This is a genomic window from Microbulbifer yueqingensis (genome assembly GCF_900100355.1).
Classification (GTDB): domain Bacteria; phylum Pseudomonadota; class Gammaproteobacteria; order Pseudomonadales; family Cellvibrionaceae; genus Microbulbifer; species Microbulbifer yueqingensis.
The window spans coordinates 115,344-164,924 of sequence record NZ_FNFH01000007.1 but is presented as its reverse complement, the minus strand read 5'-3'; the positions used below and the strand labels follow the sequence as shown (position 1 = coordinate 164,924).

At 60.0% G+C, this 49,581-nt stretch carries 38 protein-coding genes and 1 tRNA gene (1 of these 39 cut by a window edge); 10 read left to right on the top strand and 29 right to left on the bottom strand.

Going from position 1 to position 49,581, the window contains the following annotated elements; genetic code table 11:
• Positions 1–725: 725 nt before the first annotated feature.
• The 12 genes from BLT26_RS14975 to BLT26_RS14920 form a co-directional block, all read right to left on the bottom strand.
• Positions 726–815 (bottom strand) — tRNA-Ser (locus BLT26_RS14975).
• A 296-nt stretch (positions 816–1,111) separates the two neighbouring features.
• On the bottom strand, positions 1,112–1,306 hold the full coding sequence (gene csrA, locus BLT26_RS14970; protein WP_091516387.1) for a carbon storage regulator CsrA: 195 nt from the start codon (positions 1,304–1,306) through the stop codon (positions 1,112–1,114).
• A gap of 227 nt (positions 1,307–1,533) precedes the next feature.
• Entirely contained in the window at positions 1,534–2,763 is a 1,230-nt protein-coding gene (locus tag BLT26_RS14965) for an aspartate kinase (protein ID WP_091516384.1), read from the bottom strand.
• Positions 2,764–2,920: 157 nt separating this feature from the next.
• Positions 2,921–5,533: an alanine--tRNA ligase gene (gene alaS / locus BLT26_RS14960; protein WP_091516382.1), complete on the bottom strand. Its 2,613-nt coding sequence runs from the start codon at positions 5,531–5,533 to the stop codon at positions 2,921–2,923.
• Positions 5,534–5,597: 64 nt separating this feature from the next.
• Positions 5,598–5,957 (bottom strand): histidine triad nucleotide-binding protein, encoded by a 360-nt coding sequence (locus BLT26_RS14955; RefSeq protein ID WP_091516380.1) that lies wholly within the window; start codon positions 5,955–5,957, stop codon positions 5,598–5,600.
• 5 nt (positions 5,958–5,962) lie between these two features.
• Positions 5,963–6,148: a Trm112 family protein gene (locus tag BLT26_RS14950; RefSeq protein ID WP_091516376.1), complete on the bottom strand. Its 186-nt coding sequence runs from the start codon at positions 6,146–6,148 to the stop codon at positions 5,963–5,965.
• Positions 6,149–6,254: 106 nt separating this feature from the next.
• A complete protein-coding gene (locus BLT26_RS14945) occupies positions 6,255–7,094 on the bottom strand; it encodes an alpha/beta hydrolase (RefSeq protein ID WP_091516374.1) in 840 nt (279 codons plus the stop codon).
• Positions 7,095–7,160: 66 nt separating this feature from the next.
• Positions 7,161–8,228 carry a class I fructose-bisphosphate aldolase gene (locus BLT26_RS14940; RefSeq protein WP_245720726.1) on the bottom strand — a complete coding sequence of 356 codons (1,068 nt, stop codon included), beginning with the start codon at positions 8,226–8,228 and terminating at the stop codon, positions 7,161–7,163.
• 49 nt (positions 8,229–8,277) lie between these two features.
• Positions 8,278–9,756, bottom strand: a complete 1,479-nt coding sequence (glpK, locus tag BLT26_RS14935) for a glycerol kinase GlpK (RefSeq protein ID WP_091516369.1) — start codon at positions 9,754–9,756, stop codon at positions 8,278–8,280.
• A gap of 40 nt (positions 9,757–9,796) precedes the next feature.
• On the bottom strand, positions 9,797–10,276 hold the full coding sequence (locus BLT26_RS14930) for a regulatory protein RecX (RefSeq protein ID WP_091516364.1): 480 nt from the start codon (positions 10,274–10,276) through the stop codon (positions 9,797–9,799).
• Between the two features lie 12 nt (positions 10,277–10,288).
• A complete protein-coding gene (gene recA, locus BLT26_RS14925) occupies positions 10,289–11,326 on the bottom strand; it encodes a recombinase RecA (RefSeq protein WP_091516358.1) in 1,038 nt (345 codons plus the stop codon).
• A 75-nt stretch (positions 11,327–11,401) separates the two neighbouring features.
• Positions 11,402–11,911: a CinA family protein gene (locus tag BLT26_RS14920; protein WP_091516354.1), complete on the bottom strand. Its 510-nt coding sequence runs from the start codon at positions 11,909–11,911 to the stop codon at positions 11,402–11,404.
• Between the two features lie 137 nt (positions 11,912–12,048).
• Here BLT26_RS14920 and mutS point away from each other — a divergent pair, with 137 nt between their 5' ends.
• The 3 genes from mutS to BLT26_RS14905 all read left to right on the top strand — a co-directional run bounded on the left by mutS (position 12,049) and on the right by BLT26_RS14905 (position 15,497).
• Positions 12,049–14,670: a DNA mismatch repair protein MutS gene (gene mutS, locus BLT26_RS14915; protein WP_175453144.1), complete on the top strand. Its 2,622-nt coding sequence runs from the start codon at positions 12,049–12,051 to the stop codon at positions 14,668–14,670.
• A gap of 123 nt (positions 14,671–14,793) precedes the next feature.
• A complete protein-coding gene (gene fdxA / locus BLT26_RS14910) occupies positions 14,794–15,117 on the top strand; it encodes a ferredoxin FdxA (RefSeq protein ID WP_091516350.1) in 324 nt (107 codons plus the stop codon).
• 212 nt (positions 15,118–15,329) lie between these two features.
• A complete protein-coding gene (locus BLT26_RS14905; RefSeq protein ID WP_091516347.1) occupies positions 15,330–15,497 on the top strand; it encodes a DUF1328 family protein in 168 nt (55 codons plus the stop codon).
• A gap of 110 nt (positions 15,498–15,607) precedes the next feature.
• Here the strand turns inward: BLT26_RS14905 and BLT26_RS14900 are convergent, their stop codons facing one another.
• A complete protein-coding gene (locus BLT26_RS14900; RefSeq protein WP_091516344.1) occupies positions 15,608–16,132 on the bottom strand; it encodes a carboxymuconolactone decarboxylase family protein in 525 nt (174 codons plus the stop codon).
• Between the two features lie 109 nt (positions 16,133–16,241).
• Between BLT26_RS14900 and dinB the strand changes: the two genes are divergently transcribed.
• The 4 genes from dinB to BLT26_RS14880 all read left to right on the top strand — a co-directional run bounded on the left by dinB (position 16,242) and on the right by BLT26_RS14880 (position 18,817).
• Complete coding sequence (dinB, locus tag BLT26_RS14895; RefSeq protein ID WP_091516340.1) at positions 16,242–17,330, top strand: DNA polymerase IV; 1,089 nt, start codon at positions 16,242–16,244, stop codon at positions 17,328–17,330.
• 122 nt (positions 17,331–17,452) lie between these two features.
• The gene (locus BLT26_RS14890) at positions 17,453–17,749 is read left to right on the top strand and encodes a DUF6116 family protein (RefSeq protein WP_217631462.1); all 297 of its coding nucleotides are present in this window, start codon (positions 17,453–17,455) and stop codon (positions 17,747–17,749) included.
• A gap of 88 nt (positions 17,750–17,837) precedes the next feature.
• Complete coding sequence (locus BLT26_RS14885) at positions 17,838–18,374, top strand: RNA polymerase sigma factor (protein ID WP_091516337.1); 537 nt, start codon at positions 17,838–17,840, stop codon at positions 18,372–18,374.
• Positions 18,371–18,817: a hypothetical protein gene (locus tag BLT26_RS14880; protein ID WP_091516333.1), complete on the top strand. Its 447-nt coding sequence runs from the start codon at positions 18,371–18,373 to the stop codon at positions 18,815–18,817. Before BLT26_RS14885 ends, BLT26_RS14880 begins: the two co-directional genes overlap by 4 nt.
• A gap of 27 nt (positions 18,818–18,844) precedes the next feature.
• On the opposite strand, the gene BLT26_RS14875 is transcribed toward BLT26_RS14880, so the two are convergent.
• The 7 genes from BLT26_RS14875 to BLT26_RS14845 all read right to left on the bottom strand — a co-directional run bounded on the left by BLT26_RS14875 (position 18,845) and on the right by BLT26_RS14845 (position 25,155).
• On the bottom strand, positions 18,845–19,822 hold the full coding sequence (locus BLT26_RS14875) for an NADPH:quinone oxidoreductase family protein (protein WP_091516329.1): 978 nt from the start codon (positions 19,820–19,822) through the stop codon (positions 18,845–18,847).
• A gap of 195 nt (positions 19,823–20,017) precedes the next feature.
• A complete protein-coding gene (locus BLT26_RS14870; RefSeq protein WP_091516324.1) occupies positions 20,018–20,476 on the bottom strand; it encodes a MaoC family dehydratase in 459 nt (152 codons plus the stop codon).
• A 57-nt stretch (positions 20,477–20,533) separates the two neighbouring features.
• Positions 20,534–21,319 (bottom strand): SDR family NAD(P)-dependent oxidoreductase, encoded by a 786-nt coding sequence (locus BLT26_RS14865; RefSeq protein ID WP_091516321.1) that lies wholly within the window; start codon positions 21,317–21,319, stop codon positions 20,534–20,536.
• Position 21,320: 1 nt separating this feature from the next.
• Entirely contained in the window at positions 21,321–22,097 is a 777-nt protein-coding gene (locus BLT26_RS14860; RefSeq protein ID WP_091516318.1) for an SDR family oxidoreductase, read from the bottom strand.
• Between the two features lie 30 nt (positions 22,098–22,127).
• Complete coding sequence (locus BLT26_RS14855; protein ID WP_245720725.1) at positions 22,128–23,186, bottom strand: phosphotransferase; 1,059 nt, start codon at positions 23,184–23,186, stop codon at positions 22,128–22,130.
• Positions 23,187–23,216: 30 nt separating this feature from the next.
• Entirely contained in the window at positions 23,217–24,443 is a 1,227-nt protein-coding gene (locus BLT26_RS14850) for an acyl-CoA dehydrogenase family protein (RefSeq protein ID WP_091516311.1), read from the bottom strand.
• A 40-nt stretch (positions 24,444–24,483) separates the two neighbouring features.
• A complete protein-coding gene (locus tag BLT26_RS14845; RefSeq protein ID WP_175453143.1) occupies positions 24,484–25,155 on the bottom strand; it encodes a histidine phosphatase family protein in 672 nt (223 codons plus the stop codon).
• A gap of 124 nt (positions 25,156–25,279) precedes the next feature.
• Between BLT26_RS14845 and BLT26_RS14840 the strand changes: the two genes are divergently transcribed.
• Complete coding sequence (locus tag BLT26_RS14840) at positions 25,280–26,173, top strand: LysR family transcriptional regulator (protein WP_091516302.1); 894 nt, start codon at positions 25,280–25,282, stop codon at positions 26,171–26,173.
• 192 nt (positions 26,174–26,365) lie between these two features.
• On the top strand, positions 26,366–28,396 hold the full coding sequence (locus tag BLT26_RS14835) for an NADPH-dependent 2,4-dienoyl-CoA reductase (protein ID WP_091516297.1): 2,031 nt from the start codon (positions 26,366–26,368) through the stop codon (positions 28,394–28,396).
• A gap of 103 nt (positions 28,397–28,499) precedes the next feature.
• Here the strand turns inward: BLT26_RS14835 and BLT26_RS14830 are convergent, their stop codons facing one another.
• Positions 28,500–30,866 (bottom strand): Ig-like domain-containing protein, encoded by a 2,367-nt coding sequence (locus BLT26_RS14830; protein WP_139169597.1) that lies wholly within the window; start codon positions 30,864–30,866, stop codon positions 28,500–28,502.
• Positions 30,867–31,430: 564 nt separating this feature from the next.
• Here BLT26_RS14830 and BLT26_RS14825 point away from each other — a divergent pair.
• Entirely contained in the window at positions 31,431–36,185 is a 4,755-nt protein-coding gene (locus BLT26_RS14825) for a CapA family protein (RefSeq protein ID WP_091516291.1), read from the top strand.
• A 35-nt stretch (positions 36,186–36,220) separates the two neighbouring features.
• Here BLT26_RS14825 and BLT26_RS14820 read toward each other — a convergent pair whose 3' ends face one another.
• The 8 genes from BLT26_RS14820 to BLT26_RS14785 all read right to left on the bottom strand — a co-directional run.
• Entirely contained in the window at positions 36,221–36,895 is a 675-nt protein-coding gene (locus tag BLT26_RS14820) for a TIGR02466 family protein (RefSeq protein ID WP_091516288.1), read from the bottom strand.
• Positions 36,896–36,927: 32 nt separating this feature from the next.
• Positions 36,928–38,907 (bottom strand): acylphosphatase, encoded by a 1,980-nt coding sequence (locus BLT26_RS14815; protein WP_091516285.1) that lies wholly within the window; start codon positions 38,905–38,907, stop codon positions 36,928–36,930.
• A 344-nt stretch (positions 38,908–39,251) separates the two neighbouring features.
• Positions 39,252–41,234 (bottom strand): acylphosphatase, encoded by a 1,983-nt coding sequence (locus BLT26_RS14810; protein ID WP_091516278.1) that lies wholly within the window; start codon positions 41,232–41,234, stop codon positions 39,252–39,254.
• Positions 41,235–41,252: 18 nt separating this feature from the next.
• The gene (locus tag BLT26_RS14805; RefSeq protein ID WP_175453142.1) at positions 41,253–42,155 is read right to left on the bottom strand and encodes a transglutaminase-like domain-containing protein; all 903 of its coding nucleotides are present in this window, start codon (positions 42,153–42,155) and stop codon (positions 41,253–41,255) included.
• A gap of 65 nt (positions 42,156–42,220) precedes the next feature.
• Positions 42,221–43,489, bottom strand: a complete 1,269-nt coding sequence (locus BLT26_RS14800) for an HlyD family type I secretion periplasmic adaptor subunit (protein ID WP_245720729.1) — start codon at positions 43,487–43,489, stop codon at positions 42,221–42,223.
• Complete coding sequence (locus tag BLT26_RS14795) at positions 43,489–45,684, bottom strand: type I secretion system permease/ATPase (protein WP_245720724.1); 2,196 nt, start codon at positions 45,682–45,684, stop codon at positions 43,489–43,491. The genes BLT26_RS14800 and BLT26_RS14795 overlap by 1 nt, the downstream gene beginning before the upstream one ends.
• Complete coding sequence (locus BLT26_RS14790; RefSeq protein WP_091516269.1) at positions 45,681–47,144, bottom strand: TolC family outer membrane protein; 1,464 nt, start codon at positions 47,142–47,144, stop codon at positions 45,681–45,683. The genes BLT26_RS14795 and BLT26_RS14790 overlap by 4 nt, the downstream gene beginning before the upstream one ends.
• A 108-nt stretch (positions 47,145–47,252) precedes the next feature.
• Positions 47,253–49,581, bottom strand: partial view of a BapA/Bap/LapF family prefix-like domain-containing protein gene (locus BLT26_RS14785; protein ID WP_139169593.1) — the 3' portion only. It continues 167 nt past the right edge of the window; only the last 2,329 of its 2,496 coding nucleotides appear in the window; the start codon falls outside the window, past its right edge; its stop codon occupies positions 47,253–47,255.

Below are 49,581 nucleotides of genomic sequence, written 5' to 3'. Positions count from 1 at the left end.
CAGGTGTATCGATTCATCGCTCCGTAAGCACCCACACGCATTGCTTGATCGTCTTTTTAAACAACTCAGCCGGGCGCCAGGCCCTGACTGCGGGACGCGTATTCTACACATCCGGGCTGCTGAAGCAAGTGCTTTTTAGCAGCTTTTTCCGGCTCCCTGACCGACCGCTCGGGCCTTTCCGGGAACCCCGACCACCGTTTCCGGTGACCGTCGAAGGGGCGCGCATTATATCGACCTCTTCGTGCTTGGCAAGCCTTTTTTGAAGGCTTTTTTCAGCGCCGGAGGCGATGCCCGAAGGCGTCTTTTCCCGACCCTGAAGGAGCGCCCGGCCCCTTCCGAAGTGGCGCGCATTATAGCGAGCCCTTCGATCCTGGCAAGCTCTTTTTCAAAGCTTTTTCGCCACTGGCAGAAAGATCGAAAACCTCACTTCCTGTCATCGCGAAGGGCTACCAGCACCCTTTGAAGCGGCGCGCATTATAGCGCCCATTTCTGCCTCGACAAGGGCTTGTCCAGAGAAATTTCCCGAACCAGGCCAACAGGTCGAAGGCAAAAAAAACACCCTCTCGCGAGAGGGTGTTTTCTGTATGGCGATGAGAGAGATTAGCTTCGCTTTGCTCGCTGCTCTCCGGCGACAAGCGCCTACGAGTCGAACCAGCGCGCTCTTACCCTCTCAGACCATCCTCAATCAAAGGGCCCTGCAAGCAGGGCTCTTTGATTGATCGATATGGCGGTGAGAGAGGGATTCGAACCCTCGATGAGTGTTAACCCATACGCCCTTAGCAGGGGCGCGCCTTCAGCCACTCGGCCATCTCACCGTAAATCTGTTTGTCAGGTAACCCCCAGGTTACCGCCCCGCCTCCCAGCGGGAGTCCGGGAGGGGCGATCGGACTTGGCCGGTGCCCCTGAAAGAGGACGGCATCATACCAACGGGAGGGCAAAAATCAATGGGGAATCAATAACTTTTTTGGCGTCAGGGGCCCGACTGTGCAGTTTATGGCCAACCGGTATTGCGAGCGAGGCGGGAAGCTAGTCAGCCGAAGCTTTATCGGGAAAGGAGGGCGGGAGAAACAAAAAAGGCCGGGCAAACCGGCCTCTCTCTGCTCAGGCGGGACTACTCCTGCTCAGCGTCGCCCGGCGACTGCTTTTCTCTCTGGATGCGCTGGTAGATCTCTTCCCTGTGTACGGCTACTTCCTTGGGCGCATTCACACCAATTCTCACCTGGTTTCCCTTTACGCCGAGTACAGTGACAGTCACGTTGTCACCGACCATCAGCGTCTCGCCAATCCGGCGGGTTAAAATCAGCATTACCTACTTCTCCTTGATCATCCTGTGATTGAGAGAACCCAAAATCATTCGAGTTTCTCACGGTCATCATAACCGGATGGCGGCACGTTTTGGGAGGTTTTTGCCCATCACTACTGTCAGTATTGACCACTCGATCAAATTCTCAACAGGTCGGACTCTACGCCACATGACGAAATTGCTATGAAAACTTAGCCGCCGCCTTGCGACTGGTTATAGCTTCAGGTGACTCACCGGGGCTCTGACAGTTCGAATTCGCTGTGAAGGGCCCGCACCGCCAGTTCCAGGTAGCGCTCATCGATGATGACCGAAATCTTGATCTCGGAAGTGGTGATCATCTGGATATTGATATTGTCCTCGCCCAGCGCACTGAACATCCGGCTGGCCACATTGGCATGGGAGCGCATCCCTACTCCCACAATCGACACCTTGGCGATCTTGTCGTCAGCTACCACTTCCCTGGCGCCAAGTTCGTCGGCAACCCGCTGCAGCACTTCCCGCGCCTTTGCCAGGTCATTGCGATGCACCGTGAAGGTAAAGTCAGTGGTGCCATCCACGGAGCTGATGTTCTGCACGATCACATCAACTTCGATGTTTTCCGCGCCGACCGGCGCCAGGATCCGGCAGGCCACACCGGGGTTGTCCGGAACCCCGCGTATGGTGAGCTTTGCCTCGTCGCGGTTGAATGCGATGCCGGATACTACGGGATGTTCCATTTCGGTCTCTTCCTCATCAAGACTGATCAGCGTGCCGTTACCCTCCTCGAAGGTGGACAGGACACGCAGGGGTACCTTGTACTTGCCGGCAAATTCGACCGCTCGAATCTGCAGCACCTTGGAGCCGAGACTGGCCATCTCGAGCATTTCCTCGAAGGTGATCCGGTCGAGCCGGCGGGCACTGTCGACCACCCGCGGGTCGGTGGTATACACCCCGTCCACGTCGGTATAGATCTGGCACTCGGTGGCATCCAGTGCCGCCGCCAGTGCCACGCCGGTGGTGTCGGAGCCACCGCGCCCGAGGGTAGTGATATTGCCCTCCTCGTCGACCCCCTGGAAACCGGCCACTACCACCACCCGGCCACTGTCCAGGTCGCGCCGCATCCGCTCGACGTCAATGCGCTGGATCCGCGCCTTGGTGTGCGAGTTGTCCGTGAGGATCTTCACCTGGCCACCAGTGTATGAGCAGGCGTCGTAGCCACGCTTTTTCAATGCCATGCTCAGCAGGGCAATAGTGACCTGCTCGCCGGTGGAGACCAGGACATCCAGTTCGCGGGGGTCCGGCTTTTCCTGCACCTGGTAGGCGAGATCGATAAGGCGGTTGGTCTCGCCACTCATGGCCGACAGCACCACCACCATATCGTGGCCCTGCGCCCGGAATGACGCCACCTTGTCGGCGACAGCCTCGATACGCTCAATCGAGCCCACCGAGGTGCCACCGTATTTCTGCACGAACAAACTCATGGGTATCAGTATTTCCTTACTGCCGGCTTCCCCCGGCCTGCCCGGGCACCATCGCCACGGGACAGCCAGGGGGCAGAATTCTGCGAGTCGCGCACTAAATCACTAATTTTTAACAAAATCAACTCAATTATTGCGCCAGGAGGGCAAATGGCCAGGCTCAGGAGAGCTGTTCTTCTACCCAGCCCTGCACATCCTTCAGCATGCCCGGCAACGCAGCCACATCAGTGCCCCCGCCCTGGGCCATATCCGGGCGACCGCCGCCCTTGCCACCGAGCTTGCCGGCGGCAAAACGCATCAGGTCACCGGCAGCCACCTGGCCGGTCAGGTCCTTGGTGACCGCTGCCACCAACGCCACCTTGTCCTCGCCGGGCGCGGCCAGCAGGACAACGCCGCTGCCCAGTTTGTTCTTCATCTGGTCGGCCAGGTCGCGCAGAGACTTGGGATCCGCGCCGTCAATCGACGCTGCCAGCAGCTTGTGCCCGGCAATGTCCACCGCCTGCGATGAGAGGTCGCCGCCGGCGCCACTGGCGAGCCTGGTCTTCAGCTGCGCCAGCTCCTTCTCCAGCTTGCGGTTGTTGGCCAGCAGCTGCTCCACCTTGTCCGCCAGCGTATCCGGCCGGGTCTTCAGCAGTGCCGCCGTGTGCTCCAGGCGTTGCTGGGCCTGGTCAAACAGCGCCAGCGCATGGGCGCCGGTCACTGCCTCGATACGGCGCTGGCCGGAGGCGATACCGCTCTCCCCCACGATCCGCAGCAGGCCGATATCGCCCGTGCGCTGCACATGTGTACCACCGCAGAGCTCAACCGAGAAAGCACTGCCGTCCTCGATCTCGCCCATGGACAGCACCCGCACTGTGTCGCCGTACTTTTCACCGAAGAGCGCCATGGCGCCCTTCTTCCTGGCGGTCTCGATATCGGTTTCCTCGGTGTGCACCGGGGTGTTGGCCCGGATCTGCGCGTTCACCAGGGCCTCGATTGCGTGGAGCTGCTTGGTGGTCACCGCTTCCGGGTGCGAGAAATCGAAGCGCAGGCGCTCCGAGTCCACCAACGAGCCTTTCTGGGTCACATGATCACCCAGCACCTTGCGCAGGGCCGCGTGCAGCAGGTGGGTGGCCGAGTGATTCAATGCCGTGGACTGGCGCACTTCGGACGAAACCTCGGCCTCCACCTCATCGCCCACGGACAGGCTGCCGCGCAGCAACTTGCCGGTATGCAGGTGATGCCCACCCTGCCTGGTGCAGTCCTGTACCTCGAAGCGGCCACCGGCCGCCTGCAGGTAGCCGCTGTCCCCCACCTGGCCGCCAGACTCGGCGTAGAACGGCGTGCGGTCCAGTACCACCGCGCCGTGCTGGCCCTCGGCCAGGGTATCTACCTGCTCGCCCTCGCTGACGATGGCAACCACCTTGCCCTTCGCTACCGTATTCTCGTAGCCCAGGAACTCGGTGGCCCCCTCCAGGTCGAGAGTGGCGGTGTAGTCGTGCTTGAATTTGCCGGCGGCCCGGGCGCGCTCGCGCTGGGCTTCCATCGCCGCTTCGTACCCGGCCATATCCAGGGTGAGGCTCCGCTCACGGGCGATGTCCTGGGTCAGGTCGACCGGGAAACCATAGGTGTCGTACAGGGTGAATACCACCTCACCCGGGATCTCCGAGCCCTCCAGCCCGGACAGGGCTTCCTCGAGCACCGCCATCCCCTTGTCCAGGGTCTTGGCGAACTGCTCTTCTTCCTTGCGCAGCGTGTCCTCGATCAGTTTCTGCTTCGCGCGCAGTTCCGGGTAGGCGTCGCCCATCTGTTCGGCGAGGGCATCCACCAGCCGGTAAAAGAAGATATTCTCCTGGCCCAGCTTGTGGCCGTGGCGCACCGCGCGGCGGATGATACGGCGCAGCACGTAGCCGCGCCCCTCGTTGGAGGGCAGCACCCCGTCGGCGATCAGGAAAGAGCAGGAGCGGATATGGTCCGCAATCACGCGCAGGGATTTCTCCTCCAGGTTCGCGCACCCGACAATGTCCGCCGCCGCCTTCAGCAGCGCCTGGAACAGGTCGATCTCGTAGTTGGAGTGCACGCCCTGCATCACCGCGGCAATACGCTCCAGGCCCATCCCCGTATCCACCGAGGGCTTGGGAAGCGGGTGCAGCTCACCGTCGGCCGAGCGCTCGAATTGCATGAACACCAGGTTCCAGATCTCGATATAGCGATCCAGGTCGTCGTTATCGGACCCCGGCGGGCCACCGGGCACGTCCGCGCCGTGGTCGTAGAAGATCTCCGAGCTGGGGCCGCAGGGACCGGTATCGCCCATCTGCCAGAAGTTGTCCTCGTCGAGACGGGAGAAGCGCTCGGCGCTCACACCCACTTCCTTCAGCCAGATGTCCGCCGCCTCGTCATCGCTGATATGCACGGTCACCCACAGGCGCTCCTCGGGCAGGCCGAGCACCTTGGTGAGGAAGTCCCAGGCAAAGCGGATGGCCTCACGCTTGAAGTAGTCGCCGAAGCTGAAGTTGCCCAGCATTTCGAAAAAGGTGTGGTGGCGGGCGGTATAGCCGACGTTCTCCAGGTCGTTGTGCTTGCCGCCGGCGCGCACGCAGCGCTGGGAACTGACCGCGCGCGTGTAAGGGCGCGGCTCGTGACCCAGGAAAGTGTCCTTGAACTGCACCATGCCCGCATTGGTAAACATCAGCGTCGGGTCGTTACCCGGCACCAGGGAGCTGGAGGGCACCACGGTATGGCCCTGCTCGGCAAAGTAATTCAGGAAGGCGTCGCGAATCTGTGCGCTTTTCATCCAGCGTAATTCCACTTCGTTGGTAAAAAAGATTTGGTTGATCGATGCGGCTGACTGCGCCCGGTCAGTTACCGGGGTGGTCCGCCAGGTCCTGCTCGCGCATCTCGCGCTCGGCCAGCAGGTGGATGTGCAGGTGAAAGACCGTCTGCCCGGCGCTGCGGCCGTTGTTCACCACCAGGCGAAAGCCATCCAGCCCCAGCCTGCGGCCCAGCTCGCCGGCCACCCACACCAGGTGTCCCAGCAGGGGACGGTCGCCCTCTTCCGCATCCAGGACACTGACCAGCGGTTTGCGCGGGATGATCAGGAGATGGGTCGGCGCCTTGGGCGCGCGATCGCGGATCACGATGCACTGATCGTCTTCATACACGCGCTCGGCGGGGATCTCCCCGGCGATGATACGGCTGAAAACGCTCGGCTCGCTCATGGCTACTATTTTTCCAGCTTTTCCTCGGCAGTGAGCTGGCGCGCTTCGGACTCGAGCATGACCGGGATGCCATCGCGCACCGGGTAAGCGAGGCCACTGGCCTTGCAGACCAGCTCCTGCTTGTCTTCATCGTATTCGAGCGGAGCCTTGCTCACCGGGCAGACCAGCAGACTCAGTAGTTTCTTATCCATATCTCACCCACTACGGGCCCTAACGGCCAAAATCGACCGCGTATGGTACAACGGAAACCGGTCATTTTCACGAACTAAGCCACCATCCCCCGGCCCGGGAAGCCTTTCATGCGGGAGTGGCGACCTCTCTCGCGGGCGAATGTGCTTTCAGGTGCCCCAGCAGCAGCTCCAGGGCCTGAGGCCCCTCTTCCGGCTCATTGAATACCTCGTGGAACGCATCGGGGAATACCTGCACCTGCCGGTCCTCACTGCCGATGCGGTCAAACCAGGCCAGGGTGGTGGCGCTGTCCACCATGCGGTCGGCTCGCGGCAACAGTAGCAGGCAGGGCACGGTGATCTGCTTGAGATGCCGGAACAGGAAGTCGCGTTCACGCATGAAGGCAGCGAACCAGCGCGGGGTCACCCTGTCGTGCACCAGGTCATCCTGCCGGTAGTCCTCCACCACGGCGGCATCCCGGCTCAGGTGAACGGGGTCGAGCCGGTTGGAGAGCCCCAGTCTCGGCACTGCAACTGCCAGCGCTTTTATCAGCCCCCGCTCGATGGTCCCCGGCTCGACGGCACCCCGGAACCCGGGCGCGGAGAGCACCAGGCTATCGACGCCGCCGAAGCGCACGACTGAGCCACAGGCGATCACGCCGCCCATGCTGTGGCCCAGCAGGTGGATCGGCCGCCCGGGATTATCGCGTTGCACGATCCGGATGAAGTCGTGCAGGTGCTCGCTGTAACGGGCGAAGTCGGCGATATGGCCCCGGGGCCCATCGGACTGCCCGTGGCCGTAATGATCTGGCGCATAGACGCTGTAACCGGCCCGGTTCAGGTGCTGCGCCAGGCCGCGGTAACGACCGCTGTGCTCGCCGAGCCCGTGCGAGATCACCACCACTCCCAGGGCCCCCTCGACCCACCAGCGCCGGTAATGCAGCCGGTCCCCCTGTGACACAAATTGCATCTCTCTCTCCTCGCTGCCTTATTGTTATTGTGCAAATGATCGCTGTATCACTTCCCTTGCCCGCCGCTATGACTCCTCTTCCTGGGATTCCCGGTATTCACCGAGCATGGCGAGATGATTGAGCCGCGCCCGCTTGAGCAGGGCCGCCTGGGCCTTTTCGGCATTGCCGCTGTCACCTTCCCAGGCCTTCAGTGCCGGCTCCTGCAGGGCCCGGCCATAGGAGAAGCTCAGCTGCCAGGGCGCCTGCCACATCTGGTTCAGCGCATTCAGGTTGGCAGTGGCCTCTTCCGGCCCCTGCCCCCCCGACAGGAAATTGATACTGGGCACCGCGGCCGGCACCGAGCGACGCAGGCTGCGCATGGTGTACTCAGCCACCTGCTTCGGGGGCGCCTTGGCGCACTCCTTCCCGGGCGTGATCATGCTGGGCTTCAGGATCATCAGCTCCAGTATCACCCCGTGCTCGTGCAGGGCATGGAAGACCTCATGCCAGACCATCTCGTTGACCTCGGCACTGCGCTCGATGCTGTGGTCACCGTCGATCAGCACTTCCGGCTCGACGATCGGCACCACCCCGCAGCACTGGCACACCGCCGCATAGCGCGCCAGCATCTCGGCATTGGCGGTCAGCCCCAGCCGGGTGGGGTTGCGCGGGCTTATCGGGTACACCTCGCGCCACTTGGCGAAACGGGCGCCCTGCTCGCGATAGCCCTGCAGGCGCTCCTCCAGGCCATCGAGGCCAAAGGTGATCAGGTCACCGGGCGCACCGGCCAGGGGGCCCTTGCCCTTGTCCACCTTGATGCCGGGGACTATCCCCTGCTCCGCCGCCACCTGCGGGAGGGGGCGGCCCTGACCGTTTTTCTGCCCCAGGGTCTCCTCGAACAGGATCACACCGCTGACATACTGCCCCAGCCCCTCGGTATCCAGCAGCAGGGAGCGGTAAAATCGGCGATGCTCTTCCGTCGACTCCACACCCACCGAGTCAAATCGTTTGGCGATGGTTCCCGAGCTCTCGTCCGCGGCGAGGATACCCCTGCGCCCGTCCACCATATCCGCGATTGTCGACTGCAGGTCGTCACTGATACCCACGCTGAATACCTCCCGCCTCCGGTTCATCACAGACTTGAGGATAGGCATTTTCGGCGGGAGCTGCGGCAGCTTGCCGCCGCTCCCGTTCGACAGCCCGTCAGAAAGTGCGGCAGGCAGACACCGCCCGGCGCCAGCCCTCCAGCAGCTCCTCCCGCTTTGATGCTGTCATCTGTGGCACGAAGTCCCGCTCGATTTCCAACAGCGACTTCGGCAGCTTGCCGGCTTCCCAGATGCCCGCGCCGATGCCCGCCAGCAGTGCCGCACCCACTGCCGTGGACTCGATCTGGCGCGGTCTTTCCACGCGGGCGTTGGAGATATCGGACTGGAACTGCATCAGGAAATCATTGGCCGCAGCACCCCCATCCACTCGCAACCGGGTGATCTGCACTCCCAGCGCATCGGCCATCAACCGCGCCAGGTCATCGCTCTGGTAGGCGATGGACTCCAGGGTGGCACGCACCAGTTCATCCCGGCCGGTACCACGACTGAGGCCGCAGATCATGCCCCGCGCGGAAGGGTCCCAGTGCGGCGCACCGAGCCCGCTGAAGGCCGGCACCAGGTATACGCCGCGGGTGTCGGGCACCTGGCGCGCGATGCTCTCGGTGTCCGCCGCCTGCTGGATAAGCCCCATGTCATCCCGCAACCACTGCACCGCAGCGCCCGCATTGAATACGGCGCCTTCAAGCGCATACGCCGGGCCGCCACCCGCATCGCAGGCAATGGTGGTGAGCAGGCCGGTGGGAGCCGGGGGCCTGTCCTCACCCGCGTAGGCGAGCATGAAGCACCCGGTGCCGTAGGTATTCTTGATCTCCCCCGCCACGGTACAGCCGTGGCCGAACAGGGAGGCCTGCTGGTCACCGGCCACACCGGTGATGGGCACCTCGGCACCCAGGAACGATTTTGCGTCAGTGTTGGCGAAGTGGCCGGCGGACGGCCTGATTTCGGGCAGGATGGCGGCCGGGCAGCCGAACAGCTCCAGCAGCTCCGGATCCCAGTCGCGCCGCTCCAGGCTGTAAAGGAGGGTTCGGCTGGCATTGGTATGGTCTGTGAGGTGGGCGCGGCCGCCGGTCATTTTCCAGATCAGCCAGCTGTCGATCGTGCCAAAGGCCAGTTCCCCGGCCCGGGCCCGTTCCAGCAACCCGGGATCGTCGCGGAACAGCCATTGCAGCTTGCTGGCGGAGAAATAGGCATCCAGCACCAGGCCGGTCTTGTCGCGCAGCCAGTCTGCCCTGCCCGCCTGCTCCAGCTCCCGGCAGATATCGGCGGAACGGCGGCACTGCCACACGATGGCCGGGCAGACAGGCTCGCCACTCTCCCGATCCCACAGTACCGTGGTCTCGCGCTGGTTGGTGATGCCGACGGCGGACAGCTGCGAGGGCTCGAGACCCGCGCGCTCCAGGGCCGCCACGCACACGCGGAGGGTCACCTGCCAGATCTCGCTGGCGTTGTGCTCTACCCAGCCGGGACGGGGGTAATACTGGGGGAATTCGGAATAGCTGCGGCCGAGCAGGCGGCCCTGGGAATCGAAGACAAAGGCAGTGGTTCCGGTGGTGCCCTGATCGACTGACAGAATCACGGGGGCTCCTTACTCTTATCTTTTCCCGCAGTATACAGGCTCAGGAAAAAAGTTCCGCCTCCAGGGCATACTGGATGGCATCCGCCGGAAAGCCACGGTAGGCAAGGTAGCGCTGGCGCCGTGCGCGCTCTTTCAGCTGCTGGTCGCGCGGCAAGGCATCGCTGATGGGGAGGCGGAACTTGCGCTGCAGGGTCTCGACCGCCAGCTGGTACCAGTCCGCCTCGAGCTGGTCGATGGCAGAGCCGGCCAGGGCGCTGCCGATCCCCCGCTGCTGCAGTTCGCGGCGGATGCGCAGGGGCCCCTGGCCGCGCTGCACGCGCGAGCGGGCAAACACCTCGGCAAAGCGCTGGTCGGACTGGTAGTTGAGTTCATGCAGGCGCCCGAACAGCGCCTCGAAATCTGCGGAGGGGAAGCGCACCGAAAGCTTCTGCCGCAGTTCGTGGCAGGAGTGCTCCCGGCGCGCCAGCAGCTCAAGCGCGGCGCCAAACAGCGCCTGAGCCGTATCGTCAGAGGAGAACACGGGCGGCCGGAATTACTCTTCGGGCGCTTCTGCAGTCTCGGGTTCCGGCTTGGCCGGCACCAGGTCGCCCAGCAGCTGGGCGCGGAGCTGGCCCTCGATCTCGTCGCGGATATCCTGGTTCTCTTTCAGGAACTTGACCGCGTTGGCCTTGCCCTGGCCGATCTTGTCGCCCTTGTAGCTGTACCAGGCACCGGCCTTGTCGATCAGGCCGAGCTTCACGCCGTAATCGATGATCTCGCCCAGCAGGTTGATCCCCTGGCCATACATGATCTGGAACTCGGTCTGCTTGAACGGCGGCGCCACCTTGTTCTTGACCACCTTCACCCGGGTCTCGTTGCCGACCACCTCGTCGCCTTCCTTCACGGAGCCGATGCGGCGGATATCCAGGCGCACAGAGGAGTAGAACTTCAGCGCGTTACCGCCGGTGGTGGTTTCCGGGGAGCCGAACATCACGCCGATCTTCATGCGGATCTGGTTAATGAAGACGCACAGGGTATTGGTGTTCTTGATGTTGCCGGTCAGCTTCCGCAGTGCCTGGGACATCAGGCGCGCCTGCAGGCCCACGTGGGAATCGCCCATCTCGCCCTCGATCTCGGCGCGCGGGGTCAGGGCCGCTACCGAGTCGACCACCAGGACATCGACCGCACCGGAGCGCACCAGCATGTCGGCCACTTCCAGGGCCTGTTCGCCGGTATCCGGCTGGGAGACGATAAGTTCGTCGACGTTTACGCCCAGCTTCTCGGCGTAGATGGGGTCCAGCGCGTGCTCGGCGTCCACGAAGGCACAGGTGCCGCCCTTGCGCTGCGCCTCGGCGATGACCTGCAGGGTCAGGGTGGTCTTACCGGAAGACTCCGGACCGTAGATTTCCACGATGCGGCCGCGGGGCAGGCCGCCAATGCCGAGGGCCACGTCCAGGCCCAGGGAACCGGTGGAGATCGCGGGAATCTGCACACGCTCCTTGTCCCCCATACGCATAACGGTACCCTTGCCGAACTGGCGCTCGATCTGAGACAGCGCCGCCTGCAATGCCTTGTCTTTATTGGAATCCATGACCTTTCCCATGTACTGAAGCGTTGTTGATTGTGGGCAAGCTTATCGAAGGATTACTGTATAAGCAACCAGTAATCATTTCTCGGGGTGTTCGCGCACCAGGGCCAGCATCCGGCGCAGGGCCTCGGCCACCGTCTGCTCCTGCACGGCTGCCCGGTCGCCGTCGAAATGGCAGCACTCGGCATCGATGGTGACGGGCTCCTGGCCTTCGGAGTGGGCCACCGCTATCCATACCGTGCCCACCGGCTTGTCCTCCGTGCCGCCGTCCGGGCCGGCGATCCCGCTGACCGCCACGGCCACGTTGGCATCCACCAGCCCCAGGACGCCGGACGCCATCTGGCGGACCACCTCCTCACTGACCGCCCCCAGCTCCTCCAGGTCGTCACCGGAGACCGAGAGCAGCTCGCGCTTGACCCAGTTGGCGTAACTGACCACTGAGCCCTCGAACCAGTCGGAAGCCCCCGCAATTGAAGTGATGGCCGCGGCGATACCGCCGCCGGTGCAGGACTCTGCAGCAGTTACCTTCCAGCCGCGCTTGTGCAATTCTTCGCCAAGTTCCTGCGCAAGTACTGAAATATCCGTCATCTGTTTATTCCTTGCTTCCCGACTCGGTAGAATACCGCCTTCCCCCGGACCCCGGCAAAATCCAAACCAAGAACGGAAACGAAGTATTGCCCATGCCGCAAGCCGCGCCCGCAAATAAAAACGCCCAGCACACCCCCATGATGCAGCAGTACCTGCGCATCAAGGCCCAGCACCCCCAGGAGCTGGTGTTCTACCGCATGGGGGACTTCTACGAGCTGTTCTACGACGACGCCAGGAAAGCGGCGGAGCTGCTGGACGTCACCCTGACCGCCCGCGGCAAGTCGGGCGGCGAACCGATCCCGATGGCGGGCATCCCCTACCATTCGGCAGACGGCTACCTGGCAAGGCTGATCAAGCAGGGCGTATCCGTGGCCATCTGCGAGCAGATCGGCGATCCGGCCACCAGCAAGGGCCCGGTGGAGCGCAAGGTGGTGCGCATCGTCACCCCGGGCACGGTCACCGACGAGGCCCTGCTGAATGAGCGCCGGGACAACCTGCTGGCCGCCCTGTCCCGGCTGGGGGACAGCTACGGCCTCGCCCTGCTGGACCTGGCCACCGGGCGCTTCGTAGTGCAGGAGGTAGATACGGTCGAGGCACTTGCGGAACAGGTACAGCGCCACGCCCCGGCCGAGCTGCTGGCGCCGGAGGACCTGGCGCTGCCGGCGGAAATCGAGCGCCTGCCGGGCCTGCGCCGGCGCGCGCCCTGGGAGTTTGATCACGAGAGCGCCCTGCGCCTGCTCAACCAGCAGTTCGGCACCATGGACCTGGAGGCATTCGGCTGCAGCCATATGCTGGCTGCCGTCACCGCCGCCGGCTGCCTGCTGCAGTATGCCCGGGACACCCAGCGCACCGAACTGCCCCATATCCGCAGCCTGCAGACCGAGACCAGCGACGACACAGTGGCGCTGGACGGTGCCAGCCGCCGCAACCTGGAAATCGACCTGAACCTGTCGGGCGGTGACGACAACACCCTGTTGTCGGTCTTCGACACCTGCAAGACCGCCATGGGCAGCCGACTGCTGCGCCGCTGGCTGAACAACCCCCTGCGCCAGCTGACCACCCTGAACAACCGCCAGGACGCCATCGGTGCCATGCTGGAGAATTACGGCTTCGAGCCCCTGCGGGACGCCCTCAAGCCGGTGGGGGATATGGAGCGCATCCTGGGTCGCCTGGCGCTGCGCTCGGCGCGCCCACGCGACCTGGCCCGGCTGGGCCAGTCGCTGGCGCAGTTTCCGGAGATACAGCGCCAGCTGGGGGAGATGGACACCGCCCTACTGCGCGAGCTTGGCCGCGAGATCGGCGAGTGGCCGGAAACCGTGGCGCTACTGGAGCGCGCCATCATCGAGAACCCGCCGGTGGTGATTCGCGATGGCGGTGTGATCGCCGAGGGGTATGACGATGAACTGGACGAGCTGCGCTCCATTAGCGAGAACGCCGGCGACTTCCTCGTCCAGCTGGAGCAGCGCGAGAAGGAGCGCACCGGTATCCCCACCCTGAAAGTGGGCTACAACCGGGTGCACGGCTACTTTATCGAAATCAGTCGCGGCCAGAGCGACAAGGCGCCGGCCGAATACATCCGCCGCCAGACCCTCAAGAATGCCGAGCGCTTCATTACTCCGGAGTTAAAGGAATTCGAGGACAAGGCCCTGTCGGCCAAGAGCCGCGCGCTGGCACGGGAGAAGGCGCTCTACGAGGAGCTGATCGTCAAGCTCAATGAGTCCCTGGCCGAGCTGCAGGCGGCTGCCGCCGGCGTGTCGCAGCTGGACGTGCTGGCCTGCCTGGCCGAGCGCGCCGACAACCTGCGCCTGTGCCGCCCTGCCCTCGGCACCGAACCGGGCCTGGATATCAGCGCCGGCCGCCACCCGGTGGTGGAGCAGGTGCTGGACGAGCCCTTCGTGGCCAACGATATCGACCTGCGCGACGACCGCCGCATGCTGGTGATTACCGGCCCCAACATGGGCGGTAAGTCCACTTACATGCGCCAGACCGCACTGATTGCCCTGCTGGCCCACTGCGGCAGCTACGTCCCGGCTGACTCCGCCCGCATCGGCATGCTGGACCGCATCTTTACCCGCATCGGCAGCGCCGATGACCTGGCCGGGGGCCGCTCCACCTTTATGGTGGAGATGACCGAGACCGCCAATATCCTGCGCAATGCCAGCGAAAACAGCCTGGTGCTGATGGACGAGATCGGGCGCGGCACCAGTACCTACGATGGCCTGTCACTGGCCTGGGCCTGCGCCCACTTCCTGGCCGAGCGCGTGCGTGCCTTCACCCTGTTTGCCACCCACTATTTTGAGCTGACCGACCTGCCCGCCCGCTGCCCCGAGGCGGCCAACATCCACCTGAATGCCACCGAGCACGGCGACAGCATCGTCTTCCTGCACCGCATCCAGGAGGGGCCGGCATCCAAGAGTTACGGCCTGCAGGTGGCGAAGCTGGCCGGTATCCCGGGAGAGGTCTTGAATGAGGCGCGCCTGCGCCTGCAGGCACTGGAAGCCGGCGAGCGCCCGGAAATGGCTGAGCCCACACCAGAGCCCTTCACAACTCCGGCTCCCGATGCCGCACCCAGCGCGGCCGGCGCCCCGGTGGCCGGCACCCCGGTGGCCGGCGCGCCGGCGGCGGTATCCCCGATGCAGGCGGAGCTGTTCGGCGCCCCCAGCCACCCGGCCGTGGACGCACTGGCAGAGCTGGACCCGGACGGCCTGACCCCGCGCCAGGCGCTGGAGCAGCTGTACGAGCTGCGCAAACTGTTATAAGCACCCAACCAATTTGACTGAAAAGCCACTACAATTCGCGCCAGTTGTTGCTAAAATCCGCAACTCACAAAATTCCACCGGGGCCGGCGCCCCGGGATCCTGGCGCATGATCGAGGGAAAAGCATGACATTCGTAATTGGGGAAAACTGCATCAAGTGCAAATACACCGACTGTGTGGAAGTCTGCCCGGTGGACTGCTTCTATGAGGGCCCCAACTTCCTGGTGATTCACCCGGACGAATGCATCGACTGTGCCCTGTGCGAGCCGGAGTGCCCGGCCAACGCCATCTTCTCCGAAGACGAGGTGCCGGACGACCAGCAGGAGTTCATCGAGCTGAACGCCGAGCTGGCGGAAGTCTGGCCAAATATTACTGAGAAGAAAGACCCACTCCCCGACGCCGAGGAATGGGACGGGAAGAAAGGCAAGCTGGAACTCCTGGAGCGCTGAGCCGGCCCCACCACGACCAGCATTCCACCTAAACGGGTCGCCTGAGCGGCCCGTTTTCATTTCCAGCCTCGCTACCGGGACAAAAATTCTGGTGAGCGCGCCCAATTAAACCTATAACTATTCCCTGAGGCCTGTCCGGTAGCATCCTGTACCGACAAAGTACCGGCCAGCACCATAGCGCTTTTCTCTCCCTCCATCAGAGGAGATCGATTATGTTGAAATGGGCGATTATCTTCTTCGTCATTGCCATCATCGCCGCCTTTTTCGGATTTGGCGGTGTGGCGGGTGTAGCTGCCGACGCGGCGAAAGTGCTGTTCTTTATCTTCCTGATACTCTTTGTACTGGCACTGATCTTCGGAAGGAAAAGACCTCCCAAATAGCGCCTCCAGTAACAGGCCACCCCGGCTCGAGCGGCGGGGCCTGAACGAAAAAGGCCGCTTGCGCGGCCTTTTTCACGTTCGCTTTCACGCTTCCCACCACTTTTCATCAATCAGTCCCGAGGTACATCGAGAATCTCTGTGATCCGGTTCATTCCGGATACATACTCCATGATGCCGAGAGCTTCCATTATCTCCATATCGGAGGCGCCCTCCCGCCTCGCCGCATCGATAAACTTCTCTCCCTGGTCAAAGGGCGAGATATTGGCATGGTGAGCCAATTCCAGCAGCGCGTGTTCCTTGGTGCTCAGGTGTGCGTGATCCGGGTCCAGGCGGATTTTCAGGATTTCCTCCGGTTTAACATTTCTCTGGCGCAAGAGCTCGGTATAACGTGCGATACCGTAATCGTTGTGATTGTCAGTGGAGATCACCAGGGCAATACTTTCAGTTAGGCGCACCGACAGGCACCCGTGGATCATCAGCACCTTGAACTTTTCCCATTTGACCCTGAGCAGCTCGGGGTGATGTGCGTAGACCCGGAACATATTGGGGACGGAGCCCAGTTCACTCTCGATCTCGGCATATACCGCCTCGACCTCATCGTCTTCGGGCATCTCCACCAGTGGTATACGGCTCATAATCGTCTTCCTTTATCCTTCTGTCCCTTGCGTATCCCATACACCTGGATTGGGGGGGTAGAGCTGGCGGCTCTTCCCGCCCGGGCCGGCCACTGAATATAATCCCAGCATGAGAAAGATCATCCACTGCGATTGTGACTGTTTCTATGCTTCAGTCGAAATGCGCGACGACCCCAACCTGCGCGGCAGGCCGATCGCCGTCGGGGGCGCCAGCGATCGCCGTGGGGTGATTTCCACATGCAACTACGAGGCCCGGAGTTACGGGGTACGCTCCGCCATGCCAAGTTCGCAGGCCAAAAAGCTGTGCCCTGACCTCATTGTAGTACCCGGCGATATGAAAAAATATCGGGAGGTGAGCGGCCAGATCAGGGATATTTTCCGCGACTACAGCGATGAGATAGAACCGCTGTCTCTGGATGAGGCATACCTGGACGTGACTGACAGTGCCCACTGCCAGGGCAGCGCCACCCTGATTGCCCGGGAGATCCGCCAGCGGGTCGAGTCCTCACTAGGTATCACCATTTCCGCCGGGGTGGCGCCAAACAAGTTCCTGGCCAAAATCGCCAGCGACTGGCAAAAACCCAACGGCCTCACCGTGATTACCCCCGACCAGGTGGATGAGTTCGTCCTCCGGCTGCCTGTAGCCAGGATCCATGGGGTTGGGCGGGTCACGGCGGAAAAAATGCACCGCCGCGGCATCCATACCTGCGCGGACCTGCGCAATTTCACGAAAATCGAACTCAGCCAACTGTTCGGCAAGTTTGGCAGCCGCCTCTTCGACCTGTGCCGGGGAATCGATGAGAGGCCCGTCAGTGGGGACGGTTCCCGGAAAAGCGCCAGCGTCGAGCGGACCTTCAGCGAAGACCTGCCGAGCCTGGAGGAATGGCTGCAACAGCTCACCGAACTCTATATGCGCCTGCTGGAGCGCCTCGAGAAACTGGACGAACGCTACGAAATCAGCGGCGCGTCGATCAAGGTCAAGTTCAGCGATTTCTCCACCATGACCCAGGAACGCACCAGCCAGAGTGCCCGCATCTCCGAGTTCCGCCACCTGCTACAGCAATGCTGGGACAAGCGGGCGGAGCCCATCCGGTTGCTGGGTATCGGGGTCAAGTTGAGGGACTTGCGCGCCGAGCTGGGGCCCGAGCAGCTGCCGCTGCCCCTCAGGTATTCAGGCCGCCTGGCACAGAATCACTGATTTCAGCGCCTGAACTGATAGGTACGTACCAGTCAATAAATATGGCGTTGGCCGGCTCCACCAAACCATAGCTTTTCGGCTACCGATCTATACTCTCCGGAGACAGGAGGCGGGAACGCCCCATGAAAAAAGTGCTCCCGAGTGCCCTCGTCGGCTGGTTCCTCAACCATGCACGCGGCCTGAAACACCCACAGCTGTTCAAGTGGATTTGCGCTATTTTCCTCGTGGACCTCTTTGTTCCAGATCTCCTGCCTTTCGTGGATGAACTTTTACTGGGGCTTGCCGCGCTCTACCTCGGCAGTCGCAGGAAAACCCAGTCCAGTGAATTACCCCGCAGCGGCACCGACGGGGATAAAAGCCATAAAGGTCGGCGTTCTTTCGCAAAGAAATCATCGCGAGGAGACGACGAGCGCAGTTGAAGGCGGTCGGCCCGGATCAAAGCGGCCGGCACTGCTCGCACAACAGTATTTCGAGCAGGTTTTGAGAAGCGCACGGAGGCGCGATAACTTGTCCAGGAAGGATTTTCAGCACCTTGACGACGAGGCGCTACTGGATTTCTATCATTCCACCCGCAATATCAAGGCATTCCGGCTCCTGTACGGGCGCTACAAGGATTGCCTCTACCGATATTGCGCGCAGATGAATCATACCCACGCGAACCCGATCCTGGAGGAACTCTGGTTCAGTGTCCTCGAGCACCCCCCGGTTCTAAACGGCCGCGTGTTCCGTAGCTGGCTCTTCATCAAGCTCGACAAAATGCTCCGCCAGCACGCCGCTTTCGACGGGGAGCAGCACGGCGAGCCGGCAACCCGGGAGGAAGCCCCCGGTCCCCTGCTGGGCGCGATACAAAAACTGTCCCGGCGGCAGCGCAATATTCTCCTGTTGCATATGGAATGCCAGCTTCCGCTTGCAACCGTTGCGGATATCGAGTGCCTTTCCCTGAAAGCCTGCCGTGAACAGTACATTGCGGGCAAGGAACAGCTTCGGGAATTATTGTATGGGCCGCGGCGCCAGCCATGGCGTGTCGAGGAGGTAACTGCATGAGCACCTGGGAAGAGAATTATCGGCAGGCAGCCAGCATCATGGTATCGCCGGAAGCACTGGATGAGAGAATCCTGCAGCAGGCCCGGACGTTCAGGCCACCGCCCGGCCACAGCCGCATCGTATCCGGCACGGCCGGCAGCTTCGCGGCCATCGCGGTGCTCGTCCTGCTGATCCATCCTGCCCAGTACCTGGGTGCCCTCACACCGGGCGGGGCCGCGGATGCACGGCACGACCCGCTGAACGACTGGCAACTGAAACGGGAAAAGCCAATTACGGTGACCAGGGATCCCTGGGTGCGGCTTCGCAGTGAGATTCGGTCAGGCAATTATGTCAGCCTCTGCGAGCAGTGGCGGAAGGAGCAACGCGGCCACGCCGAAAAGTCGCTCCCACGCGATCTGGCTAAAGAGGCGCGCGCCCATTGCCGGTTGCTGCCGCAACCCTGAGCGGGCGCGCCCCTGCCACACAGCGAGTCAGGAAATGGTCAGTATTACCTTGCCCCGGGCGCGGCGCTCGGTAATCGCCGCAAAGGCATCGCGGAACTCATCCAGCCGGTAGATCTCTGTCGCCATGGGGTTGAGGCGCCCCTCTGCCACCATGCGCAGCAGGTCAGCAAAATTCTGCAGGTTTGCTTCCGGGTCGCGCTGGGCCCAGCTGCCCCAGAAAATGCCCATGATGTCCCCTGCCTTGAGGAGTGGCAGGTTGAGTGGCAGGTGCGGGATATCCCCTGAAGCGAACCCGATTACCAGGTACCGGCCGCTCCAGGCTATGGAGCGGTATGCCTGCTCTGTATAGTCGCCACCGACCGGATCCAGGATGACGTCCGCCCCCTTCCCCCCGGTCAACTCCTTGATCCGCTCCTTGAGATTTTCGTGACTGTAATCGATAACCTCGTCGGCACCAGCCTCCCGGCAGAAGTCCAGCTTCTCACGACTGGAGGCACAGGCGATCACACGGGCTCCAAGTGCCTTGCCCAGTTGGATGGCGGTCACCCCGACACCGCCCGCCGCGCCGAGCACCACCAGGGTCTCCCCCGCCGAAAGCGCAGCCCGCTGCTTCAGTGCGTAGTAGGAAGTCGCATAGGTGATACAGAACCCGGCCGCCTGTTCGAAACTGAGGTTGTCAGGCATGGGCACCAGGAGATCCTGGCTGACACTCACCTGCTCGGCGAATGCTGACATACCGGGCATGGCAATTACCTTGTCACCTACGGCGAATCGTGAAACTTCACTGCCCACCGCGCTGACCACCCCCGCACACTCACCACCGGGAATAAACGGCAGTGGCGGCTTTACCTGGTATTTACCGGCAATCACCAGCACGTCGGGAAAGTTGATTCCTGCCGCCCGCACGTCCACCATCACTTCATTGTCCCGCAGCGCCGGGGGCTCGTGGTCTTCTATGACCAGGGACTCAACGGGGCCATATTCCCGGCAAATCAACGCTCGCATGCTATCAGTCTCTCCGCCCTATATTTACTTTGACATTCAGGTATTGCGCCGGTTCTCATCCCGACTCGTCCCGGCTAACCGGTCCCACTGACCATTCCAACGGGCGCTGCCCGAAGCGAGAGAGGACCTTACTGGTAGAGACACGACGAAAACCGATCATGGGGTCGCCAGTGACTGCGCCAGGTAACCTGGCCATCAGGAAAATTGCAGGACCAGCCACTCGGCAACCAGCGCCGGCTTTTCCTCTCCCTCCACTTCCATGGTCATCTCCAGCGTGACCTGGAATTGCCCCGGCTCTTTCTCCTTAATCTCCAGGACTTTTGCATGAGCCCTGACCCTGCTGTTCACCCTGACCGGGTTGATAAAGCGCACCCTGTTCAACCCGTAATTGACTGCCATCCGTATACCGGCGATGGTGATCGGCAGCTGCTCGGCGAAGTGCGAAAGCAGTGACAGCGTCAGGAAGCCGTGAGCAATGGTGCTGCCGAAGGGCGTCTGGCGGGCAGTCTCCGGGTCTACGTGAATAAACTGCCGATCCAGGGTGCAATCGGCAAACGCATCGATACGCCCCTGGTCGATGGTAAGCCAGTCAGTAGGGCCCGCGATGTACCCGATGTAATCATCCAGTTCACCGGGAGCTATTTGGCTGCGCATGCCTGCCTCCTCTGTTTTCCTTTCAGGGCTTTCCCTTCGCGGCCGGCGAGGTGAGTGTCAGAACGCCGATACACCACCATCCACCGCCAGGGCCTGGCCGGTGACATAGGTCAGTTTTGGTGAAAGCAGCATAAGCATGGCGCTCACGACTTCTTCCGGCTCCGCAAGGCGCTTCATGGGGCAGCCCGCCGCCAGGAATGCCTGGAAGTCACTTGCACTGATCCCCTCGGGGGTCTCGATTCCCGTGACCATGGGCGTGAGGGTGAAGAAGGGGCAAATGGCATTGACACGGATACCGTGCTTGGCGTTTTCGATCGCGGCGGTCTTCGTCAGGCCGATAACAGCATGCTTGGCGGCAGCATAGGAGGAGACCTTGGGTGCACCCCCGAGGCCCGCCATCGAGGAGACATTGAGCACGATACCCGACTGGCGCTTTTTCATCAGGGGCAGCTGGTGCTTCATGCCGAAAAAGACCCCCTTCTGGTTGACGCTGTACTGGCGATCCATCTCCTCTTCGGGAGTATGCTCGACCGACATCATCGGTGGTGCAATACCGGCATTATTGACCGCGATATCCAGCTGGCCGAATTCTCGCTCAGCGCTTGCCGCCAGTTCTGCGCAATCGCTCTCCAGCGAAACATCACAGCACGCTGCCCGGACATCAATTCCCGCATTCCCCAGCTCGTCGGCCAGGGCCATCAATTGTGGTTCATTGATATCCCCCAGAACCAGCCTGGCGCCCCGGATTCCCAGCTCCCGTGCCAGCAGCGAGCCAAAGCCACTGGCAGCACCGGTTATCAGCGCCACCTGCCCATCGAAATTGAGTATCGGGTCCCTGGCCATTTCAGATACCCCCACAGGATGTCATGCCGCCGTCGACCACCACGCACTCGCCAGTAGTGTAGCTGGAGGCATCCGATACCAGGTAAAGCACGGTTCCGGCCATCTCCTCGGGTTCGGCGTGGCGATGCATGGGGATATGCCCGATGGCCGTCTTGTAGATATCCTCATGGGAAAAGAGGGCACCGGCGAACTTGGTTTTGGTCAGCCCCGGCAACAGGGCATTCACCCGGATATTGAACTGGGCACACTCCTTGGCAAAGGCTTTGGTCATGTTTACCACTGCAGCCTTGGTAATGGAGTAAATGCCCTGGCCCACACCGGGTTGCAGCGCATTGATCGAGGCGGTATTTACGATGACGCCGCCACCCTGCTCCCGCATCATCTTGCCTGCCTCCACCGACATGAAGAAGTACCCGCGAATGTTTACATCCACGGTCTTCTGGAACGCACCCAGGTCGGTATCGAGAATATGGCCGAAATAAGGATTGGTGGCGGCATTGTTGACGAGTATGTCCAGTCGCCCAAATTTATCCCGGATCTCGCCGAACACCCGCTCGATATCCTCCATATTGCCAATATGACACGGCATTGCCTCAGCCTTGCCGCCAGCATCGACGATGGCATCTGCAACCGCCTTGCAGCCCTCCAGCTTGCGGCTGGAAACCAGTACATGGGCACCCTGCTCCGCCAGCAATTTTGCAATCGACTCGCCGATGCCGCGGCTGGCACCGGTCACCAGCGCGATTTTCCCGCTCAGGTCAAAAAGGTTCGTGGACATGATCAAGCCTCTCTATTCTTTTCTTTCCGGTCAGTATTCTTTCTCAATTACATCCAGCGCGAACCGGGCCACCGGGTCTACCAGGGCCCCCAGGCGTGCGGCATTCCTGCTGGAGGCGTTACCCTGCTGGGCCCGCTTGGCCACCCCCTGGATAATCGCAGCGAGCCGGAAGAAGCTGAACGCCAGGTAAAAAGCCCAGTTGTCGATTTTGTCTATTCCCATTCGTTCACAATAACGGGCCACATATTCCTCCTCGGAGGGAATCCCCAGCGCTGCCCGGTCCACGCCCATCAGTCCCGACATCTTGTCGCCACTGGCAGGCATCCGCAGCTGCATGCACTGGTATGCGAGGTCCGCGAACGGGTGGCCCAGGGTCGATAGCTCCCAGTCCAGTACGGCGATGGCCCGCGACTGCTCACGGTGGAATACCATGTTGTCGAGCCGGTAATCGCCGTGCACCAGCGCCACGCGGCCGTCGTCCCCGGGCAGGTGCCCGCCCAGCCACTCGATCAGCTGGTCCATAACGGGAATCGGGTCAATCTCCGATGCCCGGTACTGGCTGCTCCAGCGCTCGAACTGCCGCTGGTAATAGTTGCCGGGCTTGCCGTAATCCGCCAGTCCCACCGCCCGGGGGTCGACCCTGTGCAGGGCTGCGAGGACCCGATTCATCTCCTCGTAAATACCCGACCGTTGGCTATTGTCGACCTCCGGCAGGGCCGCATCCCAGAATATGCGTCCGTCGCAATATTCCATCACATAAAACATGGAGCCGATCAGCTCGCGGTCCTCGCACAGGTGCAGCACTTGCGGGACTGGCACCGCCGAATCTGCCAGTGCCCGCATGACCCGGAACTCCCGGTCCACCGCGTGGGCGGACTTGAGGAGTTTGCCCGGCGGCTGGCGCCTCAGGACATAGGTACCAGAGGGGGCGTCCAGCCTGAATGTCGGGTTCGACTGGCCACCGGAAAACTTGGTTGCCCTGATGGGGCCGGAGAAGCCCGGAATCCGCGCCGCCAGGTATTTTTCCAGTACATCGAGCGGTAGCTGATCTACACTCGACTGCTGCTCCAACGTTTTGCTCTCTGCCAATTCATTCTCCCCGGGCGTTGTCACGCCGCCTTATTGTTCAGCCTGCCCCGCGAGGGCACCGTAATGGGCAGCGAGGTTGCGCCCCAGCTGCATCATATGTACCTGGTCGGGTCCGTCGGCGAGCCGGATAGTGCGGGCGTAGGCATAGGCATGGGCCAGCACCAGGTCCTGGCCAAGGCCCGCGGCACCATGAATCTGGATCGCGCGATCGATCACGTTACAGGCCATCTGTGGCGCCACAATCTTGATCATGGCAATCAGGTCCCTGGCCGCCTTGTTGCCGTGACGGTCCATCTGGTCCGCGGCCTTCAGCGTGAGCAGCCGCGCCTGCTCGATTTCACAGGCAGAGCGCGCGATATCCTCCCTTACAGACCCCTGCTTGCTCATCGGCCGGCCAAACACCACGCGCTGTTCGGCCCGCTGCGACATCATTTCCAGCGCCCGTTGGGCCAGCCCGACAAGGCGCATGCAGTGATGAATGCGTCCCGGGCCCAGGCGCCCCTGGGCGATCTCAAAACCACGCCCTTCTCCCAGGATCAGGTTGGACGCTGGCACGCGCACATTCTCGAACAGCACCTCCGCGTGCCCCTCGGGCGCGTCGTCATAACCGAAGACTTTCATCGGTCGCACGATTCGCACGCCGGGGGTGTCAGTGGGCACCAGGATCTGGGACTGCTGTCGATGGCGGTTCGGGTTATCCGGATCCGTCTTGCCCATCACGATCATGATCTTGCAACGTTTATTCATCAGGCCGCTGATATAGAACTTATGGCCGTTGATAACGTAGTCGTCACCATCGCGTACGATCGAGGTCTCGATATTGGTGGCATCTGACGAAGCCACCGCCGGCTCGGTCATGGCAAACGCCGAGCGGATCTCACCATCCAGCAACGGCTGCAACCACTGCTCCTGCTGCTGCGGGCTGCCGTACTGGGCCAGCACTTCCATATTGCCGGTATCCGGTGCGCTGCAATTGAACACCTCGGAAGCGAACAGGACCCTCCCCATTTCCTCGGCAAGTGGCGCATATTCCAGGTTGGAGAGACCCGCCCCGAAACGGGCGTCCGGCAGGAACAGGTTCCACAGTTCCTCTTTCCGTGCCCGGGCCTTGAGCTCTTCCAGCACGGGGGGCTGTCCCCAGCGGTCCGCCTGCAGCTGCTCCTGGAATACCGGCTCGCTGGGGTACACATGGGTGTGCATAAACGTGCGCAGGCGCTGGAGAAGAGATTGGACCCTGTCGGAATATTCGAAATGCATGATCGATTCCCTTGCCTCATCGGGGCCGACCGGGAAGTGGTCAGCTGTAGGTTATGAATTGGCGCCGGTCGTGGCGCTCCAGATGCGGGATATGGTTGAAGCTGTGCAGGCTGGTATTCCCGGGACTGGAGAAGAAGTGACTTACCGCCGTATTGCGTATCTGCATATTCAGTTTGATCACCGCTTCCGGCCCCGCCTCCATCGCCGACCGCACCATCATGGCGATGGCACCGCCTGAGCTTACCACCAGCGTGCGGCTTCCCCGGGGACTGTCCGCAAGGATCGCCAGGGCCTCGCCAATACGCTGCTCAAACGCGGTCCAGCTCTCCCCGGCTCCGATTTCATCGCGGATCCAGGCTCCCATGGCCTTCTTGAGAAAGCGGTAATAGTCACTCCGGCCGGCGCCGCGCGCAGGCACCGCGGCGGGATCAAGCTCCCCGTATGCACGCATCACCGACTGGAAATCGAACTCATTCAGTTGGGGCAACAGCTCGACCCGGGAGTGATCCAGTCCGGCCCCCTCGCAGATACCCCGGGCGGTTTCCCGGTGGCGCAGCAGGTCGCCGCACAGTATCCGGTCGAAGCCGGCACCCTCAGACTGCCAGTGCTCACCCAGCCAGCGTGCCTGGCGCCAGCCCAGTTCTGACAGCTTGTCGTAGTCGGCGGCGCCGAACGAGGCCTGCCCATGGCGCACGGTAACGAATTCGGCCAATCTGCTTCTCCCGTTCAATCAGGGTTTCACCGTAGCGCCCCCTGTTGAATCATTAAAGTTTATTATGCGAATATCCAATCATTCACCACCGTGATCACAGCACCGGGTACCAGCAGGCCGCACCATGCAACTTAAACAGATGGACATGAACCTCTTCCTGGTGCTGGACGCAATCTACAGCCAGCGCAACCTGACCCGGGCTGCAGAGCAGCTGCATATCACCCAGCCCGCGGTCAGTAACGCACTGGCGCGATTGCGCCGGAGCCTGGATGACCCACTGTTCACCCGTACGCCCAGCGGCATGAACCCCACCCCGCTGACCGAGCGCATCATGCCCCAGGTCCAGCAGGCACTGGCGCTGCTCGGTGGCAGTCTCAACCAGCAGGCCCGCTTCGACCCCGCCACCGCCAGCATGACCCTGCGATTGTCCATGAACGACATGGCCGAGACCCTGCTCCTGCCGAGACTGCTGGAGCGCCTGCAGGAGCGGGCACCGGGCATTTCAGTGGAGTCCTACTATGTGCCGCGGGACCAGCTGGTAAAGGAACTGGCGGCCAACACCCTGGATTTCGGGGTGGACGTCCCGCTGGTTTCGGCGCCGCAGCTATACCAGCAGCGCCTGAGCAATGACCGCTACCTGTGCATGCTGCGCAGTGACCACCCACTGGCAGGGCAGGACGGCCTGACGCTGGAACAGTACCTCCAGCTCCAGCACATCCACGTCTCCAGCCGGCGCAGTGGCCCCGGCCTCGTGGATATCGCCCTGAACAAGCTGGGGCGCCGGCGCAATATCTGCCTGCGGGTCCAGCATTACCGGGTGGCTCCGGCGGTGGTCATGCGCACCGACCTGGCCCTGACGGTGCCAGCCATCCTCGCCCACCAGTATCCGGTGCGCCTGTTCGAATTGCCGTTCCAGGTACCCCAGATGGACTGGCACCTGCTGTGGCACAAGAACCAGCATGACGATCCCGCCAGCCGCTGGCTGCGCCAGGAGCTGGTGGACCTGTTCCAGACCTGATCCACCCCGATCCGCGCGCAGGCGTGCGCGTTTTAAGCATCACAATGCCCCCATTCCGGCCAAAGATTTCGGCCGAATCGGTCACTGCCGGTCCAGATAAGCGCTGTTATTCTGCTGGGCAAAGTGGGCAAAGCGTATCCGCATGGATATCCGACCTGCCGTTCAGAAGAAGAGTAACGAGAGAGATTTGCCATGTCACAGACCTACCCTCACCTGCTCGCCCCGCTGGACCTGGGCTTCACGCAACTGAAGAATCGTGTGCTGATGGGTTCCATGCATACCAACCTGGAAGAGCACCCGGGTGGCTTTGACAGGCTGGCCGCCTTCTACGCCGAACGCGCCCGCGGCGGCGTTGGCCTGATCGTGACCGGGGGCATCGGTCCCAACGAGGAGGGCTGTGTCTTCCAGGGCGCCGCCAAGATGACCACCGCCGAAGAAGCCCAGCAGCACCAGCAAATCACCGCTGCCGTGCACGGTCAAGGCGGCAAGATCTGCATGCAGATACTCCATACCGGGCGCTACGCCTACAACCCCAACCTGGTCGCCCCGTCGCCGGTACAGGCCCCGATCAACCCCTTCACGCCCCGCGAGTTGAGCGACGAGGAAATCGAGGACCAGATCGATGACTACGTGCGCTGCGCCACCCTTGCGCGCGAGGCGGGCTACGATGGTGTGGAGGTGATGGGTTCCGAGGGCTACTTCATCAACCAGTTCATCGTCACCCGCACCAACAAGCGGACCGATCGCTGGGGTGGCAGCTTTGAGAACCGTATCCGGCTGCCACTGGAAATCGTGCGCCGTATCCGTGCGGCGGTAGGTGAGGACTTCATAATCATCTACCGGCTGTCCATGCTGGACCTGGTCGAGGACGGCAGCAGCTTCGAGGAAGTCGTGGCACTGGGCCAGGCCATCGAGAAGGCTGGGGCCAACATCATCAATACCGGCATCGGCTGGCATGAGGCACGCGTGCCCACCATCGCCACCAGTGTCCCCCGGGCCGCATTCACCGGCATAACGGCACGCGTCAAGAAGCACCTGAGCGTGCCGGTAATCACCAGCAACCGCATCAACATGCCGGGCGTAGCGGAATCGGTGCTGGCAGACGGCCACGCGGACATGGTGTCCATGGCCCGGCCGTTCCTCGCCGATCCGGAGTTCGTGAACAAGGCCGCAGAGGGTCGCGCCGACGAAATCAATACCTGTATCGGCTGTAACCAGGCCTGCCTGGACCACACCTTCGAAATGAAGCTGACCTCGTGCCTGGTCAACCCCCGGGCCTGCCACGAAACCGAACTGAATTACCTGCCTGCCGAAGCGGTGAAAACAGTCGCCGTGGTCGGTGCGGGCCCCGCGGGCCTGGCCGCAGCCACAGTGGCCGCGGAGCGCGGTCACCGGGTGACCCTGTTCGAGGCTGATAACCGCATCGGCGGCCAGTTCAATGTGGCCAAGCGCATTCCCGGCAAGGCCGAGTTTGAGGAAACCCTGCGCTACTTTGGTCGCAAGCTGGAGCTCACCGGGGTAGAGGTGCAACTCAATCGCCGTGTCAACGCCACTGACCTGCAGGGTTTCGACGAGGTGATCATCGCCACCGGCATCGAACCGCGCACGCCGCCGATCCCGGGCATCGAGAGCGACAAGGTACTGGGCTACCTGGACGTGCTAAAGCACCGCAAACCGGTGGGTGAAAAAGTCGCGATTATCGGCGCCGGCGGTATCGGCTTCGACGTGGCGGAGTACCTGACTCACGATGTGAGCGAGGATGAGGAGCTCATTGCCAGCGACACAGAGGAATTCTTCGCCGAATGGGGCGTGGACATCAACCTGGAGCAGCGGGCCGGGCTGAAACCCGCGACCGGCGTCTCGTCACCGCGCAAGGTTTACCTTCTGCAGCGCAAGGCCTCCAAGGTGGGCAAGGGGCTCGGCAAGACCACTGGCTGGATACACCGCACCAGCCTCAAGCACCGCCAGGTGGAAATGCTGCCCGGTGTCACTTACGAGAAAATTGACGACCGCGGCCTGCATATCCGCATGGGAGAGGAAACCAGCCTTCTCGAAGTGGACAATATCATTGTCTGCGCGGGCCAGGAGCCGGCGCGCGGGCTGCACGATGCCCTCGGCAAACTGGGGATCAGTGCCCACCTGATCGGCGGCGCCGACGAGGCGGCCGAGCTGGATGCCAAGCGCGCTATCGACCAGGGCTCGCGACTGGCAGCACAGCTCTAAATATTCAATACCCACTATTGATAGGCCCGGATTCAGGGGTCAAAAAAAACCAATGCCGCTCGCGCGGCATTGGTTTTTTCGTTGGCATTATCAACCGCAGTGACTATTCCACGGTTGGATAAACCACGACGCGAGAAGCAGCGGCGGTGGTATCCATACCTGGAATGGCGGCGTCGCGATAGATATTCACACGGGGCTTCACTCGCACGGCCCCCCCATCGAACTCTCGCTCCATCACGATGATCTCGCCTTCTGAAGCCTGCAAACCCAGCCATTCACGCTGAAAGCAGGATTGCGAGCCATCTCCCCATACTACACAGCGTTCGATATCCAGGACCCCATCAGCCCGCAGGTTCCAACTAGCAGGGTTGCTATTAACCAGGACCTCTGTGGTATTGCCGTCACCGTCGTTATCGAAAACGTCATAGCTGTACCAAAGGTTGTTCGCTGTAGAGTCCGCATTGAACTCCCAACCGAAACCGGAACAATTTATAAGATCGTAGACCCCGTTCTCCCAACACCCTGCGTACCAGCCGTTTACGAAGGTAGCCCAGTGGCGGCCCTGCTCAGTCACGATCCCTGCCGCTGATAGTGCATCGGCATCGTCTTGCCAGGTGCCGAAATCGTAGGTGAAGGCAACAAGGCTACCCTGGTCATCGAGCGTCCGCATGGCGAAAGCACTCAGTTCCCCAACACCATCAATCTTTTGAATCGATTGAACGCTACCGTCACTGAATTTCAGTGTCACGGTATTGTTTTCAAGGGTCCAGGCAAAGTCCCTGCCAGAAATCAAAGCGCTGCCGGCACCTCCGGTTGAGAACTCGAAGATATCCCCCGCGAAACTGCTGACAGTCCCGCTATAAGCCGTTTCAAACTGATAGAAGCTGTAAGTGGCCCACTGGTCCGCGAGATCTGCTTCCTCGATGGCCATCGGCTCAGATGCATCTGCATCCCGGAAGAGGGACTCCCCTCTCTGGGTAGCGTCTACCTGGTTGGGAGCGGGGATTCCAGTATCGCCCATATTATACGTGGCATCATAGGTAGAGAGGTGAGACACAGTGTCAATAAGGCCACCGTCTACCAGAAGAGTGAGCTCCAGGCTTTTCTCGGAGCGGGTTTCTTCTATTTGGGCAGATCCGGTCAACGCTACCCATTCGTCTGCCTGCTGTACATCGAGCACGTCATAGGCACTGGGGTAATTGGTATCGATCAGCGGTTCATCAAATACGATACTTACCTTGCCGTTTCCGATGCTCCACGTAAATGTGGCAGCAGATTGCTCATTAACAATCTGGCCAGTGCCGTCCGGGTTCAGCTCAAGCAGTTCCCCTCCGCGTGAGATAAACCCAGGAGCGGCGGGATCCACAGTGTAGTAAGCACTGGCAAGACTCTCCTGACTGAACGCCTGAGTGAGCGCGGGATCGCTGACGATCTGTTCCATGGCCTCAGTCAGGGCATTATTTTCAGGGTCAGCACTGGTTACTTCTGCTACAAAATTATTGTAAGCATCGGTGTCCGTCACCAACTCCAGTACCGAAGTAGAGCCTTCGGGCAGATCGTAATCCGGGTTATCGAGAACCACCTTGATCACTGCGGCAATTTCAAGAAGCTTGTCCGCATCAATGGACTTCTCGGAGGCCGCCATCTCCTCATCAGACGTAATCTCCGCACCCTCATTGGCTTCAACGGCCAGTACATAGCGAGCAGTCGAAACGTTGGTTACATTCGTGGACGTATCGCCTGCGCCGCCCAGCTCCCGGTCTTCCCCGGCTGCTTCCAGCACACTACCAATTTCGCCCAATAAACTTACCAGCTCGACACCTGCGCCCTCTTCCCCAGTAGCTGTGACCTTGATATAGCTGTCGAGGTCAGAGGATTCAATATCCAAAGTGTAATGACCTTCCGAATCAGCGGTTGCCTCGAATATTTGACCACCGATCTCTACTTTCACATTGGCATTTGGAATCGGATCATCAACCACCTGACCGGAGAGACTCACCCCCTGATATGACGTGAAAGTGATGGAGCCAGATACATCATCAGTTCCATCTGTCAGTGTCACGTTAAGCACTTCGATACCGGCAAAAGAGTCCTCAGGGTCGTAAGTCACAACCAGGCCAGCCTGGGAAACCGAGCCGTTCTCTGGCTCACTAAGGCTCTTGATGGAGATACTATCCCCATCTGGGTCACTGGCATATTCAGAGAGATCTACGGATACAGGCTCACCGTTAGAAGTTTCAGCACTCGGAGAAGTGAGAACAGGAGGCTGGTTGACCGACACTACCGGATCTTCTACGCCTCTCCCACTATTTCCTCCATCACCCCCGCATCCAGCAAGGACCCCAGCCATAACAACTGAAATCAGTCTAAGCTTCATTTTATTCCCCATAGTAAAATCAAAAATGCCACCCACCGAAGATCCATCCAAAAGGAAATCCGGATATTTCGAGCCTACAGCCGTTGTATGCATATTTATTTGCGTAGACGATAATAGCTCTACCTAATTATTTTTATATGACCCATAGGGGCTATTTGCCGGCCTTTGTACAACCCGGCGCGTACCAATTAGAGATATTTTCGCCTCACAAAGGACGCAACCTTCTGCACCAGAATTTACTCGTAAATAATTAATGCCCAACTAAAGACGTATATCGAGTGCAATAATTTTCTATCCTCATCCAACTCTCAGCCATCACGCGCCTCTCATAAAAACCACCAGCTGTTGAGGTCAGACATCAAAGATCAGATCGATGGAATGAGAACCAGGCAGTGACTATCTGCCAACACCAATCCCATTTGAAGCGGAAATTTTTGTGACAAGTCATCTTGGGGAAACTTCAAGCCCGTCTATACTGAGAGTCGCATAAAGATATCTTCGCCGACCTTTCAAAATGCAATTATTGACGCCAACGCCGGCGGCGATACGACTTGCAGCAACATCGCAACAAGAAACTCACGCCAAACGATCTACTCTGGCTCCCTCGAGAAGTAATTGGCTCCTGAATCCCAAATCCTGTCACCACAAGAGCAGCAAATGACACTCTCTGACCTATTACTGAAAGCAAAGCCTCTGGTAGAGCGGAAGCTGGAAGAGCTGCCACCGCCCTACCTGCTGTTTGTTTCTGTATGTGACGGCAAACAGCGCGCGGTCACCCTTCATGCCCGCTCCAACGACCTGAACGGCCTGTGGAAGGCAATTGCCGCCCAGGCGCGCAAGGCCACCAAATCGGGAAAGATGAGCCCTCGCTGGCTGAGGCTGGACTGGGTCACCCGCGTGGACGAGATGTCATGGGGCGAACTCAAGGAAAATTTACGTGCCACCAAGCGGTCCTACTTTCGCTATGGCATTGCCCTGGACGCGGATTTCAAGTTCGTTTTCCTGGAACAGGAACTGAACGGTAACGCCATGCTGTACGGCGGGAACCAGATCGGTCATGCAGTCGTTAACGAGAAGAACTTCCAGCTCTACTGCAAGACCCGCTACGGGAACCGGCTGGTGCCCGACTTTTCCAATGACAAGACCGTGTACCGCCTCTGGACAGAAGGTGTTTTCTGTGACGAGACTGACGCACCCGTTTATCTGTATGGTCCCGGTCGCAACGCAGGTCGCCGCATCATCGATGACCTGGATGAAGCCACCACCACAAAACTGGTTGAGACCAGCAGCAACTACCTCGCAGGCCAGGTGAAGAAGAGTGGTCGATTTGAGTATGGCTGGCATGCCTGCTTCGACAAGCCGATCGGCACCTACAATACACTCCGCCACGCAAGCAGCACCTACGCCATGGCCGAGGCCTGGGAGGTCACCCGTGAAAAGCGCCTCAAGGCAGCCATCGAACGTTCACTGACCTACCTCGACGAAAACCTTATCCAGCGCACAGCCCTGCCCTCTGGAGAGAAAGCAGCTTTCCTGGTGGAAGCCAATGGCGAGATAAAGCTTGGAGGTAATGCGGTCTGCCTGCTGGCCTACGTGAAGTGGACCGAGCTCACCGGTAGCGACCGATACCGGGACCTGATGGAACAACTGGCACTGGGCATCCGCTTCATGCAGGACGACAAGTCAGGCAAGTTCGTGCATGTACTGCAGTTCCCGGATCTTTCCGTGAAAGAAGAGTTCCGCATCATCTATTACGACGGCGAAGCAGCCTTCGGCCTGATGCGCCTCTATGGCTTAACCGGCGATGAACGCTGGTTAACACTGGTGGAGAAGGCGTTCGAATATTTCATCGCGGCAGACCACTGGCAGGCCCACGACCACTGGCTCAGTTACTGTGTAAACGAGCTCACACTCTACCGCCCCGCAGAAAAATATTATCGCTTTGGCATCCAGAACGTGGCCGGCTACCTGGACTTCATCGAGAACCGGATTACTACTTTCCCGACGCTGCTCGAATTGATGATGGCCGCCGAAAAGATGGTGACACGGCTTTCCCAGGACGCCGAGTACCGGCACTTGCTGCAGATGCTGGATCTCGACTGGTTCTACCGGGCGCTACACAAGCGAGCCAACTACCTGCTCAATGGCTACTTCTGGCCTGAGTTCGCGATGTTCTACCGCAATCCACAGAGAATCGTGGGCAGCTTCTTTATCCGCCACCATGCGTTTCGGGTGCGGATCGACGATGTGGAACATTACCTTTCCGGTTTCGTGGCCTATCGCAACTACCTGCGCAAGGGCAAAGTTGACCCCACAGTTCAAAAAGGCGTGCATTTAGAGCTGGAGCCTGCGCCGGAGCCCGACGGGCGGCCGGTGCTGGCCTGGGGCGGCGATGTAAACCTCGCGCGTCGGCAGCATTACCGAACCGCCGAGCTCGGCACGGCCGAGGTACTCGGGAAGATACCCGCGCTCAGTAGTGCGGACCTCACTGCGGTCAACCTGGAATGCGTGGTGGCCACCTGCGGCGAACAGGGAGCTGACAAGGGTGAGCTTTCGCCGTATTACTACCGCGCCAGGCCCGGCATGCTGCGCCTGCTCGTGGACGCCCGGGTTGATGTCGTCACCACCGCCAACAACCACAGCGGCGACTACGGTACCGATGCGCTGCTGGAGCAGTGCGGGTGGCTGGACCGGGTCGGTATCGGCCACACAGGCTCGGGCGCCAGCCTGGAGCAGGCTCTCACACCGGTAATCCGCCCGGCAGGCGAGCTCAATGTGGCGATTTTCTCGATCGATGCCACGCAAAAGGAATTCGCGGCCACGGCTCACAGGGCGGGAAGTGCCTTCCTCCCCCTGGAGCAACCGGAAGCCTGGACCAACCTATTGGAGCCGCGCATCCGCGCCGCACGCCAGCTCGCACAGGTGGTGATGGTAGCCGTTCACTGGGGGCCCAACCGGGAAGAAGCTCCGGGCCAGCAGGAAATTGCCACCGGTCACGCGATTATTGACGCTGGTGCGGACGCAGTCCTTGGCACCAGTGCACACGTCCTGCAGGGAACGGAGATTTACCGGGAGCGCCCGATTATCCACGACGCCGGGGACCTGCTGTTCGATTCGGTCCGCAATACCCTGGCCGACAGCGGTGTGTTCCGCCTGGCACTGAGCGAACGCGGTGTGGAGCGCCTGACCTTCGTGCCTGCGGGTTGCGGTTTCGGCTTCAGCCGGCAGCTGAAAGAGCGCAAGGCTATCGATGCGAGCCGTCGCTACGCCGCGCTATCCGCGGCTCTCGGCACCGCTTATTCCCTGACCGAGGACGGCACCGCCACACTGGCATTGTCGCCACCGGAGAGAGCGACGCCGAGCGGGCTCCCGCCGGCAGCCCCGACTGCCTATCGGCTGGCACCGCTTCACGCCGCTGGGACGATCAGGCGGCCCGAGTGGCAGGTCCCGGTGGTGCCGGAGGATGCCCGCATCGACCCCGTCCGTATCGGGCCCCTGCTCCTGGTCGGCATTCGGCTGTGGCCGCGCGAGATCAAGTATCGCCAGATGCTCTGGGTCGAATCATTCTGGGCCTGCGAAGCGGAGATGGACACCGATTACCGGCTGGATTTCCGTGCAGTCCCGATAGAGGAGACCACCATGCCCGAGTGGGGCAAATCCATGGACCACGACCCATGTGACTGGCAACTCCCCACCAGCCGCTGGGAAAAAGGGGTTATATACCGAGATTTCTATGGGCTGAGGCCGCCGCATTCGAACTCCCTCGAAAATGTCGACCTGCAGCTGCAGGTGGGCCTGGTCTCGGCGGGGCACCGTTCGGAGCAGGTCGCGCTGGACGACTCAAGGGTGCACCTGGACCTCGGCAAGGCCTCCCCACCTACTGGAAAGGCGCCCATCTATCGGACCCAGTACCCCCCTTCACTCCTCAACCACGACCACGGGCTGACATGGGATGCTGAACAGCTGGAGGTGATCACGGGAGGACGCTGGCTGGTCCCGCCCCCGGCGGGCTGGGCCGTCAGGAGCGTGCTCTCCGGAATCAGCTTTGTCGAACAATCACCGGGACCGGCGTTGTTTGTCGCCCACACCAGCCTGGACCGGGCTTACCATGAACAGAGCTCATCCTCGCCGAAACTCTGGGACATGCACGACCGGCTGCTGCAACTGGCTCGCCGCATCGCCGGGGCAATTGTGGCCAGGCCGGTGCCGGGCCTCCCCCCGGACCTGCCACTGCTACTGGTGGACGACCCGATCCGGGCCATTATCGAACTCGGGCTTGCCGCACGGGCGCGATACGACAAGGATGTTATCGCCATAACCGGCACAGCCGGTAAATCCACTACCCTGAAAATGATCGGGCATTTACTCGGCGGCAGGGAAAAGGTACTGACCAGCCTCGGCAACTACAACTCCCGGGTGGGTGCGCCGTCCATGTTGGCCAGCCTCTCGCCGGACGACGAAGCCGCCGTGATCGAGGTTGCGCAGAGTGCGCTGTGGATGAAGCGCGGGCCGATCACACGTTTGATCCGGCCCACCATCGCCCTGATCACGGAAATCGGCATTTCACAATCGCGCAGCCATGTAAGGTCCACCCGTGACACCGCGCGCTGGAAATCCAGAATTTTCGACGGGCTGACCGGACCCGCAATTGCAATCATCGGCGATCACCTGAAGCATTTCCAATACCTGAAATACGAGGCCGAAAAACATGCGCGGCGTGTGATTGTATTCGGCCCCAGCACAGAAGCCGAGGTAAGGATCCGTGACATTCAGGGTGATGATGACGGAAGCTGGGTAACCCTTGAGGCAGATTCCCAGACCATAAGATTCAGGGTTCCAGCTCCCAGCCAGGGCATGGTCATGAATGCGGTAGCCTCCCTGTGCGTCCTCTACGCAATGGGCCGCGAGCTGCAGGCCGCGGCCGAGACTCTCGCCAGCATCGAGCTGGACGATGCCCACCTCAGCCGGTCCCGCCTGACACTGGCTGGCAAGACGGTAAGCCTCATCGACGACAGCTGGAATGCCACTGTCAGCTCGATGCTGAACGCTTTCTCGGTACTCGCCCAGTCAAGGGCCGAGGGCAACGGACGGAAGATTGCGGTGCTTGGGAGAATTGTCCACCTGGGGGACAAGGCCCGCGAGCTGCATGAAAGCCTCGCCGGCCCCCTGGCAGCCAGTGGTGCCGACAGAGTCATTACCCACGGCGACGAGATGAAGCACCTGCGCGGCGTGCTGCCGGAGTCCCTCCTTGGCCCTCACTTCTCGACCGCCAGGGAGCTGTCCCAACACCTCGTGGAGTACGTGCAACCGGGAGATCTGCTGCTGCTAAAGGGATCGCGGCGGGATTCAGATTTCGGCGCTGTGGCGGGTCTGCTCGCCGAGGAGTCCACGACAAGCGCCAGCCCTGCCTGACGCGGCCCGATCGGCCGGGGGAACAGCGCTCGCTGTCAGGCCTGTTCCCGCGACACGGTCGACACCAGTGCCCGCATGCCTTCCAGACGCCGTTTGGAAGATAGTGGCTCCAGCTTGACGTTGAAGGCGATGCAGATCCTGAGGGAATTGTCCTCAACCGGATTTACGTAGTGATAAAGCCAGTTCGGGAACAACACCATTCGCCCCGCCTGCGGGGTCAGCCGGCTCCGGCCACCGAAACTGCTGTTCGGCAGCTCAGTGGAAATACATAGCATACGTGGATCCAGGAATTCGATGTTCCCGCTGTTCTTGCTCCGCTCTTTCACCAGCTGCGATTTGACATAGTACACTCCCGACCAGGTACAGGATTCGTGGTTATGGATCTTGCGGTAGCTGTCGGCGCGGGATACGTTAGCCCAGGCATGCGCTAGCATACTCTCAGGACGCGGGTCATATTTTCCCTTGGTAACTGCCAGGGTCAATTCCTTTACACAAGAAACAATACGCTTTCTGAGAACACCAATCTCTTCGAAAGGCCATTCAAGTAGGTCCTTTTCGGAGTCCCAGCTACCTATGTTCGAGCGCTGGAAGCGCGGGGCGACATTTTCCCTGTCCAGTATGATTTCCGCTAACCTGGCATTTAGTAACTCCGAGTCACTCCAGTCCTTGACCAGAATCGGCGTGGCGAATGCATATTTGATCGTATCCATGACCTGTGCCGGGGTCGCCCCCTCTCTTACCCTTAGTTCTTAATGCCAAATCCATAATGATTCGTCCCCGGCTGATCGCGGACAGAGATGCGGGATACCTGTGCCCGGGAATGGCCGGTCCGCGCCCGTACCAGCATGGCGTCGACTGCCCGGGGTGGCCCCTCGAGTAACATCTCCACCCGGCCATCATCTAGATTGCGGACCCAGCCGCCGAGACCGTAACAGATCGCCTGACGCTGTACCCAGTTCAGGTATCCAACGCCCTGAAGCTCGCCGGATATCAGCGCATGGACACAACGGGGCTTGCACTCCCCGCTCACGACTTGGGGAAACAACGACCTGATCAGTGATCCCGCCACGTCGCGCCCCACCCCCTGACCGGGAAAATGGTGCAGCTCGAGACTGGGATTACAGTAGATGTCTATTACCAGCCAGCGTTGCCGTTCGGGCGAGACCGATATGTCGGCAGCCAGGATATCAACCCCGGCCAGGTAAGGATTGAACACCGACTCTACCGAGCGACAGGCCAATTTCACGAATGCCGGATGCACCATGTCGGTAACATCGTGCCGTACCTTGTCGTAATGGCAGCGCTCGTCCACATTCCCACTGTGTGCGCCGCCATACAAGCAAGCGACAACGCGGCCATGGATCACCAGCGTCCTGTACTGGTAAAGCCCTGTCAGCTGCCCGGGCTCACCGCTACCCCGCAGACCCGCTTCCTGTAGAACCCTTGCCACCAGCTCGCGGTCACGACTGATCTTCAGGGAAACAACATTGGTTCGTTCCGGCATCCCCTTGTAGAACATGACACTGTGATTCTGCCCGACCACGGAAAAGACCTGGCCATCGACCTCATCAATTTCAAGGTTCTGCTTGTAGGCCGCCTGGAACAGTAGTTCCTGCTGGCTGTGGACATCCCGGGGAAATCTCCTCGATCCGACGCCCAGCACATACGGCCTGGCCGGGGCAAGCACCGGACTTCGCTTTTCCGGCTGCGCCCGAGATTCATCAAAGACAAACTCCAACAGGGCTCGAGGAACATTGACGGGCCTGCCGTAGCTCGGGAAAACGGAGCTCGAGATGGTGGGATTTGCATTTATTTCGATCACCTGTGCACTCACACAGGAATCCTGTTCATGGACTATCAGGTCAACACCCACCTGCGCCAATCCCGGAAAGCACCTGGCGGCCTTCAGCGCTGTCTCCAGTACCCCTGCATCAATATGATCGATAACCTGTACGGCATCCCCGCCGGCAGAAACGTTCGCCACACTGGCGAGCTGGACATATTCTCCCCGACCGGGAACTTCATCCAATGATCGACCGGTTCTAAGCAAGAAGTCGAATCGCCTGATAGGGGAAAGCCGAGCAGAGGGATTGCGCAGACGCTGCCTGTTTTTCTGCTCAACAAGTTCGAAAATCGTCTGCTTCCCGTCGCCTACCACACTGGCAGGCAAGCGGGCGTAGGCTGATACAGCCCGGCCACCTATGACGATCACACGGAGGTCGTAACCACAGAGGAAACGTTCCACGATGACTTTATTATCGAATTTTATTGCTTCTTCCCAGGCATGGTCGAAGTGTTCGTGTGTCTCTACGCCGGTAGTCACACCCGTCCCGTGAGAACGGTCGGTTGGTTTAAGCACCACTGGCCAGCCACAGGATTCAAAATAATCGCGTGCACCCTGTCGATCAGAAAAGATGGCGCCTTCGGGAACAGGGACTCCACCCTGTTGCAAAATCAGCTTGGCGAGATCCTTTTTCTTGGCACAATAGCTGTATACCGCAGAATTATCCGGGCTGTTCTGCAGGAAGCCAACTCGCCTTTCATCTTTAAGGACTTCGAAAACAAGGCCCTTATATACCTTTACTTGAAGCCCCAGGCGTTCGGCCTCAGAGCAGATCAGTGAGACGGCAATATTGGACTTCCTGTGGTGCGCGGGAGAGTCCGAAAAATCGTTCTCCACTTCGAACAACCGGTCCGCGGCAGCCGGCATTTTTACAAGCATCTAACTCCTCCAGAGATTGGCCCCGGAGCTTTGTCGCCGACAATCATGAAAATCTTGGCCTCCAGCCCGCATTGCCTAAATGAGCGTTCCGTCTTTCCCAGTAAAGCTTCTGTTGAGGAGTAACGCTGCCCCAAGAAGCAGAAAGTGCTGACTATCTACCGCCCTTAGTTTTACTCCCACTGAGTGAATGTCGAATCATGGTGGGAAACTGAATACGACCCTGGATCGCTAGCTGGTAATATTACCGGGCCCCTGTGACCGCCAGTTGCAGTTATTCAGGCTCTTGCTGTGAGGCTTGTCCGGGACCACCAGGACACCCCTGCTCCGGCGCCCTTTGTGGAGCATCAGCGGTAGACCAGGAATGCCCGTTGTTCAGTTAGCGGACAGTCCCTTGCTGTCACCGCAGCCACCCTGGCCCGCGGTGGCCCCTGCTCTGCAAGCGCCAGTAGTTCGTCGATTGCCTTTACGTGGCCCTCCAGGAAAATTTCAACATCCCCATGAGGCAGATTGCGGACCCAGCCCGATACTCCGTGACGAACCGCCAGGCACTGTATCCAGTCCCGGTAACCCACTCCCTGAACCCTCCCGCTTACGATTGCATAAATACAGCGAACAGGAGTGCCTCCCCGGTCTGCGTTGGGGAAGAGCGACCTCAGCAGAGCGCTTGCAATATCTCTACCCACGCCCTCTGTGGGGAAATGGTGTATCGAGAGATTCGGGTTACACATGACATCAGACACCTGCCAGGACTGCTGCCCGGGCGCAGATTCTATATCCTCGGCAAGTATGTCGACGCCGGCAAAATATGGTTTGAAGGCGGCTCCTACGGCACGAATCGCCGCGCCCACAAATTCCGGATGGATGGATTCAGTAATGTCGCGGCGCTGCTCCAGGTAACGACTGACACCGCCCTTTCCTCCCGTGTAAAGGCCGCCATCGATACCGGCCACCACACGTCCATCGATAACGATCAAGCGGTACTGACAGAGCTCGGTAGGGCCATCTGTCACCGCCGGGTCATAAAGCCCAGCCTGCGCAAGTAGTTCATGCAACCACTTACGGTCCCGGCTGACCTTCCGGGATATAACATTGGTACGATCGGGCATCCCCTGATAAAACATTACCGATTCATCGCCACTTCCCACGCGGTATATGTACGGCGATATGTGTTCAACTGAAAGATTTGCCGTATATGCAGCCTGGGTGATATACCCGGCCTGCTCGCTCTCTTCTCGGCTGGGAGCACGAACCCGTGGCGCGAACGCATAGGGATCAGCCGGGACCAACCGGTCGCCACTGTCATCGCGAGTTTCCGGCTCGGCACGGTTGAATACGAACCTGAGCAGTTCTTCCGGAACGTTTACTGGGCGACCGTAGCTGGGAAAGACTGCATCCGAAATGCCGGGGTTCGAGTTGATTTCAATTACTCTGGCCTCCACTTCCGGTCCCCGGTCGTTGACCATCAGGTCAACGCCCACCTGCGCCAGTCCCGGGAAGCAGGATGCAGCCCTTTCTGCAATTTCCAGGACTTTAGCGGGGACCAGGTCGATGAGCTGCACCGCGTCGCCACCGGCTGACACATTGGCCACACTCGTGAGCTGTATATGCTCCCCTGCGGCCGGGACATCCGTTAAGAGGCGACCACTTTTCTCCAACAAGTCGAACCTCTTGATCATGTCGGTCTGGAGAGAGGGGTTTCTCTCGCGTTGCAGGTTTTTTTGCTCTACCAGTTCCTGTATGGTGCTCTGACCATCTCCAACGACGTTTGCGGGAATCCGTGCACAGGCCGCCACGGCCTTTTCTCCGACAACGATTACCCTCAAGTCATAGCCGGGTATGAAGCGCTCGACAAGGACCTCTTTGCTGTATCCGCTTGCGTAGTCCCAGGCTGACTCGAAATGCTCCCTACCTCTCACGTCTGTAGTAACACCCGTACCATACGCCCGGTCTACTGGCTTTATCACAACCGCAGAATTGAGTGCCTCAACATACTCCCAGGCTGTTTCAATATCAGTGAATACACCGCCCTCAGGTACAGCCACGCCCTTCCTCGCCATAATTTCCTTGGCGATATGCTTCTGCTTTGCGCAGTAGCTGTATACAGCTGAATTCTCGGGGCTGTTCTGTAAGAAAGTTACCCTTCGGTGTTTGTTAAGAACTTCAAATACCAGTTTCTTGTAGCGCTTTACTTCCAGCTCTTGCTGCTGGGCTTCAGCACTGATCAGCGCAGTCGCTATATCTCCTTCCCTGTCAACCAGGGGCGAGTGCGAAAAGTCGTTTTCGACCGCAAATAGCTTGTCCGCACCGACAGGAATGTGTTCCATCATCTGTCTATCCTCGGTAGATCACCTGACGCTCCAGCGAATATCAACTTCGACCTTGTCCCTATTTCCCCTGAGCTCCCGGGGCCATAGGTTGGACCACACCCAGGTAAAATCCCGGTTGAGGACAATTTTGTCCCTGCCGCCGATACCAAAGCCGTAACCGAAGCCAGGATCCAGGGCGAGATTGGGGTCCACTGGCACCCATCGGTCACCAATATATACTTCTGCAGCATGGTGGTTGGGCTGGCTGAAGTCCTTTCTTGAGGTAAGGAGGAACTCCGAAGTCGTCCTGGCGGGGTAACCCATCGCTCTCGCGAGGGCAACAAAGAGCGCAGCGTATTCTGTGCAGTCTCCTGTTCCCTCGGTTACTGCATAAAGCGCCCCCTTTGTAGATTGGACATCATAATCAAGGAGTTGCTGCGGGGTAAGGTAGGCCGCGCGAAGCCTGTCTTCGTCTGAGTCAAATGCCTGGCGGATATGGGCAGCAAGCTTTCGAATCGGCTCTGCATCTGACTCGATAAATTTCCTCGGTTTCAGGTATTCCTCGGGGGGGAGAGACTGGCTAACCGCGGCGTCTCGATGGAAATCATATTTGTTGAGCTCAAGATCAAATTCAACTTTACGACTGGACTTTTCCCCGGCCGGGATATCCCACTCGATCTCCACATACTCGCCGTTATCGAGCTTATGGCGCCTGCGCTTCAGTTTCTCCGGATATTCATAGCGGATAGCCAGCAATCTTTGCTGCATATGGTCACCGAGTGGTACGGAAATGCGGTGCGTATATCCCTTGATGTCGATCTCAGACCTATTATCAACAATTACCTCCGCAGTAAGAGTCACCTTCCTGGTCTGTCCCCATGATGTATTGACGACAAACCACATCAGGAGGAGAAAGACTACCGCGAGAATTGCAAACTTCATTTCCATCCTTACACAACCTTGCACACCACTCACCCTAAAGACTAACCCCCTCAAGATTCTATCCTTCACCTTTCACGCAAGGCTTCACTTGCCTTATTTATTGGCTTCAGCAGGTAGTCAAATATTGTTTTAGATCCGGTTCTTACATCCACTGAAGCAACCATGCCGGGAACTATCGGAAAACGATTACCATTCTGATTAACCAGGGCGTCGGATTTGGTCAGGATGTAGACACGGTAGTAATATTCGGTCGGATTCATTTCATCCTGGATAGTATCTGGGGAAATGGTGGTAACCTTTCCCTCCAGCCCGCCATAAATGGAGTAATCGTAGGCCGTAATTTTTACCTTGGCTGATTGGCCGGGGTGAATGAAGGCAATATCCCGAGGCGAGATCCGGGCTTCTATAAGAAGCTTGTCATCCAGTGGCACGATCTCCATCAGGCGCCCATTTGGTGGAAGCACACCACCAATTGTGGTCACCGCGATATCCTTTACGATCCCCCGCACCGGCGATCTCAATGTGAGTCGAGTGAGTGAATCAGAACGCCCCTCTATCACAGAAGAAAGGGCCTCCGCCTCGGCGCTTACGGTCGCAAGCTCCTCACGAGCCCTTACCATATACTCAGAGCGTATTTCGCGCATCTTCAGCTCGAGCTCGGATTTCTGCCTGCTTAACCTCAGGACTTCAACATTGCTGGCAGCTCCAGAACTGACCAACGAGCGAGTGATAGACAATTCTTTATTGATGAGGTCCAGTGAATCGCGAACGCCGCGCATGGACTCTTCAAGGCTGTTCTGCCGGGTATTGAATAGCTTTCTCTCTTTCGCCTTCAGTTCCCCATAGGCGTCCAGTTCTTCGGGGAAGACCAGCTTGGTGTCATTAACTTCGGCTGTCAGTCGGGCTACACGCGCAATTGCGGCCCGATAGCGGGCCATGCTCTCTTCAACGTTTGAACGCACCTTCGTGGGATCCAGCTGTGCGAGGACCTGGCCTCGCTCCACGATATCACCCTCGCTGACTTTCAGGTCGGCCAGGATCCCTCCTTCGAGGGACTGTATGACCTGCTCGCGCGAGGTCGGCACCACCTTACCGGTGCCAGATGAAACCTCGTCGACCTGGGCAAAATATGACCAGCCGATCAGCGCTGCCAGCAAAACAAAAAATACCCATACCACTCGCGTCGAGTGTATGAGTGTGGATTCATCCTGCTCGTCATACTGGTTTTCACCGGCCTGATAGTCAGCATCCAATAACGGTATGGACTTAACCCTTCCTGCACCGTCCCGCCCATCGAGATTCATGAGGTTCGATTCCCGCGTTTCAGTCTCCATCACGTCACCTGCTCGCGATCCTTTTCAACATTACGCTCCGGACCTGAAAGCCTCGCCATTACTTCATCCTTACTGCCATCCATAACAATCCGGCCCCGGTCAACAACCAGGATCCTGTCTACCAGCTTTAGTGTGCTGCTCCTGTGTGTGGCCAGGACAACGGTCCTTTTGCCTGACCAGGTCAACAGGTTGTTAATGAACCTTCGCTCGGTGGCCTCGTCCAGTGATGCTGTCGGTTCGTCCAGAAGTAAGATTGAAGGTTGGCGAAGTAACAGGCGCGATAACAATAGTGACTGTTTTTGGCCTCCGGAGAGACCGGATCCGCCCTCCAGCACCATGTGGTCCATACCTTTCGGCATGTTGCGCACCATCTCCAGGGCACCAGTCATTTCCAAGGCCCAGAAGATTTCATCATCGGTGGCATTAGGCGCGCCCAGGGTAAGATTCTCCCGTAACGTCCCGTGGAAAAGCCCGGAATTCTGGCTAAGCAGGCCAACATCCCGCCGGATATCGGCTGGGTCAATATGCGTGATAGCCACGCCATCCAGGTTTGCTGTACCGGACGCCGCCTCCAGCATGCCGGATAGAGCCTGGAGCAATGTGGATTTTCCGGCACCATTTTTACCAAGTACCGCTATTTTCTCTCCGGGTACAATCCTGAGCTCTTTCAAATAGAGAGCGGGTTCCCTTGGCTCCCCACTGTACTTGAATTCCGCCTCCTGGAATTCATATTCACCTCGAACAAATGCTTTATGTACGCGCTTGCTTCCCTCCGGCTGGTCTACGGGGAGCTGCATAATATTGTCGATACCATCGAGAGCGAATTTGGCCATCTGCCAGCGACTCAGTACCTGGGTAATGTTCGCCATTGGCGACATCATCCGTGAGCTGAGTATTGATGCAGCAACCAGCGCACCTGTAGTCATGTCACCGGACATGACCATCGGTGCACCAAACAGCACTGTTAGCGCAAACACTGACGACTGCACATTGTGTGTCCAGGTCACAAGCTTACTCGTTAAATAACGTAGCTTGAGGTTCGACTCAGCTGTAACCGCGTTAAAGTGATTCCATTGGCGCTGAAACCGATGCTCGGCCTGGAGAGTCTTTATGTCTTCCATACCCTGCACCGTCTCAACAAGCATCGCATTGCGGAGGGATGACTCCCGCATTGCTTCTCCAGACAGACGTGCAAGTTTCTTCTGCGCGAGCAGTCCCGGGATGATAAGTAGCACTATGGCCAGCAAGGGTATTAGGACCAGGGGACCCGCGATCACCCACAGGACAAGGAGGAACAGGAAGAAAAAAGGCATATCCGCGATTGCCAGGACAGTGGTCGAGGTGACCATATCCCGGACTCGCTCAAGTTCACGGAGCTGGGAGATGAATGTACCAGTGGATTTTGGCTTAGCCGAGTTTCTGAGTCTCACCGCATGGCCAAACACCAGGTCGGAAACCCGTATGTCTGCGCGCTTACCTAACAGGTCAGTGATCCTCACTCGCATGAGGCGCATAACAAAGTCAAAGACAACGGCAAGCAGGACGCCACTGAACAGGACGTACAGGGTAGCCATGGACTCAGCGGGAATTACCCTGTCATACACCTGCTTTGCGAACAGGATGCCAGACAAGGCCAGCGTATTGGCCACCGTCGTGGCCAACATGACATGTCCGTAGGGCTTCAAGTCGCGAAGGATTATCTTCCTGAACCAGTGCCGGTTGTCCGGCTTGATATAGTCATCAACCCTGACGTCACTGAGTGTTTTTCTGGGACGCAGCACAACCAGGCGGTGGACCCTTGCCGCGAGCTTTGCTTTATCAATACAAGTTTCGAGTCCCTGGTCGCCACTCCACAGGATACCCAGTTTCCCATTTTTACCAATGGTTTCAATGACACCAACCTGGCCGTCATCTAGCTGAACAACCACCGGCAGCCGCCATGGTGTTAGATCCATCTGGTCAAAGCGAGTAAATTTTATCGTCAGGCCTGCCTGGCGGGCCATTTGTCTAAGAACCAGCTCTGTGCTTTCCTGCCCGCCCCAATCTGCGGCAATGCGTATATTTTCCTCTGAGAAGTCCAGCCGGTAATGTCGGGAGACAGCGACGATCGCTTCCAGCCATGGAGTGTAATCTACCTCATGCTTTCTGCTGTCTGACAAGGCCGGGCCTTGCACGGCCTCATGCTCGACCTTCACGGCAATACCTCCACGCCCTGCACTGCTCGCCCCTCGATGCCAAATGCTTGACGAATGTCTCCAGTATTGTAGAGACACTCGATCTCTAGCTTCTTGAGGTCGAACCGGGTTTCTATCCGCTCCTGCCTCGCCTGCTGCAGTTCTTCTTCGGCGTTTAAAAGGTCCAGTAGGGTTCGAGTCCCGAGCGAAGAGTACTGCTTTCTATACAGGTCTCTCGTCTCCCGAATCGCCTTTTCCCTGGCATCCAATATAGTCATGCTCCGTTCCAGCCCATGTGCTTGTGCCTGGGCAGCCTGGTATTCGCGCGCGACAGATTCTCGCGCGGCATCCTTTGCGGCCTCGGCAGCCCGTACTGCATAAGAAGCCGACTCCTTACTGGCGGAGAGGCGCCCCCCCTGGTATATCGGCATGGAAAGATTGAGGAAGACAGCCGATTCATTCTCATCAAGCACGTTGGTGTCCACATATGTCTGGTCGAGATAGCGGTTGTAGCTAGCATCAAGAGACAACGTGGGCCAGACGTCTGCCCTGGACTCTGAAAGGCGGGCCATGGCTTCTGCTCGAGAGGCTTCCGCTATGAGAATTCTTGGCGAAGCGAAGATCTCCCCCGGAGGTCCCTGGCACGCATTCTTCATCGACTCCGGCGTACCCATCGTCACCTGGACCGGGCCACTGGCATTTACAAGATTCTGCAGTGTGCTTCGCCAGCGTGCGAGCCCTGCAATTACTTGCTGCTTCGCGGCACGAGCTGCTTCGATCCGAGCCTGTGCTTGCAGCACATCTGAACGTGAACTGGCGCCCCGTTCGCTACGCATACGCACAAGAGAGGCGATGGCTGACACACTATCTATCTGCTCCTGCGAGGTTTCCAGCAGAGCCTGGTATCGCTGTACTTCCACAGCTGCATCCGCAGTATCTCTTGCAATTCGGTCTATTGATTGGAGGACTTCGGCCCTGGAGCGACTGACCTCTGCATTTGCCAGGTCCACCCCACTGGAAATTTTCCCAAAATCGTATATCACCTGGGAGACATAAAGCTGTACGGCATGGCCATCGCCACCACCATTATTTTCGCTGTCATGGCCTGCAACCACCCCTGCGCTGAGCTGGGGAAAGTAGCCTGAGCGCGCAACTCTAATGCCCTCCTGGCGCCGATAAAGCTCCCCGACAGACTCTGCGATCACGGGATGCCAGTCGATGGCCTGGTGAACTGCTTCAGTAATGCTTAGTTGACGGGGAGTGTACTGGGAGTGGGTAATGGCCGAGGAAGGTGATGACACTTCTCGCTGTACGGCGGATTCACTGATTTGGGCGGATCGCCCAGTGGGTTCGCTTGCACCCTGGGTCCAGGCCTGCTGCGCCCACGCAATGGCAGTAGCAGCCAGCGTGACCATCCTTAGTCGCTGCGTCAAATACACTATTTTCACTTGCCTGGCAGTAGCGATATCCGGCATTGACATCTTATGGCCGGCACCACTGGTTGATATTTTCCTCTTCCGATTCTAGTCGAAAAAAGAAACACCGGGCCGAATGGCCCGGTGTTTCTCAGTTGCTAGAGCTCCTTGGGATCAGACGTCGTCTGGTCCGTTTTGTTGCCACAGATCCTGGACGGGGTCGGTCTCCTGGGCGTGCATGGTGGTATCCATGCCGTCCTGGAGGGCACAACCGCCACCCGAGAGATCAGCACCAGAGCCGGAATCCTCCACCGAGAAGAGTGGAATCTCGCCCGACCCGCTCTCGCTGACGAGATCCTCAAGGTCAAGGTCCGGCCCCATTTCATCGTTGAAGGACGCCCCTGGCCCGCTCTCAGCCGACTGCGCAGGGCCGCTGCTTGTCGCGGCACTCTCGTCCTGCATCGGGATCACGTCGGTGAGTAACGCATCTTCATCGGCGTCTCCGTCGGCATCACCGTCGGCATCTCCGTCGGCATCTCCGTCGGCATCTCCGTCGGCATCTCCGTCGGCGTCTCCGTCGGCATCCGCATCCGCGTCCGCATCCGCATCCGCATCCGCATCCGCATCAGCATCCGCATCCGCATCCGCGTCCGCATCCGCATCCGCATCCGCATCCGCATCCGCATCCGCATCCGCATCCGCATCCGCATCCGCATCGGCATCAGCATCCGCATCGGCATCCGCATCCGCGTCCGCATCGGCATCCGCATCCGCATCCGCGTCCGCATCCGCATCCGCATCGGCATCAGCATCCGCATCGGCGTCAGCGTCCGCATCGGCGTCAGCGTCCGCGTCCGCGTCGGCGTCAGCGTCCGCGTCGGCGTCGGCGTCGGCGTCGGCGTCGGCGTCAGCGTCCGCGTCCGCATCCGCATCCGCATCCGCATCCGCATCAGCATCCGCATCCGCATCCGCATCCGCATCGGCATCAGCATCCGCATCGGCGTCAGCGTCTGCATCCGCATCGGCATCGGCATCGGCGTCCGCATCCGCGTCGGCGTCCGCATCGGCATCCGCGTCCGCATCGGCGTCTGCGTCTGCATCCGCATCCGCATCGGCATCGGCGTCCGCATCCGCGTCGGCGTCCGCATCGGCGTCCGCATCGGCATCCGCGTCGGCATCCGCATCGGCATCCGCATCGGCATCGGCATCGGAGTCGGCATCGGCATCGCATTCGATATCTATGTCTATATCGATATCTATATTGACGTCACAGCCGTCTCTTTCGATATCCACGTCAACATCGACGTCAACGTCTTTTACCGTGCAATCCGAGTCACAGAGCCCTGCGAACTGACCGAGGCCTGCATCGGCATCTGCATCCGCGTCGGCATCCGCATCTGAATCGGCATCCGCGTCGCAGTCACAATCGATATCGATATCGATATCGATGTCGACATTCACATCACAGTCCGCATCGGCGTCGGCGTCGGCGTCGGCGTCGGCGTCGGCATCAGCGTCAGCATCCGCATCCGCATCGGCGTCCGCATCCGCGTCGGCATCTGCGTCGGCATCTGCGTCAGCATCCGCATCCGCATCCGCATCCGCATCCGCATCCGCATCGGCGTCGGCGTCCGCATCGGCATCCGCGTCGGCATCCGCGTCGGCATCGGCATCTGCATCGGCATCTGCGTCGGCATCTGCATCGGCATCGGCATCGGCATCGGCATCCGCGTCGGCATCTGCATCTGCATCGGCATCTGCATCGGCATCGGCATCCGCATCGGCATCCGCATCCGCATCCGCATCCGCATCCGCATCAGCGTCGGCGTCCGCATCGGCATCCGCGTCGGCATCTGCGTCAGCATCTGCATCGGCATCCGCGTCGGCATCGGCATCGGCATCGGCATCAGCGTCCGCATCCGCGTCAGCATCTGCATCGGCATCCGCATCGGCATCTGCATCGGCATCCGCATCCGCATCCGCATCAGCATCAGCGTCCGCATCCGCGTCGGCATCCGCGTCAGCATCGGCATCCGCGTCGGCATCCGCGTCAGCATCCGCGTCGGCATCCGCATCCGCATCCGCGTCAGCGTCGGCATCGGCGTCCGCATCCGCATCTGTATCCGCGTCGGCATCTGCGTCTGCATCCGTGTCGGCATCCGCATCGGCATCGGAATCCGCATCGGCGTCACTATCCGGCGGAGGTCCCGGAGGCGAAGGGGGGATTGGGCGACCAGAGGGAGTGAGGTTACCGGTTTGGCTGAATCCCTCCCGGTCGTCGTCGTCATCCAGGGCAATAGCAATAGCTCCCAGACCGACCAAAGCCGGAACCACCCAGGAACTGACACCGGTTGCCGCAGCCGCGACCGGCGCCGCTGCCGGCACCGGGAATCCAGCGCCGCCAAGCATTGCGAGCATTACCGGTTCATCACCGCCTTCGAGCACTATCTGGCTCTGCTCGCCGTCTTCGTCGACCATGTAAAAGTTCGCAATGACGATCTGC

Coding starts and splice junctions, on each gene's coding strand:
- BLT26_RS14965 (WP_091516384.1), bottom strand. CDS start 2,763: ATGAGTTTGTTCGTGCAGAAATACGGTGGCACCTCGGTGGGCTCGATT.
- fdxA (WP_091516350.1), top strand. CDS start 14,794: ATGACATTCGTAATTGGGGAAAACTGCATCAAGTGCAAATACACCGAC.
- BLT26_RS14905 (WP_091516347.1), top strand. CDS start 15,330: ATGTTGAAATGGGCGATTATCTTCTTCGTCATTGCCATCATCGCCGCC.
- BLT26_RS14790 (WP_091516269.1), bottom strand. CDS start 47,144: ATGTCAATGCCGGATATCGCTACTGCCAGGCAAGTGAAAATAGTGTAT.
- BLT26_RS14900 (WP_091516344.1), bottom strand. CDS start 16,132: ATGAGCCGTATACCACTGGTGGAGATGCCCGAAGACGATGAGGTCGAG.
- BLT26_RS14940 (WP_245720726.1), bottom strand. CDS start 8,228: ATGCCTATCCTCAAGTCTGTGATGAACCGGAGGCGGGAGGTATTCAGC.
- BLT26_RS14950 (WP_091516376.1), bottom strand. CDS start 6,148: ATGGATAAGAAACTACTGAGTCTGCTGGTCTGCCCGGTGAGCAAGGCT.
- BLT26_RS14865 (WP_091516321.1), bottom strand. CDS start 21,319: ATGGCCAGGGACCCGATACTCAATTTCGATGGGCAGGTGGCGCTGATA.
- BLT26_RS14840 (WP_091516302.1), top strand. CDS start 25,280: ATGCAACTTAAACAGATGGACATGAACCTCTTCCTGGTGCTGGACGCA.
- BLT26_RS14830 (WP_139169597.1), bottom strand. CDS start 30,866: ATGCATACAACGGCTGTAGGCTCGAAATATCCGGATTTCCTTTTGGAT.
- BLT26_RS14860 (WP_091516318.1), bottom strand. CDS start 22,097: ATGTCCACGAACCTTTTTGACCTGAGCGGGAAAATCGCGCTGGTGACC.
- csrA (WP_091516387.1), bottom strand. CDS start 1,306: ATGCTGATTTTAACCCGCCGGATTGGCGAGACGCTGATGGTCGGTGAC.
- BLT26_RS14870 (WP_091516324.1), bottom strand. CDS start 20,476: ATGCGCAGCCAAATAGCTCCCGGTGAACTGGATGATTACATCGGGTAC.
- BLT26_RS14890 (WP_217631462.1), top strand. CDS start 17,453: ATGAAAAAAGTGCTCCCGAGTGCCCTCGTCGGCTGGTTCCTCAACCAT.
- BLT26_RS14875 (WP_091516329.1), bottom strand. CDS start 19,822: ATGCGAGCGTTGATTTGCCGGGAATATGGCCCCGTTGAGTCCCTGGTC.
- BLT26_RS14835 (WP_091516297.1), top strand. CDS start 26,366: ATGTCACAGACCTACCCTCACCTGCTCGCCCCGCTGGACCTGGGCTTC.
- dinB (WP_091516340.1), top strand. CDS start 16,242: ATGAGAAAGATCATCCACTGCGATTGTGACTGTTTCTATGCTTCAGTC.
- alaS (WP_091516382.1), bottom strand. CDS start 5,533: ATGAAAAGCGCACAGATTCGCGACGCCTTCCTGAATTACTTTGCCGAG.
- BLT26_RS14820 (WP_091516288.1), bottom strand. CDS start 36,895: ATGGATACGATCAAATATGCATTCGCCACGCCGATTCTGGTCAAGGAC.
- BLT26_RS14880 (WP_091516333.1), top strand. CDS start 18,371: ATGAGCACCTGGGAAGAGAATTATCGGCAGGCAGCCAGCATCATGGTA.
- BLT26_RS14945 (WP_091516374.1), bottom strand. CDS start 7,094: ATGCAATTTGTGTCACAGGGGGACCGGCTGCATTACCGGCGCTGGTGG.
- recA (WP_091516358.1), bottom strand. CDS start 11,326: ATGGATTCCAATAAAGACAAGGCATTGCAGGCGGCGCTGTCTCAGATC.
- mutS (WP_175453144.1), top strand. CDS start 12,049: ATGATGCAGCAGTACCTGCGCATCAAGGCCCAGCACCCCCAGGAGCTG.
- BLT26_RS14955 (WP_091516380.1), bottom strand. CDS start 5,957: ATGAGCGAGCCGAGCGTTTTCAGCCGTATCATCGCCGGGGAGATCCCC.
- BLT26_RS14850 (WP_091516311.1), bottom strand. CDS start 24,443: ATGCATTTCGAATATTCCGACAGGGTCCAATCTCTTCTCCAGCGCCTG.
- BLT26_RS14800 (WP_245720729.1), bottom strand. CDS start 43,489: ATGGAGACTGAAACGCGGGAATCGAACCTCATGAATCTCGATGGGCGG.
- BLT26_RS14920 (WP_091516354.1), bottom strand. CDS start 11,911: ATGACGGATATTTCAGTACTTGCGCAGGAACTTGGCGAAGAATTGCAC.
- BLT26_RS14825 (WP_091516291.1), top strand. CDS start 31,431: ATGACACTCTCTGACCTATTACTGAAAGCAAAGCCTCTGGTAGAGCGG.
- BLT26_RS14815 (WP_091516285.1), bottom strand. CDS start 38,907: ATGCTTGTAAAAATGCCGGCTGCCGCGGACCGGTTGTTCGAAGTGGAG.
- BLT26_RS14805 (WP_175453142.1), bottom strand. CDS start 42,155: ATGAAGTTTGCAATTCTCGCGGTAGTCTTTCTCCTCCTGATGTGGTTT.
- BLT26_RS14810 (WP_091516278.1), bottom strand. CDS start 41,234: ATGATGGAACACATTCCTGTCGGTGCGGACAAGCTATTTGCGGTCGAA.